The sequence below is a fragment of the Sphaerisporangium sp. NBC_01403 genome, assembly GCF_045040145.1.
Classification (GTDB): Bacteria; Actinomycetota; Actinomycetes; order Streptosporangiales; family Streptosporangiaceae; genus Sphaerisporangium; species Sphaerisporangium viridialbum.
Genome location: NZ_CP109534.1, coordinates 5,775,976 through 5,832,332, shown reverse-complemented (window position 1 = coordinate 5,832,332; position 56,357 = coordinate 5,775,976). Strand labels below are relative to the sequence as shown.

Sequence of the window (56,357 nt, the reverse complement as noted above, 5' to 3'; positions counted from 1 at the left end):
CCGCGATCCTCGGCGTCCCAAAAGATCTACTCGATCGGGAGGGTGCGGTCCATCCGGACGTCGCGGCGGCCATGGCGGCCGGCGTGCGCGCGCTCGCGGGCTCCACGTACGGGCTGGCCGTGACCGGGGTCGCCGGGCCGGACGAGCAGGACGGCAAACCGGTCGGCACGGTCCACATCGCCGTGAGCGGCCCTGAGGGCGCCATTTGGCGGCGAGACGCGCTTTTCCCGGGATCTCGGGAAGAGATCCGTGAAAGTACGGTGAGGGAGGGTTTGGATCTCCTGAGAGGTGTGCTGGAGGCGCAAATGGGGGAACATTCCGGATGATTACCGCGTTACGTCACCAGCGAACATGCTCCCCACGGTCTGCCGCCCTGTTGGTCGATGCGGGTACGGTGGAGCTGTGAGTGAGGTTCGTGACCCATCGGTGAGGAGCAGGTCCGGCGTACGCCCGGCAAAGGGGCCGAGCGAACCAATGATGACGGCGAGGAGCATGTACGAAGGGCATTCGAAAAACGGGCGATACGAACCGACCGCGCGGAGCGTCGTGAAGGCGCCTGCGCCCGGGAGGGAGCGACAGATGGTCCTGCTGCGTCAGCTGCTCGGTGACGTGCTGCGGCGGCTGCGGGTGCGGCAGGCACGCACCCTGCGAGAGGTTTCCACCCTGGCACGTGTCTCCCTTGGCTATCTGTCCGAGGTGGAGCGTGGCCAGAAGGAGGCGTCCTCGGAGCTGCTCGCCTCGATTTGCGGTGCCCTCGGTGTGCCGCTCTCACAGGTGCTCCGTGAGGTTTCCGACCAGTTCGCGCTGGCCGAGCTTCAACACGCGCCCGTTCTGGCCGATGCGCCCGAGCACGAGCGTCTTCCTGTCTCCGAGACCGTGTCCAGCACGATCTCGGGCCCCGAGTTCGACGGTTTTCCCGAAGTCAAGGACATGGTCGCCGCGTAGTCTCCGCGGTCGCCGGCTTTCCGTCCTGATGAGCTGGACTGTCACGGGTGTTTGACTCGTGGTGGTCTGTGTTTCGCACGCTGTCCGGTGACCGGGCCCGCTAGCGGGGCTGGCAGGCGGGGCAGTAGAACACCACTCTTTCGTATGGCTGCGCCCCGAGTTCACCGCCGACCATCTTGTTCCCGCAGCGAAGACAGGGCCGCCCGGCCCGGCCGTACGCCCAAAGGCGCCTTCCGGGGCGCTGGTCGCCCGTGGTCAGCGGACCACCCGCGTTGTCCTTGCTCGCGTCCAGCAGCCTGTGGGCGAGCGCCATCATCTTCTCGAGGTTCTCCACCTCTCCGACGCGCCTGAACGGCGACACCCCCGACAGGAACAGCGTCTCGGCCCGCCAGATCGTGCCGATGCCCGCCACGTTGCGCTGATCGAGCAGGGCGTCCCCGATCGTCGCGTCCGGATGGCTCGCGATGTTCCGCGCCGCCCGCTCCACGTGCCCGGAGTCCCAGCCGGGGTCGAGCAGGTCGGGCCCCAGATGGCCGACGACCTGGTGCTCCCGGTCGGTGGGCAGCAGGTCGACCATGCCGAGCTTGGTCCCGACCGCCTGCCACCGCTCGTTGGCGAGGATCAGCCGCACGACGTCGCCCCTCCGGACGTGCGCGCCCACGGGGTGGATCCGCCAGCTTCCGTCCATGCGAAGGTGCGTGTGGACGGTCAGCCCGCCGTCGACCCTCGTGAGCAGGTGCTTCCCGCGTGACACGGTCGTGAGCACCGCGCGGCCCGTGAGGTCCGCCGTGGCGTACCTGGGCACCCTGAAGTCCGACCGGGTGAGCACCCGCCCGTCGAGGGCGGCTCGCAGCCTGGCGGCCGTGCGGTAGACGGCATCGCCCTCGGGCACGGCGCGGTCAGTCCCAGGCGGCCGGGTCGGCCGCGAGCTCCATCACGCGCTCGGGCAGGGCGTCGGCGGCGATCTGGTCCAGGGTGACCTCCTCCAGGATCGCGCGCTCGCTGGCGCGCAGGGCGATCCACACCTGCTGGAGGGAGCGGGCCGCTCCCCGGTAGCCGACGTGCTCAGGTCGCTCGCCACGGACGTTGGCCAGCGGCCCGTCCACGGCGCGGATCACATCGGCCAGTGAGATCTCGGTCGCGGGCCGGGCGAGGACGTAACCACCCTCGGGACCTCGCTGGCCGCGGACCAGACCCGCCCGGCGCATCTGGAGCAAGATGTTCTCCAGGTACTTGGGGGGCATTTCCTGTTCCTTGGCCAGCTCGCCCACCGTGGTGGGGCCGCTGCCGGAGGCGGCCAGCTCGGCGGCGGCTCGAAGGGCGTAGTCGACACGGGCGGAAAGACGCATGTTGTCGATTATCCCGCCTGCTAAACCCTGGTTACGCGCAACCTCACCACAACGGGCAGGTGATCTGAGAAACCCACGCGCGGCACCCGCGCCTCGACCGCCGTCAGACCCCGGCTCACCAGCACGTGATCTATGCGTTTGACCGGATCGTCGGCGGGGGATGTATTGGGATTTCCCAACGCCGTCAGGGGGTCCGAGAGCCCCGCGGCCTCCAGCACGCGCATCTCGGGGTCGGCGGGTGTTGTGTTGAGGTCTCCCGCCAGCAGCACCGGCCGGGGCCCGCTTCCGGCCGGCGTCTCCGTCGTGGGCGTACCGGGCCGGGGCTCCCGCGCGCCCGGCGCCGAGGTTCCGGAGCTCTCCGCGCTCATGCCCGCCGCCAGGTCCCGCGCGATGGCCGCGACCTCGGGCGCCTGGCCGGGCGGAGCCTGGAGGTGGGTGTTGACGATCCCGACCTCCTTCCCGCCGACCTCGACGACGACCGCCTGGGCCTGCGCCCCGGTGGGGTAGTCGTGCCCGCCCAGCGGGTGCGAGGCGATCTGCCTGATCGGCAGGTTGGTGATGATCGCGTCACCCCACAGGCTGTCGGCGGCGGGGGCGAAGTGGTACCGCATGCCGAGCCCCCTGGCGATGCGCGCCAGGTCGTCGTGGCCGCCGTTGAGCAGCCAGCCCCGGTCGACCTCGCTCAGCAGCACCACGTCGGGACGTTCGCTCCTCGCCCAGGCGGCGACCTTGTCCAGGTCGAGGGTGCCCTTCAGCCCGAACCCCATCCGGATGTTGTAGGCGACGAGCGTGAACTCGTCCCCGGTCCTCGCCTGTACGGCCGGAACCGGCTGCCAGGTGAGGGCGGCGACGACCGCCGCCGTGGACAGTGCCGAGATCGCGAAACGGCCCGCTCGGGGCTGCCCGGTGCGATCGGCCGTCCTTCCTCTGCCCGCCAGGAGGGCAGGCACGGTGAGCAGGCCCGCCAGCAGCCCGGGCACCGCGCTGTTGGCGAAGCCCAGGTCGGTGTCATAGGCGGCGTAGTAGAGGAAGACCGAGGCCAGGAACACGAGCATCCCGCCGAGCAGCGCGAGCCCGCTGCGCCGGGGCGACCGGGCTCCGGGCAGCCCGGCCATCCCGAAACAGGCGCCGAGGGCGGGCGCCATGAGCACGGCGAGAGGCAGCGCGGAAGAGACGATCAGGATGACCGAGGTCACCGGCAGCAGGACGATCACGATCCAGCGCTGGCGGGGGGGCCGAGCGGCGAACAGGGCCATCAGGAACTGCGCGCAGACCAGCGCGGCGACGATCAAGGCGGTCTCCCACGGATTCCGCCCGCTGCCTGCGGGATAGTCCGCCAGCCCGACCGTCGTGAGGTATATCCCGTGCAGCACGATGAAGGGGCCGAACGCGAACCACACCCCGGTGGGGGCCACGTCCCCGGCCGTGGGCGCCGGCCGTACCGACCAGGCGAAGGCGGCGCACAGGACGATGACGGCGAGCCAGGGGAGCGGGCCGTCGCGCCACACCAGGTCGAGCTGGCCGAGCGCGAGATGGACGATCGCCGAGACCGCGAGCCCGGCGGCCAGTCCGGCGGGGACGATCGTACGCGGGGCCGTCAGCGCGCAGCCGTACAGGAAGACCAGGCCGAACGAGACGCCCGCGCTCGCGACGTAGAGCTGGGCCGAGCCGCCGTCCGTCGCCTGGAGTAGCAGGCGGTCGGCGGCCAGGAGGATCGCGCCGCCGAGCACGATGAGCCTCGGGGAGACCAGGCGAGAGAGGGGAGCTGCGGCGAGCGGCAGCACGAACCACAGGGCCGCGTACATCCCCATCTGCTCGGGCGGGGTGTCCCCGGCGCGGCCGAAGAGCGTGATGAGCGACGGCAGGAACACCCGCAGCACGTCGGTGAGCAGCAGGATGCCCAGGGCGAGGGCGATCACCGCGACCTGGTGGCCGGTCGGCGTGCCGGGTCTCAGCCTTGACAGGGGGGCGGCGCGCTCGGCCCGGGCCATGGGATCGGCGCTGGAATCGGCGGTGGATTCGGTAGTGGACTCGGCTGCGGGCTCGCCCATGAGGCCTCTCTTCGACTAAGACATGAGTGATCCTCGTGTCTTTGCGGGTCGAAGGCAAGGGCCCGGCAATGAAGAGCGCGGGCCGGCGGCGACGATACCCGGGAGGCAATGCCGGTAAACTAGCAGGAAGCTTTACTGATGAATGGTTGTGTCACACCGCGCCGCGCTTTGTGATGAACCCAACGGGGACCGACGACAAGAAAGCATGCAATGGAGCGACGTCCTGGCGTGCCCAGGTTGCTACGGGAGATCAACGACCGGGCCGCGCTGGAGCTGCTGCTGGCCTCGGGCCCGCTGACCAGGGGACAGATCGGTGACATGACCGGTCTTTCCAAGGTCACCGCGTCCCAGACTCTGTCGAGGCTCGAAGAGCGAGGCCTGGTCGAGGTGGTCGGAGAACAGGCGGGGAACCGGGGGCCCAATGCGGCCCTTTATGGGGTGATTCCATCATCCGCCTATGTGGCCGGCCTCGATGTCGGGCCGGAATCGGTGACCACCGCCATCGCGGATATCAACGGCGAAATCGTGGCAGAGGTGACAGTTTCCACCAATGGGCACGGCGATCCCGTCGCGCTCGTGCACAACGCCGTGGTGAAGGCCTGCCGCTCGGGCAAGGTCGCCCTGTCCCGCCTGAAGGGCATCGTGATCGGCACGCCCGGCGTGGTCGACCCCCGCAGCGGAGACGTGAAGTTCTCCTTCGACCTGCCCGGCTGGCACGAGGGCAGCCACCAGGCCCTGGCCCATGACCTGCGGCGACCCGTCACCATAGAGAACGACGTGAACCTCGCGGCCATCGCCGAGCACTCCGAGGGCGCGGCCAGGGGAGTCGACGACTTCGTCCTGCTCTGGGTGGAGCGCGGCGTCGGCCTCGCCGTCGTCCTCGGCGGCAGGCTGCACCGCGGGCGTTCCGGCAGCGCCGGTGAGATCGGCTACCTGCCGGTGCCGGGGGTGCCGCTGGCCGCCGACGTCAAGGCCGTGCCGGGGCGGATGCCCGCGCTGGCGGGCGGCCTGCAGTCCCTGATCAGTGCCGAGGCGGTGGCCGAGCTGGCCGAGCCGTACGGCTTCGCGGGCGGGTCCGCCGCCGACGCCGTGCGCGCGGCCGTCGAGAGCGGCGACGGGGGTTCGGCGTTCCTCGACGAGCTGGCCCACCGGCTCGCCCTCGGCGTCGCGTCGGTGTGCGTCGTCCTCGACCCGACGCTCGTCGTGCTCAACGGCGAGGTCGGCAGGGCGGGCGGCGGCGCGCTGACCCACCGGGTGGAGGAGGCCGTGGCCGCCATCTGCCCGATCAGGCCGGAGGTCGTCGTCAGCGACGTCAAGGGCCGGCCGGTCCTGCGCGGAGCCATCCTGGCGGCCCTGGACCAGGCCCGTGAGGAGATCTTCGCCTCCTGACGGGCCCGGCCTTCCGGCGTCGTCAGGCGGTGAGGAGCTCCGCCGCCGCCTGGGCGTTGGCGCGGGCGGCGCCGTACGTCGCGATGTATGCGCCCGCGGAGGGGCGCCAGATGGGCAGGCCCATCTCGACCACCGTCGCGTCCGGCCGCCCGGCCAGCAGCGCCGACACGATGTCCTGGCTCGCGCGGTGGCGGTGGGCGTCCTTCACGACGATCACCAGCGAGCGGCCCAGGGCACGCTGCAGCAGCCCGGCCGCGTCCGCGGTGTCGGGCTTGACCCGCGCGATCTCGGCGTCCGGGAGCCACGGGGCGAACCCCCACGGCACGTCCCCGACCGCGATCGTCGGTGGGGTGTCCACCTCGACGACGAACGGGTCGATCAGCGGGGTCGCCGTGCCGGACAGGCTGACCGCCCGGCGCGCGGCGGTGAGGCCGATCACGTTGCCGTCCCTGGCCTCCTCGCGCGGCCTTCCGAACCAGCCGCGCAGCCGTGCCACACGCTCGGCGGCCTCCTCCAGGCGGGCGAGCGGAAGCCGCCCGTCGCGCACGGCGGCCACGATCTCGGACTTGATCTGCTGGATCTGCTCCCGGGTGGGCAGGGGCCCGAGGCAGAGCAGGTCCGACCCGGCGGCCAGCGAGAGCACCGCGCCGCCTCCGAGCCCCACGCTCTCGGTGATCGCGTGCATGTCGAGGGCGTCGGAGATCACCACGCCGTCGTAACCGAGCTCACCCCTGAGCAGCTCGGTCAGCGCCGCGGGTGACAGGGTGGCGGGAGCCGTACCGGTCAGGAACGGGACCCGCACGTGCGCGGTCATGATCGACTTGGTGCCGGCCTCGATGGCGGCGCGGAAGGGGACGAGCTCGCGGTCCCACAGCACCTCGCGGGAGACGTCCACCACGGGGATCTCCAGGTGGGAGTCCTGCCGGGTGGCGCCGTGCCCAGGGAAGTGCTTGACGCAGGCCGCCACTCCGGCGTCCTGCAGCCCCGAGACGGCCGCCACGGTGTGCCGGGCGACCAGGGTCGTGTCGGAGCCGAACGACCGGGTGCCGATGACGGGGTTGTCGTCGGCGGTGTTGACGTCCGCGTCGGGCGCCATGTCGAGGTTGACGCCGCAGCGGGCCAGGTCGTCGCCGATCGAGCGGTAGACCCTGCGGGTCAGCTCGATGTCGTCCACGGCGCCGAGGGCCGCGTTGCCCGGGTACGGGCTGCCGACGTGGTAGGCGAGCCGGGTGACGTCCCCGCCTTCCTCGTCCAGGCTGATGACCGGGTCGCCGGCGCTCCGCAGCCGGGCGGTGAGAGCCGCCAGCCGCTCGGCCCCCGCGACGTTGAAGCCGAAGAGCGTGACCCCGCCCAGACCGTCCTCCAGGTCGTGGAGGATCCAGTCGGGGGCGGTGGTGCCGGGGAAGGCCACGAGCAGCGTGCCGGCCGCGAGACGGTGCAGCCCCCGATCGCCATCGCCCACGGAGAACTCAGACATGGCTGTACTCGACTCCTTAGCTCAGAGTTGGGAAGGCTGGGGTGTTCAGCCTTTCACGGCGCCGGCGACCAGGCCCGAGACCATGCGCCGCTGCACCAGCAGGAAGAACGCGATGACCGGGATGGTCATCAGCGTCGAGGCGGCCATGATGCCGCCCCAGTCCGTGGACCGCTGTCCGGTGAAGAACTGCAACGCCACGGGCATCGTGTACGAGCCCTGGTCGTTGATCAGCGTCAGCGCGAAGACGAACTCGTTCCAGGCGGTGATGAACGAGAAGATGCTCGTCGCCACCAGCCCCGGTGCCACCAGGGGGAACAGTACCTTCCAGAACGTGATGAACCGGCTGGCGCCGTCGATCGCGGCCGCCTCCTCCAGTTCCTTGGGCACGGCGGCCACGAAGGTCCGCAGCATCCAGATCGCGAAGGGGAGCGTGAACCCCACGTTGACGATGATCAGGCCGAGGAGCTGGTCGTACAGCCCCAGCCGCTTCACCATGAGGAACAGCGGGATCAGCAGCGCCTCGGCGGGCACCATCTGCACGATCAGCAGCAGGATCAGGAAGCTCGTGCGGAACCGGAACCTGAAGCGCGCGACCGCGGTCGCGGCGAGCAGCGCGAAGACCGAGCCGATGAGCACGGTGCCCACGGCGACGATCGCGCTGTTCAACAGGTACTGCCAGATGGAGTGCCCCGCGACGCCCTTGGTGAGCACCCGCGACACGTGGTCGAAGGTGGGCGACAGCGGGAACGGGATGAACCGCGTGGTGAAGATCTCGTCGTTGGGCTTGAACGCGGTCGCGACCATCCAGTAGACGGGGAAGACGGCGAACAGGAACACGACGACGCCGGCCGCGTTCAGCCCGTACTGCTTGAGCTGCTTGACGGATCGCGGGTTCACCGCACGTCCTCCGTTTTCACGATTTGCCGGACATATACGGCGGTGATCAGCAGCATGATCACCGTGAGGATGACGGCGATCGCGGCGCCGAAGCCCATCTTGGGCGGCGCGCTGAACGCCTCGGTGTACGCCCAGAGCGACAGGTTGAACGAGTCACGGTTGGTGGTGCCGCCCGCCAGCACGTACAGCTGGGTGAAGACCTTGAAGTCCCAGATGACGGAGAGCACCAGCAGGACGGAGAACACCGGCTTCAGAAGAGGGAAGGTGATCTTCCTGAATGTCCTGGTGGGCGTCGAGCCGTCCACCCTGGCCGCCTCGTACAGCTCCGACGGGATGCTCTTGAGACCCGCCAGCACCGACACCGCGATGAACGGGAACGACGCCCAGACCACCGCGATGATCAGCACCAGGTAGATGGTGGTGGGATCGTTGAGCCAGGGCTGGCCCGACCAGTCGGCCCGTCCGAACACCAGGCTGGAGAGCCAGTCGGGCAGCAGGTTGAGCGCCCAGTTGACCACGCCCGCGTCGGCGTCGAACAGCCACTTCCAGATGATCGCCGTCGCGGTGGGCGGAGTGGCCCAGGCGGCCATGATGCCGACGATGACGAAGGTCGACATCTTCTTGCCCAGCTTGTGGAGCAGGAGCCCGACCAGGGTGCCGCCGACGAGCGTCAGGGCGACGGTGATCAGGGCGAACATCACGGTGTTGCGCAGCGAGGTCCAGAACAGGTCCGACTGGAAGACCTGTGTGTAGTTGTCCATGCCGAGGAATTCGGCGGGCTGCGGGTTGGGCCTGATCTGCCGGAGTCCCACCTTGTGGAAGGACATGTCGACCATCTGGTACAGCGGGTAGAGCAGCAGAATCGCGATGACCAGGAGGCCCGGCAGGAGCAGCGCGTAGGGGACGACCCAGGCGGGAAGCCCGCCGGGACGGCGCGGAGGCCGGTGCGACCGGCGCCGCGCCGGGGCGGAGGACTTGCCTCCGCCCCGGGCGACAGTTGACGTCTGCGCCATGGTTACTGCTGGTTCAGGATGGTCTCGAGTTCCTTGTTCGCGTCCGCGAGGGCCGTGTCCGCGTCCTTCTTACCCTCGATGACGGAACGGGCCGCGTTCTGCAGCACGGCCTTGGTGTCGTTCGCCTCGGCCCAGTTCGGGCTGGCGGGGAAGCCCTTGGCGACCTTGAAGGTCTCCGCGAACGGCGCCTGCACCGGGTCGCTGGCGAACTCCGCCAGGGCGTCCGGGTAGAGCGGGAGCAGGCCGCCCTCCTTGGCGTACCGGGTGCCGAACTCCTTGCCCGCGGCCAGCTTGAGGTACTCGGCGGCGAGCTCGGGGCTCTTGGCGTCCTTCCAGATGGCGATGTCGTTGCCACCCTGGAAGGCCGGGGCCGGGCCGCTGCCCTCCTTGTTCGGGAGCGAGAAGAAGGCCATCTGGTCCTCGGCCACCTTGCCCTTGCTCTGCTCCTTGATGGTGGCGATGTCCCAGCCGCCCGTGACGTACATGCCGACCTTGCCGGCGGCGAAGCGCTGGCTGATGTCCACCGAGTTCTGGCTGAGGCGGGACTTGCCCGAGATGCCGTCCTTGGTGACCAGGTCGGTGTAGAACTGGAAGCCCTCCTTGAAGGCCGGGTCGGTCAGCTTGCCGACCCACTTGCCTCCCTCGAAGGCGGCGAAGTCGCCACCCGCCGACCAGACGAACGGCGAGAGCGACATGTTGGCGTCGGAGCCGCCGTTGAAGGCGAAGCCGTCGACGTCCTTGCCCTTCTTCTCGACGATCTTCTTGCCCGCGGCGACGAGGTCTTCCCAGGTCTTGGGCACCTCGATGCCGAGGCTCTTGAACCAGTCCTTGCGGTAGAGGACGGCGCGGGTGCCGCCGCCCCACGGTGCCGCGTAGACCTTGCTGTCGATGGTCTCGTAGCCCCACAGGTTCTGCGGGATCTGCTGGAAGTCGGGGCTGGACTTGACCAGATCGCTGATGTCGGTGAGGGCGTCCTGGGACACCCAGGCGGCCACCTGGTCGTTGCCGAACTCGGTGACGTCCGGGCCCTCGCCGCCCGCGAGCGCGGCGGTCCACTTCTTCTGGGCGTCCGGCCACGGGATCCACTGGACATTGACGTCGGCGCCGGTCTGCTCCTTGAACTTGGCGTCAAGGTCGGCCATGTACTTGTTCTGCACGTCATTGGGGGCACCGAGCCGCCATACGTTCAGCGTCTGACCCGCGTACTTGGGACCAGAGGCGGCTGCTGACGCCTGGGGCTCCGCCGGCTTGGCGGGCTCGCCGCCTCCACACGCGCTGACACCAATGGCAAGAGCGGCGGTCGTGGCCGTCGCGGCGGCGATCTTTCCGAACTTCACGTTTGGGTTCTCCCTTCCCGGCTTCGCGTCGGGCTCGCGCTCATCGAAAGGTGCATTCAGGGGCCGTGCACCTGCGAAAGCGCCATCCTCGTGCTCCGCGCTGCGACATCCCGAGGCCTGATCGCTTGCCTGCGGGCTGACTGCCGCTAAACTAACAAGAAACTTTCTTAAAAGAAACGCCCGTTAGCGGATCGTGACGAGAGGGGCCCGACCCCATGCCCAGACGACATCCCGGGACACCCCGGCTGCTGCGTCAGCTCAACGACCGCGCGGCGCTGGAGCTCCTGCTCTCAGAAGGGCCCTTGACCCGGGCCGAGCTGGGAGAACACACGGGACTGTCCAAGGTGACCTCCGGCCAGCTGCTGGCACGCCTCGAGGAGCGCGGGCTCGTGGCCGTATCGGGGGAGCGCCCGGGAGGCAGGGGCCCCAACGCCGCGCTCTACGCGGTCGTCCCCGGAAGCGCCTACGTCGCCGGCCTTGAGGTGCTGCCCGGCAGCGTCACCGCCGGCGTCGCGGACATCACCGGCGAGATGATCGCCGAGGTCACCGTGGACCCCTGCGAGACCGGCGAGCCCGTGAAGACCGTGCACAGCGCGGTGCGGCGGGCCTGCGACTCGGCGAACGTGAGCCTGTCCCAGCTGCGGGCGATGGTCATCGGAACCCGCGGCGTGGTCGATCCGCGGACCGGCGACGTCCGCTTCTCCTTCGACCTCCCTTACTGGCACGCGGGAGTCCTCGCCGACCTCCGCGCCACGCTCGGCTCCTCTGTCATGATCGAGAACGATGTGAACCTCGCCGCGCTGGCCGAGCACGCGTACGGGGCGGCGCGCGGCATCGATGACTTCGTCCTGGTGTGGTCGGGGGTGGGGCAGGGGCTCGGCGTCATGCTCGGCTCACGCCTGCACCGGGGGTTCACCGGAGGGGCGGGGGAGATCGGCTGGCTCCCCGTGCCCGGCGAGCCTCTGCCCATCGACGTCACCGAGCCGCAGTCCGGTTCCTTCCAGCGCCTCGTCGGCACCACCGCGGTCACCGAGCTCGCCGCCGCCCACGACGTCCCCCACACCGCCGTTCCCCGCGACGAGGCCCCGTCCTTCACGGCGGACGGCTTGTCCACGACGGCGGGGGGCCCTTCGGCAGGGCCGTCCTACGCCCCGAGCTCGAGTGCCGAGTTCGTCCGTACGGCCGTCGAGGGCGGCCACCACGGCTTCCTCGACGAGCTGGCGAGGCGGATCGCCATCGGGGTCGCCGCGGTGACGGTCGTGCTCGATCCGGGCCTGATCGTGCTGAGCGGGGACGTGGGCCGGGCCGGTGGCCTCGCGCTCGCGCGGCGGGTCGAGGAGGCGGTGGCCCAGATCTGCCCGAGCCGCCCCAGGGTGACCGTGACCGAAGTCGAGGGAAACCCCGTGCTGCGGGGAGCCGTGATGGCCGCCCTCGGCCCGGCGCGTGAGGAGGTCTTCGCGAGCACGGTGGACGGCTGAGTAGATCTTTCTAGGGGTTACCGAGTATGTCTTTTGTGGAAGACTTGCTGGTCATGCATAACATCGTCCTGATTTCTGACCCTCGGGTGACCTCCATTCCCGTGGAGGAGAGCGGAGAGGCGCTGGCCGATGTGCGCGGCGTCCTGGCCGTCGACGGCAGGCTGGCGGACCCCGACGGTGCCTACGCTCACCTCCGTGCGGGCCTGCTCGCCCGGCTCAAGGACGCGCAGCGGCGGCTTCCGAACGGCTACCGGCTGCTGGTGGTCGAGGGGTACCGGCCTCCGGCGCTTCAGCGGAAGTACTTCGAGGAGTACAAGGACGAGCTCAGGGCGACATTTCCGGAAATATCACCCGAGGAGCTGCACACGGCGGCGAGCCGGTACGTCTCCCCGATCGAGGTCGCGCCGCACACGGCGGGCGCGGCGGTCGACCTGACCCTCGCCGGCGAGGACGGCGTCGAGCTCGACATGGGCACGGCGGTCAACGCCAACCCCGAGGAGAGCGACGGCGCCTGCTACACCGCCGCGCTCAACATCACCGCCGAAGCGCGTGAGCACCGCAAGATCCTCGGCGACGCCCTTGAGGCCGCGGGACTGGTCAACTACCCGACCGAATGGTGGCACTGGTCCTACGGCGACCGCTACTGGGCCATGACCACCGGCGCCGAAGCCGCGATCTACGGCCCCCGCTCCCTGACCTGACCCACCGACGCGGTGGTGGCCGATCGTCCTGACCGCGTGTCAGTGGCGCCCGGTCCTGTCATCGGACTTGCGGAAGCCGATAATGATCATCTCGGTGGCGTCCGTCTTGCCGGGGACGCGACCGGTGCTGTCCGGGAAGTTGTTGTCCTGCACGATGGCGATCCGGTTTCCCGGCAGGGGGAGCAGTGCCTCCACGGACTGCAGGGGGAACTTGAAGGGGTTGCCGAGGCCGTAACCCCCGGTGGGGTCGTGCGAACCGATGAGGGCGGGATCGCGCAGGTTCGGCAGGTCGGCGACCTCGGTCTTGACAAGGAAACCGTCGGAGTCGAGGTGACGCCGGTCGATGAGGTAGATGCGCTTGAAGGTGGCGGCCGGCCCCACGGCGCGGTGAATATGAGACTAGTCGTATATATGTTTCATCCTATATGGTGTTGATGTGTCTCTCCGCCACACGATCCTCGGCTTCTTGTCGCTGAAGCCGCTGACCGGCTACGACCTCAAGAAGTACTTCGACGCGAGCGTCCGGCACTTCTGGAGCGCCGACCAGGCCCAGATCTACCGGGCGCTCGCACAGTTGGCCGAGGACGGGCTTGTCCAGGTGCGCGTCATCGAGCAGGACGGGCGACCCGACCGCAGGGAGCACCACATCACTGACGCAGGCCGGATCGAGCTCGATGGGTGGCTGCGTGCGCCGGTCGAGCGGCACGCCCCACGGGAACCGTTCCTCGCGAGGGTGTTCTTCGCTGGGCGTCTGCCGGCGGCCGAGACCGCGGCGATCGTCGACGCGCGGATCGCCGCAGCCGAGGAGCAGCTCGGCGTCCTGTGCGCGATCGCGGCGCAGTCGACAGCCGTACTCGATGACGTACCGCCCGCCGCTGACCGGCTGCTGGCCGCCGCGACGCTGGAAAACGGGATCCGCCACGTCGCCGCCGAGCTCGATTGGCTGCGCGACCTGCGTAACGACCTCGACGACCTGCCCGCCGCGCCCGCCCGGATGCGGCTGCGCCTTGATTCCGTGATCCAGAACCAGCAGAGATATCGAGGAGAGCAACTGTGAGCATGTCCACCGCCAGGATCGCTGCGGTCGCCGCCACAGGACTGGCCGGGGTCGCCGCGTTCCAGATCGCCCTTGCATTGGGCGCTCCGCTGGGCCGGGCCGCATGGGGCGGGACGTACACGCAACTGCCAGTTGAATTGCGCATCGGCAGCGCCATCTCGGCGGCCTTCCTCTTCCTCGCCGCTCTTGTCGTGCTCGGCCGAGGCGGCTTCTGGGCCGGTAACGGACCTTCCGGCCTCTACCGCTGGGGCACCTGGGCGCTCGTCTCCCTGCTCGGTCTCAGCGCCCTCGCCAACTTCGCCTCCGCCAGCCGGTGGGAGAACTTCCTGATGGGCCCGATCGCACTCGCCCTCTCGATTTTGACCCTGCTCGTGGCGCTCGGCCCGGCCCGGGTTTCGACGTAGCACGGCATGAAACATCGTGCTTGTCGCATTCGATCGCGTAACGGGATCTGGCCTGTCGGCCATGGCTCAGGCGCGCAGGCGTAGGCCGCGGGGGGTGGGGTGGAAGCCCGCGGCCTCCAGGGCGGCGGCTAGCGGGGAGTTGACGATCGCCGTGCCGTCGGCCTTCTCGACCGTCAGCTTCCCGAGGGCTCCGTCACGCACGGCCAGCGCCAGCGCGTCGACCGCCGGCTGCAGCCGGTCGTCGTCGGCGAAGGACAGCAAGGTCTTCCCGCCGCGCTCGACATAGAGCACCAGACGGCCGTCGACCAGCACCACCAGCGCGCCCGCCTTGCGCCCCGGCTTGTGCGTGATCTCTCCCGGATGGGCGGGCCACGGCAGGGCCGCCCCGTACGGGTTGGCGGGGTCGGTCGCGGCGAGGACCACCGCGCGCCGCTCGCTCGTGGCACCGCTCCGCGGGCGGGAACCGCCGACCTCGGAGAACAGCGTCGACGCGATGGCCCGCATGCGGTCGACGGCGCCGGGAAGCGCGAACTGGGCGCCTCCCAGGCCCTCGACGAAGTAGCCGCGGCGGCACCGGCCGGTCTCCTCGAACGCCCGCAGCACGGGATAGACGGTGGCGAAACCTCCGGTGAGACGCTCAGCGGCCACCGCGCCCTTGGTCACCACGCCGTGCCGTTCGAGCAGCACCTCGGCCTGGGCGTGGGCGCGCTGGGTGGCGTCGGCGGAGGGCTCGGGCAGCAGCCACCAGCGGCCGCTCACGGTCGGAGGCCCTGAGCGGGTGGGCAGTACGGCCCTGCGCCTGCGGGCCGTCGTCGCGCGGTGCGCGGGCCGCCCGGAGCCGAGCGCCGCCCGCAGGGGCGCGAGCGTGTCGCCGGACACCCGCCCCGCCCACACGAGATCCCACAGCACGCCGGCGAGCGCGGTGTCGTCCATCGAACCGACCCGGTTGCCGAGGTCACGGAAGAACAGCGCCCCGCCGCCGCTCAGCGCCGCGAGGACCTCCTCGTGCAGCGGGGTCATCGTGATCTCGGCCGGTGGAGGCAGCAGCAGCGGAGCGGTGTCGGCGAAGAACAGCGCCACCCAGCCGTCACCGCCGGGCAGCGAACCCTGACCGGCCCACACGACCTCACCCGAGGCGGTCAGCTCGTCGAGCAGGGAGGGCTCGTACCCGGGAACCCTGCTCGGCAGGATCAGCGTCTCCAGCGCGGAGGCCGGCACGGCCGCGCCCTGCAACTGCTCGATGGCGTGCACTAGAGCATCCATGCCCCGGGCCGATCGGCCCTCGGTGATGCCGTGCCATGCCGGGGAGAACGCGCCCAGGGCCTCGGGAGGCACCGGCTCGACCTCCTTGCGGAGCCGGGCCAGCGACCTGCGCCGCAGCTGCCGGAGCACCCCCGCGTCGCACCACTCCTCACCCCAGCCGCCGGGCCGGAACTCGCCGGACACGACCCTTCCCGAAGAGGCCAGCCGCCGCAGGGCGTCCACCACCACCGCGACGCCGAGGCCGAACCTGACCGCGGCCGTCGTGGCGGGGAACGGGCCGCGCGTGCGGGCATGCCGGGCGAGGAGATCGCCGAGCGGATCGGCCACCGGCTCGATGAAGGCATGGGGCACGCCCATCGGCAGTGGGACGCCGAGCGCGTCGCGCAACCGGGCGGCGTCCTCGATCGCCGCCCACTGCTCGACCCCGGCGACCCGCACCCGGATGGCGCGCCGGGCCGTCTCGAGCTCGGCCAGCCATATGGGGTCGCCCTCGCGCACGGTGACGTCCTCCGCCTGCAACGGGCCGTGGGTCCGCAGCAGGTCGGCGAGGTCCTCGGCGTCGCGCAGGGGACGGTCGAGCCTGGCGAGCTCGCGCTCGGTGTCGGCCACCACATCGGGGTCGAGCAGCTCGCGAAGATCGGCCTCCCCGAGCAGCTCGGCCAGCAGGTGGGTGTCCAGGGCGAGCGCCTGGGCCCGGCGCTCCGCCAGCGGCGCGTCCCCTTCGTACATGAAGGCGCCGACGTAGGCGAAGAGCATGGACGCCGCGAAGGGCGAGGCCTGGTCGGTCTCCACCTCCACCACCCGCACGCGCCGGGCGGCGATGTCGCGCATGAGCTGGACCAGCCCCGGAACGTCGAAGACATCCTGGAGGCACTCGCGCATGGTTTCGAGCACCACGGGGAACGAGCCGTACTTGCTCGCGACCTTCAGCAGGTTGGCGGCCCGCTGCCGCTGCTGCCAGAGGGGAGACCGCCTGCCAGGGCTGCGCCGGGGCAACAGGAGCGCGCGGCCGGCGCACTCGCGGAACCGCGACGCGAACAGCGCCGACCCGCCCAGCTCCTCGGTGACGATCTGCTCGATCTCGTCGGCGTCGAAGATCGCCACGTCGGTGGGCGCCCCTTCGAGCGTGTCGGGGATGCGCAGCACGATGCCGTCGTCGGAGTGCATGGTCTGCACGTCGATGTCGTACCGCTCGCGCAGCCGCCGCCCGATCGCGAGCGCCCACGGCGCGTGGACGCGGGCACCGTACGGGGTGTGGATCACGACGCGCCAGTCGCCGAGCTCGTCGTGGAAGCGCTCGACGAGCAGGGTGCGATCGTCGGGCACGTAACCGGTGGCCTCACGCTGCTCGGCGAGATAGGCGAGGAGGTTGCCGACGGCGAACGCGTCGAGCCCGGCCTCGGTGAGCCGCTCGGTCTTGCCCCCGGACAGCTCGCGCAGGAACGCCCCGAGCGCCCGGCCCAGCTCGGCGGGACGGCCCGGCGCGTCGCCGTGCCAGAACGGCAGCTTGCCCGGCTGGCCGGGGGCGGGGGAGACCAGCACCCGGTCGGCCGTGATGTCCTCGATACGCCAGGAGGTGGCGCCCAGCACGAAGACGTCGCCCACCCGGGACTCGTAGACCATCTCCTCGTCGAGCTCGCCGACCCTCCTGCCGCCGCCCCGGGTGTCGCCTCCGACCAGGAAGACGCCGAACATGCCGCGGTCGGGGATGGTGCCGGCGTTGGTCACCGCGAGGCGCTGGGCTCCGGGACGGCCCGTGACGCGGCCGGTCACGCGGTCCCACACGATGCGCGGGCGCAACTCGGCGAACTCCTCGCTGGGATAGCGCCCGGCGAGCATGTCGAGCGTGGCCTCGAGCGCGCTGCGGGGCAGCGTGGCATAGGGGGCGGCCCGCCTGACCAGCGTCTCCAGCTCGTCGACCGTCCACTCGTCAAGGGCGCACATCGCAACGACCTGCTGGGCCAGCACGTCGAGGGGGTTGCGCGGATAGCGCATCTCCTCGATCTCGCCGGACTTCATGCGCTCGGACACGACGGCCGTCTGGACCAGGTCGCCGCGGTACTTGGGGAAGATCACGCCCCTGGAGACGGCGCCGACCTGGTGGCCCGCCCGGCCGATGCGCTGCAACCCGCTGGCGACGCTGGGCGGCGCCTCCACGCAGGCGACCAGGTCGACCGAGCCCATGTCGATGCCGAGCTCCAGGCTGGAGGTCGCCACCACGGCGGGCAGGCGGCCGGACTTCAGCGCCTCCTCGATCTGCGCCCGCTCCTCCTTGGAGACCGACCCGTGGTGGGCGCGCACGACCTCGGGCACCGCCCCCTTCGTGGAACCGGCCTGCGCCATGAGCACGGCCGGCGGGGGCGGCGCGGGCGGTGAGCACGCGCCGGGCGAGAGCCCGTCACCGGTGACGGGGTCGTCGGCCGGGGGCGCCATGCGTTCGAAGGCCAGCTCGTTGAGCCGCGCGCACAGGCGCTCGGCGAGGCGCCGCGAGTTCGCGAACACGATCGTCGAACGGTGGGCCCCGATCAGATCGAGCAGATGCTCCTCCACGTGCGGCCAGATGGACCGCCGCGCCGGAGGCTCCATCGACCATGGGGTCTCACCGTCACCCCCACCCTCACCGGCGCCTTCGCCGGACAGGGCGGGCTGCTGGGGCGCGCCGTCGAGCTCGGTCATGTCCTCGACGGGGACGATCACCCGTACCTCGATGACCTTCTCCGAGGGCGGCTGCACGACCGTCGTCGGGCGGGCGCCGCCCAGGAAGGTCGCCACCTCGCTCACGGGGCGGACGGTGGCGGACAGGCCGACGCGCTGGGCCGGCCGGGCCAGCAGGGCGTCGAGCCGCTCCAGGGTGAGCGCGAGGTGGACGCCTCGCTTGGTGGCGGCGACCGCGTGCACCTCGTCGACGATGACCGTCTCGACCCCGCGCAGCGCGTCACGTGCCCTGCTGGTGAGCAGCAGGTAGAGCGACTCGGGGGTGGTGATCAGGATGTCGGCGGGGTCGGCGGCGAAGCGGCGGCGGTCCTCCGCGGCGGTGTCGCCGGACCGGATGGCCACGGAGATCTCGGGGACGGGCAGGCCCATGCGCCGGGCGGTCTGCTTGAGGCCCGCGAGCGGGGCTCTGAGGTTGCGCTCGACGTCGACCGCCAGCGCCTTCAGCGGCGACACATAGACGACGCGGCACCGCCGCGCCGGGCGCTCCCCTCGCGCCCCGGCCTTCCCCTGCCCTCGCCCTGCCTTTGAAGATCGGGTCTCCGCAGGCTCGGGGGTGGTCGTCCGCTCGGCGGCGAGGCGGTCGAGGGACCACAGGAAGGCGGCGAGGGTCTTGCCCGACCCGGTCGGCGCGACCACGAGCGTGTTGTCACCGCGCGCGATCGACCGCCATGCCCCCTCCTGCGCGGCCGTCGGCGCGGCGAAGGCGCCGGTGAACCATTGCCTGGTCACCGACGTGAAATGGTCGAGCGCGGATCCGGTCACGGCTTCATCATGCAACGCGCCACCGACAGAACGCGCCATCGCCCGCACCTGGGGCGCTCGACGGGACAAAGTTCCTGAAGATGCAGCACTCGGACGAAACACCCAAGTCTTGACATGGGGCCCGCCTGCGACGTCACCTGAACTATGGACATCGACTACGCGGCCATCGAGGCGGCCAGAAACCGCATCTGCGATCGGCACCTTCGCGCGCGGCGCCCCGAGAGCAGCGCACGCGGCCTTCACCACTTCGCGCTGATCTGCTCGGACGTCGAGCGGACGATCGACTTCTACCAGGGGATCCTGGAGTTCCCGCTGACGGAGATCTTCGAGAACCGCGACTACAAGGGGTCCAGCCACTTCTTCTTCGACATCGGCAACGGAAACCTGCTGGCGTTCTTCGACCTTCCGGGGCTGGACCTCGGGCCGTACCAGGAGGTGCTGGGCGGGCTGCACCACATCGCCATCTCCGTGGAGCGCGGGAAGTGGGAGATGCTCCGGGGCAAGCTGGACGAGGCGGGCGTGCCCTATCAGCTGGAGAGCGACGCCTCGATCTACTTCCGCGACCCCGACGGCGCCCGCCTGGAGCTCCTCGCCGACCCTCTGGGGGAGATGTACGGCACCCGCGTCCTGTGACCGCGTACCGCCGCACCGTGATCGGGGGAGGTGCCTCCCAGGAGCCCGGTCCGTCCACGCGGTCTCCGGCACCATACTGGGGGGATGCGCCTGACCGAATTCTGGAACCGGATGAACCGCCACTTCGGTGAGCGGTATGCCGAGTCCTGGGCGCGTGACTACGTGATCGCGGAGCTGGGCGGCCGCACCGTGACGCAGGCCCTCGCCGACGGCGTGTCCGCCAAAGAGGTCTGGCGCGCCGTGTGCGGCGTAACCGACGTGGACTCCCGCCTACGCTGACCCCCCTCGCTCCCGGCCGGCCTGCCCGCCGGAGTCAAGCTCGCGGCACCGGCCTCTGGACGTACGGGCCGACCTCCGCCTCCACGTCATCGTCGCTGCTCCGCCGATTCGAAAGCGTTCGGGTCTCCGATGGCGTTGAGCTGTGATCGAACAATCGTTCGGCTATATTGAACTTGCCGACGGCCCTGGGCCCACTCCGGGAAAATGTCGGTGGCAGCCCGTAGCTTGCAAGCGACGGAAACGACTTCGACACACCCTCCAGGGGAGCACTCCATGGCAGCCAACGACCGCGAGAAGGCCCTTGAGACTGCTCTCGCTCAGATCGAGCGGCAGTTCGGCAAGGGCTCTGTCATGCGCCTCGGCGATGACGCGCGAGCCCCCATCGAGATCATTCCTACCGGGGCCATCGCGCTCGACGTCGCGCTCGGCATCGGCGGGTTCCCCCGTGGCCGCATCGTCGAGATCTACGGCCCCGAGTCCAGTGGTAAGACGACCGTGGCGCTCCACGCCGTCGCCAACGCCCAGCGCGGCGGCGGCATCGCCGCGTTCATCGACGCGGAGCACGCCCTCGACCCGGAGTACGCCGGCAAGCTCGGCGTCGACACCGACGCGCTCCTGGTCTCCCAGCCCGACACCGGTGAGCAGGCGCTTGAGATCGCCGACATGCTGATCCGCTCCGGCGCGATCGACCTCGTGGTCATCGACTCGGTCGCGGCCCTCGTGCCGAAGGCCGAGATCGAGGGCGAGATGGGCGACAGCCACGTGGGCCTCCAGGCCCGCCTGATGTCCCAGGCCCTCCGCAAGGTGGCCGGCGCCCTCAGCAACACCGGCACGACCGCGATCTTCATCAACCAGCTCCGCGAGAAGATCGGCGTCATGTTCGGGTCGCCCGAGACCACGACCGGTGGCAAGGCGCTCAAGTTCTACGCGTCGGTGCGTCTCGACGTCCGCCGCATCGAGACGCTCAAGGACGGCACCGAGGCGGTCGGCAACCGCACCCGCGTCAAGGTCGTGAAGAACAAGATGGCCCCGCCCTTCCGGGTGGCCGACTTCGACATCCTCTACGGTTTCGGCATCTCCCGCGAGGGCGGCCTGATCGACATGGGCGTCGAGCACGGCTTCGTCCGCAAGGCCGGCGCTTGGTACACATACGAGGGCGACCAGCTCGGGCAGGGCAAGGAGAACGCCCGTAACTTCCTGAAGAACAACCCCGACATCGCCAACGAGATCGAGAAGAAGATCAAGGAGAAGCTCGGCGTCGGGCCTCGCCTCGACAGCCCCGCCGAGGCTCTGGCCACCGTTCCCGCCGCGCCCGCGCCTGCTCCCTCCGGTCGTGGCAGCAAGGCGCCCAAGCCGGGTGACGTCTGATCTGAGCTGATCTCACATGCCTGCGAGCGACGACACCCCTGGCCGCCTGCGGCCAGGGGACTGGGGCGCCTGGATCGAGGAGGGTCCCGAAGAGGGGCACGGCAGCTCCGGCCTCGACGGTCCTGGCCTCGACGGTCCTGGCGGGCGCCGGCGCGGTCGTAAACGACCCCGCGACTCCGCCCACTCACCAGATCCTGACCGACCCCGCCCCTCCTGGGACCCCTGGCCCCAACCCACGTCCGAACCACCGGACGGCCCTGAACCCGGGCACAGATTCAGGCCAGAGAACGGCGGCGCCGAAGAAAGTTCGCGGCAGCGATCAGGGGGAAGGCGGCGGTCACGCGGGTCCGGTTGGTCCGAGGGGTCGGGTCGGTCTGGCGGGTCCGAAAGGTCGGGCCGGTCAAGGGGGGCAGGTCGGTCCGCTGGGTTCGATGGGCCGGTCGAGGGGTCGTCGGCCGCCGAGGGCCCTCCGGCGAATCCCGAGGCGGTGGCACGAGCCGTCTGCCTGCGACTGCTCACCATGGCTCCGCGTACGAGGGCCCAGCTCGCCGAGGCGCTCCGCAAGAGGAACATCCCCGACGACGCGGCGGAGTCCGTGCTCGCCCGCTTCTCCGACGTAGGGCTCATCGACGACGAGGCGTTCGCCGAGGCATGGGTGAGCTCTCGTCACGCCGGGCGTGGCCTGGCCCGGCGGGCACTCGCGTCCGAGCTTCGCAAGCGCGGCGTCGATGAGGACACCGTGCGCGACGCGGTCGACCAGCTCGACCCCGACCAGGAACTGGAGACCGCCCGGCGGCTCGTCGAGCGCAAGCTCCCGGGCACCCGTGGCCTCGAGCCTGCCGCCCGGGTACGCCGGCTGGCGGGCATGCTGGCTCGTAAGGGCTACTCCGGCAGCCTCGCCTACCGCGTCGTACGGGAGGCCCTGGAAAACGAGGGCCAGCCCACCGACGACATCCCCGACGGCTTCGAGTAGCCCAACCCCACCAAGCCACCGCCCGCCGCACCCGACCACCCCTGCGAGTGGCCCAGCGTTGAGCCCACCCAAGAGTTGGGCTGGACGGCCGGCGGCGGAGATTTGACGGATCTGAATTTTCGCCCACCCGTCGAGCGGTTGGGTGGTGGTCCGGGTGTTGCCCACCCAGGACTTGACCTCATCGAATGCGGCAGGTGAATCACCATGTCGGGTCTTAGGTCCGTGACTTTCGAAGGATGGCCGGCCGGAGCACGAATGGGGCAAGGGGCAAAGCGCTGGGGGTGGCATGCGTAAGAGAGAGGGGGAGGGGCGTCTCCCATTCGCCGCGCTGGGGGGCGCCCACGGTGTGGGTGGGCAGCACACGGATCACCCGTCAACTGGGTGACGGGTGGGCAAAATTCTCAAGACGACTCCCGCATGAGATCACTCATCGTGCTGTTGTCACCGTGCGTGGCAAGATGGCGCTGTCGGGTGATTTCGCGGGAGGAGGAGGAAGCCATATGAGCACGGCGCTTCCTGATTGGTTCTACCCAGGACCTCCCGGCGGCTGGACCGCGGACATGCTCGATCATCTTCCCCCCGACGCGCCCAGGCACGTCGAGCTGATCGATGGGTCACTCATCATGATGTCGCCGCAGAGCGCCTTCCATATGCTCATGCTCCGGCTCTTCGAGCGTGAGCTCACACCTCCTGATGATCTTTTCGTGGTCCGGGAGATGAGCGTGACACTGGGAGTGCGGCAACGCCCCGAGCCGGACATCCTGGTCGTGAGGCGCGCCGCGATGGCGAATCTGAGGACGACCTCGTTCGCGCCTGAGGACGTGCACCTGGTGATCGAGGTGGTGTCGCCTGAGTCGGTGGAGAGAGACCGGACCACCAAGCCGATCAAGTACTCCAATGCCGGTATCCGGTATCTCTGGCGTGTCGAGCAGGAGGGCGAGGCGCCGGTCGTCTACACCTTCGAGCTGGAGCCCAGTGTGAAGGCGTATGTGCCGACCGGCATCCATCGCGAGCGGCTCAAGACCGTGGCCGGGTTCGATGTCGACATCGATCTCGACCTTGGCAGGTTCATCCGCTGATCACTCTCGTCCGTCTGCGATAGGCGCGGTGCCGTCCGTCGCAGGACGTCGGACGGCCAGAGGCGGCGAAGGATCGCAGGTCGCGGTGGATCAGAGGCGGCGAAGGATCGCGGGTCGCGGTGGATCAGAGGTGGCGAAGGATCAGAGGTTGCGGAGGGCGGGGAGGAGTTCTTTTTCGGCCCAGCCCAGGAACTCGCGCTGGTGGTCCGCGCCGGCCTGCACCAGGGCCACGTGGGTGAACCCGGCGTCGGTGAACTCCTTGACCGCCTGCACCACCGCGTCGACGTCCGAGCCGCAGGGCACGTGCTTCGCCACGTCATCGGGCCGTACGAACTGCGCGTAGGCCGCGAAGTTCACCGGGCCAGGCAGCTCCGCCAGCACCTTCCAGCCGGCGGGGAACCACTTCCACAGGCGGTGGGCTCGCTCCTTGGCGGCCTCGGCGTCGGTGTCGTAGGAGACCACGAGCTGGCCGTAGATCGGCTTGTCCGCTCCTCCCGACACCCGGAAGCGCTCCACGAGGTCCGCGTCCGGCTCGGTGGCGATCAGGGCGTCACCGTACTCCGCCGCGAGGTCCACCGACTGCCGTCCGGAGGCGGCGATGCCGATCGGCACCGGCTCGTCCGGCAGGTCGTAGAGCTTGGCCGAGTCGACGGTGAAGTGATCGCCGCGATAGCTGATGTACTCCCCGCCGAACAGGGCCTGGATGATCTCGATGGCCTCACCGAACATCTCGTGGCGGATGTTCACCGGGGGCCAGCCGCTGCCGACCACGTGCTCGTTGAGGTTCTCTCCCGCGCCGAGCCCGAGCGTGAAGCGTCCGTCCGACAGGGCGCCCATGGTCGCGGCCTTCTGGGCCACCACCGTGGGGTGGTAGCGCATGATCGGGCAGGTGACGTAGGTCATCAGCGGGATGCGCTCGGTCGCCTGCGCGACGGCACCGAGCACCGACCAGGCGTATGGCGAGTGACCCATCTCCTCCAGCCAGGGAAAGTAGTGGTCGGAGATGGTCTCGTAGTCGAACCCCGCGCGTTCGGCGCTCACGGCGTCGTCGACGAGCTGCTTGGGCGGGGCCTGCTCGCACATAAGCGTGTAACCGATCTGTGCCATGGCCGCCCCATACCCGCCCGTCCCGGGATCGTGCCGCCTGCCCGGAAAATCTTCTGAATCCGGCCGTGAGCCAGACGACCGCACCGTCGCAGCCCCACTCACCCCCTTATGATCATTTTTCGCTCTTTAGGCTGCATAGCGGGATCTATCGGGCACGAGGACGCTCGTGGCGACCGTGAACTAGCTCGGGCGAGAGGGCAAAAGTAGCTTGACGGGCGGACTTTGCTTGCTCGTTACCTCTCTGACGCTTAATCTCGACCACAGTGAGGAGTTACTCCGCGCAGTGCGGATTGCCATAACGGTGTATGCCGGACGATCAAGACTGATCTCTCGCAGCGGACAGATGCCTCGGCACCTGGACGTTGGACATATTCGTCTGACCACAATCGCCCGGTCGGACCGGTCCGTGCTGTGCGTGTGACCCCTCGCGTGCTGAGGCTCGCGACGCGAGGAGGGGTGGGCGCGCATGAATTCGACAGTCGTGATCATGCTGGCGATAGCCGTTGTCCTGCTGGCGATTGTCGCGATTGTCGCGCTTGCTGTGCTGATACGCCGTACCGGCGGGGACCGGGCCGCCAAGCGCGGGCCGTCGCCGGAGGAGGTCGCCGACCTCAACGCCGAGCTCGAGACGGCGCGCCGCGAGGGCGCGGAGATCAGGGTCAAGGCGGAGTCCGACGCGGGGGAAGTGCTCAGGAAAGCCGAAGTCGCCGCCGAGGCCGCCTTACGGATGCGCAAGGAGGTCGAGGAGGAGACCCGCTCGCTCAAGAACGAGCTCAAGGAGCTCAGGGCCGACCTCGAACGCAGGGAGAACCGCCTGGCCGAGCGCGAGCAGCGGCTCGACGAGGAGGCCCGAGGGCAGGCAGAGCGGGGCAGGAAGCTCGCCGAGACCGAGAGTGAGCTCGCCGACCGGCGCGCGGAGCTCGACCAGGTCGAGGAGAAGCGCCGCGAGGTCCTGGAGCGGGTCGCCGGGCTGACCGCCGACCAGGCGAAGTCCGAGCTCGTGATGACCATCGAGAACCAGGCCAAGCGCGAGGCCGCGCTGATCATCCGGGAGATCGAGAGCGAGGCCCGCAAGGAGGGCGAGAAGCGCGCCTGCAAGATCGTCACCCTGGCCGTGCAGCGGGTGGCCACCGAGCAGACGGCCGAGTCGGTGGTCAGCGTCCTGCATCTGCCCGGCGACGAGATGAAGGGCCGCATCATCGGCCGGGAGGGCCGCAACATCAGGGCCTTCGAGTCGACCACCGGCGTCAACCTGATCATCGACGACACCCCGGAAGCCGTCCTGCTGTCGTGCTTCGACCCGGTGCGCCGCGAGACCGGCAGGCTGACCCTGGAGAAGCTCGTCCTCGACGGGCGCATCCACCCGCAGCGCATCGAGGAGGCCTACGAGCGCAGCAAGGACGAGGTGAAGGACCTGTGCGTGCGGGCCGGTGAGGACGCCCTGGTCGAGCTGGGCATCACCGACATGCACCCCGAGCTGATCACCCTGCTCGGCCAGCTCCGCTACCGCACCTCCTACGGGCAGAACGTGCTCAAGCACCTCATCGAGTCGGCGCACATCGCGGGCATCATGGCCTCCGAGCTGCGCCTTGACGCCATGCTGCTCAAGCGCTGCACCGTGCTGCACGACATCGGCAAGGCGCTCACCCACGAGGTCGAGGGCAGCCACGCCCTCATCGGCGCCGAGATCGCCCGGCGGTACGGCGAGCACGAGGACGTCGTGCACGCCATCGAGGCCCACCACAACGAGGTGGAGGTCCGCACGGTCGAGGCGGTGCTGACCCAGGCCGCCGACGCGATCAGCGGCAGCCGTCCGGGGGCGCGCAGGGAGTCGCTGGAGGCGTACGTCAAGCGGCTGGAGCGGCTGGAGGAGATCGCCCAGTCGTACGACGGGGTGGAGAAGGTCTTCGCCATGCAGGCGGGCCGGGAGATCAGGGTCATGGTCAAGCCGGAGGCGATCGACGACATCCAGGCCCAGGTGATCGCCCGTGACGTGGCCAAGCAGGTGGAGGAGGAGCTGACCTACCCCGGCCAGATCCGCATCACCGTCGTGCGCGAGTCCCGCGCCACGGAGTTCGCCCGCTGAGCCCCGAGCCCCTGCGCCCCTGAAAGCCCCAGACCCGAGCCCTGGGCCCTAAAGCCCCTGCGCCCTGAGCCCGCCTTTCAGGCGCGGAAGAGCTGCTGGTAGAAGGCCAGCTCGGCGGCGAGGGCGGCGCTCTTGGTCTCGGCTCTGCGGAAGCCGTGTGCCTCCCCCTCGAAGGCGAGGTAGGTGCACGGCACGCCACGCTCGGTGAGGGCCGCCACGAACGCCTCCGACTGCGCCGGGGGCACCACAAGGTCGTCCTGACCCTGCATCAGCAGCATCGGGCAGTCGACCTGGCCGGATTTCGCCAGCGGCTCCCGTGAGGCGTACAGGAGCGGGTCCTCCAGGCCCACCAGCCACTCGACATAGCGCGACTCGAAGTCGTGCGTCGAGGCGGCGAGGGGCGCCAGCGCGCTGATGCCCGCGATGGAGACGCCGCCGCAGAACAGCCCTGAGGCGCAGCAGGAGGCCATGGCCGTCCAGCCGCCGGCGCTGCCGCCGCGGATGGCGATGCGCGCGGGGTCGGCGTGGCCGTCGGAGAGCAGCCACTCGGCGGCGGCGATGGTGTCCTCGACGTCGATGACGCCCCAGTGCCCCTTCAGGCGGTCGCGGTAGGCGCGGCCGTACCCGGTGGAGCCGCCGTAGTTCACGTCGATGATGCCGATGCCGCGGCTGGTGAGGAAGGCCTTCCGCAGGTCGAGCGCGGTGATGCTGTGCGCCGTCGGCCCCCCGTGCACGAAGACGACGTACGGCGGCGCGGCCTCGCCCGTGCGCACGGCCGGGTTGGCGGGCGGGTAGACGTACGCGTGCACGCGCCGCCCGAACCGGCTGTGGATCTCCACGGACCGGGGGACCGGGAGGTAGGCGACGTCGGGCAGCTCGCCGACGTCGCGCCGCAGCCCTTCGGCCAGCCCGGTGGTGGTGTCCAGCCGCACCACCGAACGGGGGATCGTAGGGCCGTAGGCGATGCCGCACAGGGTGGAGCCGTCGGCGCTGAGGCAGGGCACCCAGCCGTCGTAGGGCAGGTCGGGCTCGGTGAGGACCCCGGTGCGCGGATCGAGGATCGCGAGCCGCATGTCCCCCCGGCCGTGCAGGACCGCGAGCCGGCCGTCGCCGAGGACGGCGTACGGCGCGCCGCCCAGCTCGGTGAGCGCCCAGGCGAACTCCTCCTCGGCGGGGAAGAGCGCCCGCGACGAGGCGCCGTCGAGCCCGGCCTCGTGGAGGTTCCACCAGCCGGACTCGTCGGAGATCAGGTAGAGGGTGTGGTCGTCCTTCCAGCGGGGGGCGACCACTGACTCCGACGGGCCGCCCTTGACGCGCCACGAATCGCCGCCGTCGAGCCTGGTGACGCGGAGCTCGGTGCCGACCCACGGCATGCGCGGGTGGTCCCAGCAGATGTAGGCGAGATGCTCGCCGTCGGGGGAGATGGCGGGGAAGGCGTAGAAGTCGCTGCCGGTCACCCGCTGCCTGGGCTCCCCGCCACCGCGCAGCGGGACCGACACGATCGACCGGACCACCTTGCCGTCGGTGTGGCGCTCCTGCACGCACCACACCTCGTCTCCGTGGACGACGAGGTCGGCGTAGCGCAGGCCGGACGGCGGCTCGGGCTCGGGGGTGATGGCCAGCGGGCGGGAGCCGCCCGGTAAGCCGTCGGCGGGCACGACGTAAAGCCGCTGGTCGGAGTGGTTGGCGAACACCACCCCCACCCCCGGCGCGACGGCGTACGACCGGCCGCCGTACTCGTGGACGCGGGTGCGGGCGTCCCAGGGGGCGGGAAGCAGCTCGCGGCGGGTGCCGTCGGGGGCACGGTGGACGATGGTGCGCCGCCCGCCTTCGGCGGGGCGATCCTCCTCCCACCAGACCTCCTCGCCCAGGACGGCCGGGTATCCGGGCCGCAGCCCGGCACGGACGACATCTGAGGTGGAGATCGGCGAGGGCCAGGCACCAAACGGCAAGGCCGGGTGCCCGGACGTGCGCTCGGGGGGCATAGCCGAATCCTGCCGGAAAACACCCCGGCGTGTGACCGCTACGGCGCTGATCGTGTTCTCGAGTACTTCTCCAAAGCGGGTGGAGTCGTATATTTCGCCGCCAGCAGGCCCAGATGATCGATCACCACGCGCCGCCACGTGCCGTCGTCGAACATGGCGCGCAGGGCGTCGTCGACCTGGGTGTGCAGATCTCCGCTGTCCTTACGCACCGCTATGCCGTACTTGTCGCGCGAGAACGTGTGGCCCACGAGCCGGAAGGACCCCGGCGAGGCGCCGGCGAGACCGGAGAGCACCACCGCGTCGTCGGTCACCGCGTGCACCCGCCGGGCGGCGAGCATCCGCACGCAGTCCTCCACGGTCGAGGTGATGAGGAACGCCCGCTGCCACGCCACGCCGAACCTCGCCACCAGAGGGCCGGGGGAGCCGGTGCAGACCCTCTTCTGCGTGAGGTCCCTGAGGCGCCGGATGGACAGATCGCTCGCGCTGGTCAGGATGTCCTGGCCCGAGACCAGGTACGGCCCGGAGAGCGGCCCCTCGGCGTCCCGGCGCTTCGCCAGCGGCACGCCCATGGTCAGGTCGGCCTTCGCGCCCGCGGGCTCGGGCCCGAGCTCGACGTAGCTGACCTGGTCGTCGCGGTAGCCCAGCCGCCTGGCGACATATCGGGCGACGTCGATCTCGAACCCGGTGTAGCCGCCGGCCGGTAGGCGGTCGGTGAGCCCCGGCCGGCCAGGGTGCACCCCGACGACCAGGGTGCCGTGGCCGCCTCCGCAGCCGGTCAGGACCGTCGCGAGCGTGAGCAGCAGCGCCGTCGCGAGCAGGGGCCCGCGAGTCGGCGCGGGCGGGGGTGCGGCGGGCGGCGTCCTGCTCATCGCAGTATTGAAGCCGCCTCGCGTGGCCCCCACCCGCGATCAGGTCGAACCTTTACCTGCCCACTCGTCGTACGGCGGGCGCGGTGCTCACTCGGCGCCCGCGCTGACGCCCACGGCGGCAGGCGCGCCGACCACCGTCGCGGTCGTACGGCGGCTGCGCCTGCTCCGCCGTTCCAGCCTGGTGGCGATGTAGCTGAGCACCAGGTTGATCGCGATGTAGACCACCGAGATGACGATCGCGCTCGGGATGAGGTTGCCGAAGTTGGACGGGATCTGCTTGAGCCCGTAGTTCAGCAGCTCCTCGTAGGCGATGACCCACCCGAGCGCGGTGTCCTTGAGCAGGACGACCATCTGGCTCACGATGGCGGGCATCATGGCCGTGGTGGCCTGCGGCAGCAGGATGAGCCGCATGACCCCGCCCTTGCGCAGCCCGAGGGAGTAGCCCGCCTCCGACTGCCCGCGCGGCACAGAAAGGATGCCCGCGCGGAACACCTCGGCGAGCACCGACCCGTTGTAGAGCGTCAGGCCGATGACCACGGCGGCGAAGGCCGGCACGCTGACGGTGTAGCCGCTGATCGTCGCCGGGCCGGCCTGTGCGAAGAAGATCAGCAGAAGCAGCGGGATCGCGCGGAAGAACTCCACCACCGCGCCGGCGGGCACGCGGATCCAGGAGTGCTCCGAGAGTCTGCCCAGCCCGAACACGACGCCGAAGACCAGCGCGAGCAGGGCCGAGACGACCGCGGCCTGCAGCGTGGCGATGATGCCGGGGATGATCTGCCCGGTCCAGACCTCCCCTCGCAGGAACGGCTCCCACATCTTGCCGGCGAACTGCCCCTTGTCGGCCAGCGCCTTGATCAGCAGGTAGGCGATGGCGAGGATCACCACGGCCGAGACCAGGGTCAGGATGTTGTTGCGCAGACGTGCGCGGGGACCCGGCACGTCGAAAAGGACGTTGGCGCTCACGCGTCCCCCTCCTCTCGTACGGGCTGCCGGGCGGGCGTCTGCCGTACGGGCGTCGATGGCGGGCGGCCGGTCATCGGGTCACCGCCAGCCGCTTGGCGAGCCAGCCGAAGAAGAAGCCGGTGGGCAGGGTGAGCACCATGTAGCCGGCCGCGAACCCGAGGAAGATCGGGAGCGTGCCGCCGTAGTCGTCGAACATCTGCTTCATCACCGCCGACGCCTCGATGTAGCCGGCGACGATGACGATGGTGGTGTTCTTGGTGAGTGCGATCAGGATGCTGCCCAGCGGGGCGATGACCGAGCGGAACGCCTGGGGGAGCACCACCAGCCGCAGGGACTGCAGGAAGGTGAGCCCGATGGCGCGGGCCGCCTCGGCCTGGCCGGTGGGCACGGTGTTCATCCCCGACCGCAGCGCCTCGCACACGAACGACGCCGTGTACGCCGACAGCCCCAGCACCGCCCACCAGTAGTAGTTCGTGGGCGAGTCACTGGAGAGGGTGAGCTGGAGGGTGTCGCTCAGTCCGAGCGCGCACAGCAGCAGGACGAGGGTGAGGGGGGTGTTGCGCAGGATGTTGACGTAGACGGTGCCGGCGGCACGCAGGACAGGGGTCGGAGACACCCGCATGGCGACCAGGATCGTGCCGAGGACCAGCGCCAGCAGCCCGCTCATGAGGGTCAGGCGGATCGTCGACCAGAAGCCTGTGAGGATCGTACCGAACTGCTGTACCAGGGGACTGAAGTCGAAGAGCGATTCCATCGGGCTCCACCGGAGACGGGGAGCGCCGGTGAGGTGACCTCACCGGCGCCGGGGAAAGGGATCAGCTGCAGCCCTCGGCGGGCGGCGCGCCCGTCGCCGTGAACTGCAGGCCGGTTCCGCTGAAGTGAGTGTCGAAGATCTTCTGCATCGTCCCGTCCTGGTACATCTTGACGATGGCCTTGTTGACGGCCTCGCAGGTCTCCTTGTCGCCCTTCTTCAGGCCGACGCCGTACTTCTCGTCGGTGAAGGGGGCGCCGGTGACCTTGAGCGCTCCGCCCTCACGCTTGGCGAACCCGGCGAGGATGGTGTCGTCGGTGGTCACCGCGTCGATGGCGTTGCCCTTCAGCTTGGTGACGCACTCCTCGTAGGCGCCGGCCGGCACGAGCTGGACGTCGACCTTCTTGTTCTCCTTGTTGGTGCCCTCGGCGATGTTCTTCCAGGAGTTGGAGCCGGTCACCTGGCAGATGCGCTTGCCCTTGAGGCTGTCCAGGGAGGTGATGGAGGTGTCGTCGGCGCGGACGAGCGTGTCCTGGTGGGCGATGTACAGCGGCCCGCCGAAGGTCACCTTGGGCTTGCGCGCCTCGGTGATCGAGTAGGTCGCGACGATCATGTCGACCTGCCCCTGCTGGAGGAAGGTCTCGCGGTTGGCCGAGCGCGCTTCCTTCCAGGTGATGCCGCTCTCGGGGACGCCGAGCTCCTTGGCGATGTACTTCGCCACGTCGACGTCGAAGCCCTCCACCGTGCCGTCGGGCTTCTTCAGGCCCAGGCCGGGCTGGTCGTACTTGACACCGATGGTGAGCTTCTTGTCGTCCTTGGCCTTCTGGAGCGCCGTCGTGGGTCCGCCGCTGCCGCAGGCGGAGAGGCTGCCGGCCAGTGCCGCGGCAGATAGGAGGATGGCCCCGATCTGTCGTGAACGCATATGCGTGTACCTCAGCTTTCTTCGTGACGAGCGGTTGTCGGCATGGAGTGCTTCAGTGCGTCGGGATCAAGGTGCGATCTGTGCGTCCGGATCGCCAGGTACAGGTCTCGTACGGACGTCGCGCGACGCACGGGTGCGTACACGGGCGTGCTGGTCAGTGCGTCAGGATCTTGGACAGGAAGTCCTTGGCCCTGTCGGTCCGGGGGTCGGTGAAGAACTCGTCGGGGGTGTTCTCCTCGACGATCTGCCCCTCGGACATGAACACGACACGGTTGGCCGCCCGGCGGGCGAAGCCCATCTCGTGGGTGACGACCACCATGGTCATGCCGTCCCGCGCGAGACCGATCATGACGTCGAGCACCTCCTGGACCATCTCGGGGTCCAGCGCCGAGGTCGGCTCGTCGAAGAGGATCATCTTCGGGTCCATCGCCAGGGCGCGGGCGATGGCCGTGCGCTGCTGCTGGCCTCCGGAGAGCTGGGCGGGATACTTCCCCGCCTGGCTGGCGATGCCGACGCGTTCGAGCAGCTCCATGCCCCGTTTCTCGGCCTGCTCGCGAGAGATGCCGCGTACCTTCACCGGGCCCAGTGTGACGTTCTCCAGGATCGTCTTGTGGGCGAAGAGGTTGAAGGACTGGAACACCATCCCCACGTCCGACCTCAGCCTGGCCAGTGCCTTCCCCTCGGCGGGAAGCGGCTTCCCGTCGAAGGTGATCGTGCCGGAGTCGATCGTCTCCAGCCTGTTCATGGCACGGCACAGCGTCGACTTACCGCCCCCGGAAGGGCCGATCACCACGACGACCTCCCCCCGGGAGACCGTCAGATTGATGTCCTTCAGTACATGAAGGGCACCGAAGTTCTTGTTGACGTTCTCGACTCTGACGAGAGGAGTCGCGTCCCCGTTCTCCGTCATGTTGCACAACGTAGGTGGTCAAGGCCACCGGTCACTAACCAGGCGGTACCGATCGCATCACGGCCTGGTCACGGAGCGGAGCCGTGCGGTTCACGGGAGACGGCCGTGACGCTCGGTGATCACGCCTGGAACGTTGCAGGGACCGCGCGGAACGCGGCGTGCGACGAGCCCCCCGGACCGCCTACCCTTGTTGGTTGAGATGACTGTCACCGAGGAGCGCGCCCGCACGTACGAAGTCCGCACGTATGGGTGCCAGATGAACGTCCACGATTCCGAGCGGCTCTCGGGCCTGCTGGAAGACGCCGGCTACGTCCGGGCCGACGACGGCGACACGGCCGACGTGGTCGTGTTCAACACCTGCGCCGTCCGCGAGAACGCCGACAACAGGTTGTACGGCAACCTCGGCCACCTGCGCCCGGCCAAGATGAGCAACCCCGGCATGCAGATCGCCGTCGGCGGCTGCCTCGCGCAGAAGGACCAGGGCGAGATCGTCCGCAAGGCCCCCTGGGTCGACGTGGTCTTCGGCACGCACAACATCGGCTCGCTCCCTGTCCTCCTCGAGCGCGCGCGCATCGCGCAGGAGGCCCAGGTCGAGATCAAGGAGTCGCTGGAGGTCTTCCCGAGCACGCTGCCGACCAAGCGCGAGTCGCCGTACGCGGCGTGGGTGTCGGTCTCGGTCGGGTGCAACAACACCTGCACGTTCTGCATCGTCCCCGCGCTGCGGGGCAAGGAGAAGGACCGCCGTCCCGGCGACGTCCTGAGCGAGGTCCGCTCGCTGGTCGACCTCGGCGTCCTCGAGATCACGCTCCTCGGGCAGAACGTCAACACCTACGGCGTGGAGTTCGGCGACCGGCTGGCCTTCGGCAAGCTGCTGCGCGCCTGTGGCGACATCTCGGGCCTCGAACGGGTGCGCTTCACCTCGCCGCACCCGGCGGCCTTCACCGACGACGTCATCGCCGCCATGGCCGAGACGCCGAACGTCATGCACCAGCTCCACATGCCGCTGCAGTCGGGCTCCGACCGCGTGCTGAAGGCCATGCGACGCTCCTACCGGGCCGAGCGCTATCTCGGCATCATCGAGCGGGTGCGCGCCGCCATGCCCGACGCCGCCATCTCCACCGACATCATCGTCGGCTTCCCCGGCGAGACCGAGGAGGACTTCCAGGGCACGCTCGACGTCGTCCGGCAGTCCCGCTTCGCCAACGCCTTCACCTTCCAGTACTCCATCCGCCCGGGCACCCCGGCCGCGACCATGGAGCACCAGGTGCCCAAGGAGGTCGTCCAGGAGCGTTACGAGCGCCTGGTCGCCCTGCAGACCGACATCTCGTGGGCCGAGAACAAGACGCAGGTGGGCCGGCGTCTTGAGGTGCTGGTCGCCGAGGGTGAAGGGCGCAAGGACGGTGCGACCCACCGCATGTCCGGCCGCGCCCCCGACAACCGCCTGGTCCATTTCGTTCCGGCACTGCGCGATGACCTTTCCGGTGGTGAGGTGCCGAGGCCGGGCGACATGGTGACCGTCGAGGTCACCCACGCCGCCCCGCACCATCTCGTCGCCGACGGCCCCGCTCTGGAGCTGCGCCGCACCCGCGCGGGCGACGCGTGGGAGGCCAGGGAGAGCGCCGCCTGCGGCACCGGTGCGGGCGGCGGTTCCGGCAAGCCGGGCGCGGTGTCGCTCGGCATGCCGGCCATGCGGCGTTCCTGATCCACGTCCGCTCCTCCGGCGTTCCCCGGCACGTGATGCCGGTGCTGTCCTGGTGTACGGGCGGCGGGGCGTGCCGGTTCACCCTCGTTCGGCGACGCCTGCCGTGAGCCGCCGGTTCACCGTGTGCCGCCGTGCCCGCCGAGCAACTGGTCGCAGTAGTCCCGGCGGAAGTCCGTAAAGGTCGCGCAGGGGTTCGGCACCTGGCGTGGCGGCACGGCCTCGGGCCGCTGCGGCGGCTCCGGCTGCCTGGACGGCTGCGGCGCCTGCGGTGGTGACCGGCGTGGCCGGGGCTCGGGGGTGGTCGCGGGCGGTTCCGGCCGGTCAGGGAGCAGGTCCATCATGGCCGGGGGGCGTTCGTCCCGCCGGTCGCGGGCCTGAGGAGCTCCCGGTCCGTTCTGCCCGGCCCCGTGGGCGGCATGATCCCCCGGTCGGCGGCCTTCCCGCCCCGTGGCCGGCCGTTCGCCGGCCGGCGCGCTCACCGCGTACGAGCCGCCGGGCGCCCGTTCTCGCTCGCCCGGGGAGGCGCCGGTCGAGGGAGCCGGGAGGAACCCCGTCCAGAGCCGCTCGGGCGGCTCGATGCGCGCGATCGAGGCGGCGAGAGCCCCACGACGTGCGATTTTTTCTTGTTCGAATACTTCGCTCGCCCCGGTCCCGGGCCCGGCCGCCGGGCGGCCGGCCGGCGGACCGGCGGGGTGCGAGATCGACGACGCCGGATCCGTCTTGGGCGCCGGGGATCCGGGGAGCTTTGGAGCGGTGCCGAGGGTGATCCCCAGTCCCACCAGGGCGAACACCGCCGTCACCCCGCTTACGGCGGCCAGCGTTCGAAATGAGATCGGTCCAAGAGATGACAAGTCGTGATTCTTCCGTGATTGTGGTGCGGTAATTCGTCCTATGGGGCTAGTGTGACGACCTGCCCGCGGAAGCCGGAGTGCTTTCCCCCCGATAGGCCGCAGGAGTCACCCAATATGGATCGGCACGACCGTCCGTCGCCGGGCCGCTACGACGCGTCCAGCTCACATCTCCCCACCGAATACCTCGCATCCGAGCCGTCCTCCCCCTCGGGCTCGCGCAAACGGACCCTCGTGTTCGCCACCGCCGCCGCCGTGCTGGCGGCCGCCGTCACCGCCGGAGGGGTCGTCACCCTCACGAACCGCACCGCTTCCACCAGCGGCGCGGGCACCGTGAGCCAGGAGTCCTCCGAGAACGGCGCGGGCTCCGACCAGGCGGCGGGCGACGCCGCCGCCGACCCCGGCGATGTGTCCTCCGACCCGAACGACGCCTCCGGCGAGAGCGCGGGCTCCCCGGGCTCCGCAGGTTCTTCCGGCTCCTCCGGTTCTTCCGGTTCTTCCGGTGAGCAGGCCGACGGGCCCGGCTCGCCGGTCGGGCAGACCGCGGCGCCCATCGCGAACAACGAGAGCGCGAAGAACAAGAAGAACACCTCGACGGACACCACCGGCACCGGAGGCAAGGGCGTCACCCCCGACGGCCTCGCCGGGTACGTCGAGCCGAACGGGCAACTGCCCGACAGGTCCTCCGGCCTCGGCCCCGACTTCTTCGACGACATCGGCAGGCTCGCCGCGCCGTCGAGTTCGCCCACGGCCAAGCCGTCGGCGACGCCCACGGCCAAGCCGAGCACGAAGCCGTCGGCCACCCCGAGCGCCAAGCCGTCGGCGAAGCCGAGCCCCAAGCCCAGCACGCCGAAGCCGGCTCCCAAGCCGACCAAGCCGGCGCCCAGCCCCTCCTCGACCGGCAAGGCGTCGGCCGTCGTCGCCGCCGAGGACGAGGTGGCGCGCCTGACCAACGCCGCCAGGCAGGAGCAGGGTTGCGGCCCGCTGCGCATCGACGAGCACCTGCGCAAGGCCGCTCGCGGCCACTCCGACGACATGGCCGCCAAGGGGTACTTCGACCACACCTCGGCCGACGGCCGCTCCCCGTGGGACCGGATCAAGGCCGCCGGGTACAACTCGTCGATGTTCGCCGAGAACATCGCCCGCGGCCAGGCCACCCCGGACGCGGTCGTCAAGGGCTGGCTGAACAGCCCCGGGCACCGCGCGAACATCATGAACTGCAAGCTCAAGGCCATCGGCGTCGGCGTCCACTTCGGTAGCGGCGGCCCCTGGTGGACCCAGGACTTCGGTTCCGACTGACCCGGACGGGCCCTGCGCCGTCCTCCCGGCTTCGCGGGCTTCGACGCCGTCCTCCCCGCTTCGGCGACCATGACCCGGAGCGCAGGGAGGACGGCCCCGGTCCGGCCGGCGGGCGGGTGGCGTTAGCCTGATCTTGTGCTCGTCGCCGCGGCCGTCTGCCCGCATCCCCCGCTGATCGCCCCCGAGGTCGCGGGAGCGGCGGCGCCGGAGCTCGACGACCTGCGCGACGCCTGCGCGTCCGCGATCCGGTCGCTGGCCGCGTCCCGGCCGGACACGCTGGTCGTGGTGGGCGACGCCGAGGCCACGCGCTCGTACGGGCCGGACGCGGGCGGGAGCCTCGCCCCCTGGGGCGCCGCCGTCCGCGTCGGGCCGGGCGATCCGGTGCTCCCGCTCTCCTTGACCATCGGCCGCCTGCTCCTGGATCTCGCCGGGTCAGGCGCCCCTTCCGGGTACCAGGCGGTGGCCGCCGACGCCCCTGTCGAGGCGTGCTCGCGGCTCGGCGCGGCTCTGGCGGGTCGCGGGCGGCGGGTCGCGCTGCTCGTCATGGGGGACGGCTCGGCCAGGCTCACGGTGAAGTCACCCGGCTACTTCGAGCCCGGCGCCCTTCCGTACAACGAGGCGCTCGCACGGGCGCTGGGCGGCGCGGACGCACCGGCACTGGCGGACCTCGACCCCGAGGAGGCCGCCGAGCTGTGGGTGGCGGGCCGCGCGGCGTTCCAGGTCCTCGCCGGCGCGGCCCTGGCGGGTCGCGAAGCCACCGGCCACGCGGCCGGAGCGGGTCAGGAGGACTCCGGGAGCGGGTTCCTCGGGGAGTTGCTCTACGACGGCGCGCCCTACGGCGTCGGCTACCTGGTGGCCCGCTGGAGCCGGCGCGATCCGTCGTGACCCGTGGTCATCAGGCGGGCCGGCGGGATCGGGATGGGACCACCCCCGGCCGTGGTTACGGTGGAAGGACGGGCGCGGCACTCGCCGCGCCGACGACCAGCGCGCGATTGGACATGATCGGATGGTAGACGTCGCCTTCGGCAGCGTGCCGACGCCTCTCGGCGACGTGCTGGCGGCCGTCACCCCGGACGGCGTGGTCGCGACGGGGTTCCGCGACGGCGACGCCGCCCGGCGGAAGCTGCTCGGCCGCATCGGCCTGCCCGCCGTGGACGATCCGGCCCGTACGGCTCACGCCCGGGAGGAGCTGGCCGCCTACTTCGCGGGCGAGCTGCGCAGGTTCACCGTGCCCGTCGACTGGCGGCTGGCGTCCACGCTGCAACGGCGGGTCCTCGGCACGCTGTACGAGACGATCCCGTACGGCAAGGTGACGACGTACGGCGACCTGGCGGAGACCAGCGGCGCGGGCGTGCCCGCCCGTGCCATCGGGTCCATCATGGGCAGCAACCCCGTCCCGATCATCGTCCCGTGCCATCGCGTCGTCGCGGGGAACGGGCTCGGCGGGTTCAGCGGCGGCGACGGGGTCGACTCCAAGCGCTGGCTGCTGACCCTTGAGGGCTACCTGCCGCCGACCCTCGACTGGGAGCTGTAGTGGAGCGCGAGTACGGCGGGCCGCCGGTCGTGGCCGTCGTCGGGCCGACCGCCGCGGGCAAGTCCGACCTGGCCGTGGACCTCGCACTGCGCCTCGGAGGCGAGGCCGTCAACGCCGACTCCATGCAGCTCTACCAGGGCATGGACATCGGCACGGCGAAGCTCTCGCCCGCCGAGCGCCGCGGCGTCCCCCACCACCTCCTCGACGTCTGGCACATGACCGAGACGGCGAGCGTCGCCGAGTACCAGCGGTTGGCCCGCCCGCTGATCGACGGCCTGCGCGCCAGGGGAGCGGTGCCGATCCTGGTGGGCGGCTCCGGCCTCTACATCCGCGCGGCCCTGGACGATCTGGAGTTCCCCGGCACGGACCCCGGCATCCGGGCCAGGCTGGAGGCCGAGCTCGACGTCGCCGGTCCCGAGACCCTCCACCAGCGTCTCAAGGAGCTCGACCCGGTGGCGGCCGAGGCCGTCCTGGCGAGCAACGGCCGCCGCATCGTGCGCGCGCTCGAGGTGATCGAGCTCTCCGGCCGGCCCTTCTCCGCCACGATGCCGTCCTACGACGCGGTCTACGAGAGCGTGCAGATCGGCGTCCAGGTGCCGAGGCCCCTGCTCGACGAGCGCATCGCCGTCCGGGTCGACCGCATGTGGGAGGCGGGGTTCGTCGAGGAGGTGAGGGTCCTCGCCGGCCAGGGGCTCGCGAGCGGTCGCACGGCCAGCAGGGCGCTCGGGTACGCCCAGGTGCTGCGCTTCCTCGCGGGGGAGTGGACCGAGGACCGCGCCCGCGAGGAGACCGTCAGGGCGACCCGCAGGTTCGCCCGCCGCCAGGAGTCGTGGTTCCGGCGCGACCCTCGGGTGAGATGGCTGCCCTTCGACGCCCCTGACCTGCTCGAACAGGCTCTGGAGCTGGTCGCGGGGTAAGATTCGGTGACATGCGTTTCCTAAAGGGCCACGGCACAGAGAACGACTTCGTCATCCTTCCGGATCGTGACGGGAGCCTCGACCTGCCCGCGTCGCTGGTGACGGCGCTGTGCGACCGGCGCTCCGGCATCGGCGCCGACGGGGTGCTGCACGTCGTGCCCGCCAAGCTGAGCGCGGAGGCCGCCGAGATCGCCGACCGCGAGCCCGGCCGGGCGCACGGCGCCGAGTGGTTCATGGACTACCGCAACGCCGACGGCAGCGTGGCCGAGATGTGCGGCAACGGCCTGCGCGTCTTCGCCCGCTACCTCGTGGACGCCGGGCTGGCCGAGCCGGGAGAGTTCGACGTCGTCACCCGCGCCGGCGTCCGCCGCGTACGGCTCGCGCGCACCGGGGACGTCACCGTCGACATGGGCGCGCCTCAGGTGCTCGGCGAGAGCCTCGCCACCGTCGGCGGCGCCGAGTACGCCGGGCTGGTCGTCGACGTGGGCAACCCGCACCTGGCCTGCGTCACCGGCGACCCGGTGACCCAGCTAGACCTGACCGCGCAGCCCGGCTTCGACCCCGCCGTGTTCCCGCACGGCGTCAACATCGAGCTGCTCAACCTCGTCGGGGAGCGCCGGGTGGTGATGCGCGTGTACGAGCGCGGTTCCGGCGAGACGCGATCGTGCGGCACGGGCACGGTGGCCTCGGCGGTGGCGGCGGCGCATCTCGCGGGAGAGCGCACCGGCACCTGGGCCGTCGAGGTGCCCGGCGGCATCCTCTCGGTCACCCTCGACGGGCACACGAGCCTTCTGACCGGCCCCGCTGTGCTGGTGGCCTCCGGAGATCTCCCCGCGCTCGCGCACTCCTGACCGGCGCCCGGCGAACGCTCCGGCCCACCCGCTCGTTCACCGCACCGCCCGCATGTTTGGGGCATGCTCTGTGAACTGGCAGACTGGCGTGCCATGGACGTGGACATCTGGGCCTGGGTCTCAGACACCCAACGGCAACTGGCCGAATCGGGGAACACCGGGCTGGCCATCGCGCTGGGCGACCTGCCCGCGCAGGCTTTCGAGGGCCGGTATGCCCAGCTCGACGTGATGGCGCCGGCGGTCGCCCAGCAGGCCGAGTCGATGGAGCTGCCGTGGCTTGAGCTCTTCGCCCGGCACTGGCACCTGGTCAGCCGCATCGGCGACCGCGCGCAGGGCACGGTGGCACTCGGCGACGCCGAGGCCCTGCTGGAGTTCGCGCGACGCGCGGACACCAAGGACTGCCCCTCCGTTCCCGCCGCGGTGGAGGCGCTCGCCGTCTGCCAGGCCAACATCGACGGCCCCGGGTACGCCGCCGAGCGCCTCGCCGCTCTCGGCGCCGCCCTGGAGGGCGTGCAGCCCGGCTCGCCGGCCTTCTGCGGGCTCGTCACGCAGTACGTCGCGGCGCTGTCGGACGCGGGCGAGGCCGAGCAGGCCGTCACCTACTACGAGTCCGCCGTCGCGGGCCGCAGGGGCGCCGAGGGGCAGGTCAGCTGGGAGCTGGCCGCCGCGGGCGTGCGGGCGCTGCTCACCGCCGGCCGCACGCAGGAGGCGCTCACCGAGCTCGACTCCGCCAAGGAGTTCCCCGCGGACGACCCGGTCGCCAAGGAGCACCGCGAGGGCGTGCTGCGCGCGCTGGTGCTCGCCACGGCCGGCAGTCCGGCGCAGGCGCTGGAGGCGCTCCCCGACCTCGACGTCGTCGGCGACCACCCCCGCGACTGGGTCGAGTGGGCGCGCGCCGTGCGGCTGCTCGGCGAGGTCATCAGCAACACCTGGCAGCTCGGCCGCGTCCTTCGCCAGTGGATGACCTACTTCGAGACCATGGGCGTCAACCGCGGGCGGGTCGAGCTGGCCCTCATCGCCGGTGAGCTCGCCGTGGCGCGGCAGGGCGTGTGGCAGGCCCGCGCGCTGGCCGACCTGGCCGAGTCCTGGGCGGGCGAGCTGCGCACGTCCGAGGGGCTGTCCGAGCGCGTGACCGCGCTCCGCGCCGCCGCCGACGCCGCCACGCCGCTCCCGGCTCCGGGCCCGCAGGACGAGCTGGTCGCCTACTTCGACGCCGCCGACGGCCACAACGCCGACCCCGAGCGCTGGGTGGGCTGGCTCTGGCCGCTGTCGGGCACCGACATCGAGGCCACGCGCCGCCACACCACGACGCTGGGCTTCCTCGGGTACGCGCCGCTGGGCGCCGACATCCTGTGGAAGACCATCGTCGAGGACGCCGACCCGGCCGCCGCCGAGGAGGAGGACGTCGCCTACCTCACCGGCGTGCTGGTCGAGGCGGGGCAGGACGAGCGGGTGGAGCGGTTCGCGGCCATGCTTCCGGCGCCGACCTCGCACCTCGCGCTGGCCCGGCTGCACCGCGCACGCGAGCGGTGGGCCGAGACCACCTCCGAGGCCGAGCAGTCGCTCGCGGCGGGCGCCCAGGGCCTCGTCGCGCTGGAGGCCCGTCGCCTGCTGGCGGGCGCCGCCCAGCAGCTCGGCGACAACGCCAAGGGCGCGGCCATCCTGCGCGATCTGGTCGAGTCGGGCGAGGGCGAGGAGGAGGACATCTGGCGCATGATCGTCATGGCCACCGCCTCCGAGGACTGGCCGCTCGTCCGCGAGGGCGCCGCCAAGCTCGGCATGCAGCTCGACACCACCGAGGGCCCGATCGAGGAGGAGTGGCACCTCGTCCGGGTCGTCCTGCCGGTCTCCGACGGCAGCCAGCGCGAGGTCCTCGCCCTGCGCACCGGTCCCGCCACCGCCCGGCTGCTCATCCCGCAGCCCCGCGGCATGGACTACAACGCCGGTGACATCGTCGTCATCGACCCCCGGCCGCTGGAGCCGGTGCCCGAGGGCGCCGAGGAGCAGGAGAGCTACGTCATCCCGTTCGCCGGCGTGGCACTGCTGCGCCCGGGCGGTTACACGAGCTGGTTCTTCGACGGCGCGGCTCCCAGCGAGGAGGACTGGACCGAGTTCAACGAGGTGATGGCCGAGCGCGGCTGGCCCATGTGGGTCTACAGCGATGAGAACTACTCGGTCTCCCATCCCACCACCGGCGAGCGGCTCCAGGGCGTCTACGGCTGGATCGCCGTGCCGCCGGGGGTCGAGCCGGTCGAGGTCGACGCCCTGCTCGACGACGCGACCGAGCGGTGGAGCCACCCGCTGGCCTGGCTCGACCTCGCGCGCAGCGCCGGCATCGAGGTCGAGCGGCACGAGCGCATCACCAAGGAGTACGGCCTCTAGAGTCCCCGTCCGGTGTCAGGGGGCCGTGGTGCTTGAGCGGTTCAGGCTCGACGGCAAGGTCGCCGTCGTCACCGGGGCCTCCTCGGGGCTGGGCGTGGCCTTCGCGCGCGGCCTGGCCGAGGCGGGCGCCGACATTGTGATCGGCGCCCGTCGCGAGAGCGGGCTCGCGGAGACGCGGCGTCTGGTCGAGGAGACCGGGCGCCGCTGCGTCGCGGTGGTCACCGACGTCACCCGTCCGGGCGACTGCCAGGCCCTCGTGGACGCCGCGGTCACCGAGCTCGGAGGCGTCGACATCCTGGTCAACAACGCCGGGGCCGGCACGGCCGTGCCCGCGCTGCGGGAGACCCCCGAGGAGTTCCGCCGGGTCGTCGACGTCAACCTGCACGGCTCGTACTGGATGGCCCAGGCCTGCGCGAAGGTCATGCGTCCTGGGTCGTCCATCGTCAACGTCGGCAGCGTGCTCGGCGAGTCCACGGCGGGGCTGCCGCAGGCGGCCTACAGCGCGTCGAAAGCGGCCATCGTGGGGCTGACCAGAGATCTGGCCCAGCAGTGGACCGGGCGGCGCGGCATCCGGGTCAACTGCCTGGAGCCGGGGTTCTTCGAGTCCGAGATGACCGCCACCTACCTTCCCGGTTACCTCGACCGGCAGCTTGAGCGCCGCGTGCTGATGGGGCGGGCCGGTGACCCGGCCGAACTGGTGGCCGCCGCGGTCTTCCTGGCCTCGGACGCGGGCTCGTACGTCACCGGCGTGGCCCTGCCCGTGGACGGCGGGTTCCTGGCAACATGATCCCGGCGCGCCGTGCCCGGCCGGTGAGGGCACTCGCGGGCCGAGGCGTCTCCCGGATGTGGCGCGACGGTTTCGTCCGGGTCACACATCCTTCATCCGTCTGTGGAAGAGTCGCACCTACATTTACCTGGTGTTGGGAGGGCATGTGCTGGAGATCGACCGGCTTGCCGCAGTGGTCCGTGACGAGCGCCCGTGGGGTGGTTTCGAGCGGTACACCCACAACGAGACGTCCACCGTCAAGATCATCGAGGTCGCGCCCGGGCAGCGGCTCAGCCTCCAGCGGCACAAGCACCGCGACGAGCTATGGGTCGCCCTCGACCCCGGCGCGGTCTTCGAGATCGACGGCGAGCGCGTCGAGCCGTCGGTGGGCGACCGGGTGCTGATCCGCGCGGGGCAGACGCACCGGCTCGGCTCCTCAGGCCCGGCGACGCGCATTCTTGAGGTCGCCTTCGGCCACTTCGACGAGGACGACATCGAGCGCCTCGACGACGCCTACGGCAGAGCCTGACGGCCCGGAGTTCCGCTTTCCTCCTTCGGCCCGCGAGCCCGTCGCCCTGATCGCGACGGGGATCCCGTATCGCGCGGGTCCGGCTGCTTGTACCCCGGCTATGACAGCCGTCCGCATGCCTCCCCCCGAGGATTTGTCCGATGTACCTGGGCTTGGCCGCTTTCTCCGGGGCTTTGCCGTAATCGCGGCTTTCGGGGGTAGTTGCTATACCTAGGTATTACTTTTTCTTTACCTGGGGGTGGCAGTGCGCCTGCGTGGATCTCGCGCGTTCGTGGCCGGAGTCGCGGCGGCCGTCATGCTGATGGGATGCGGCCCAATCGACGCCAACGGCGCCGGTGCCGCCGGCGGTGACATGGGGTCCGGGGACGGTGGCGGGGGTGGCGATTCCACCGGTGTCGTCCCCCTGGACAATCCCAAGGGCACCGAGCGCGGCCTCGCCGCGATCACGTCCGCCAAGGACCGCGCCGCGGCGGTCAAGCTGATCGAGAAGGTGCCGACCAAGGGGCGCGGCCCCAAGACCGGCTACGCCCGGGACGAGTTCGGGTACGCGTGGGCGGACAACGCCGAAGACATCCCGTTCGCGCACAACGGTTGCGACACCAGGAACGACATCCTGGCACGCGACGGCGACGGCCTGAAATACCGCTCGGGATCGAAATGCGTCCTTGTCTCGATGACGCTTCACGACCCCTACACCGGCAAGACCATCGACTGGACCAAGCAGAAGGCCTCCGAGGTCCAGATCGACCACGTCATGCCGCTCTCCTACGACTGGCAGATGGGCGCGTCGCGCTGGAGCAAGGCCAAGCGGGTCCAGATCGCCAACGACCCGCTGAACCTCATGCCGGTCGACGGCTCGGCCAACTCCTCCAAGGGCGACTCGGGGCCGGCCACCTGGCTTCCCCCGTCCAAGGTGATCCGCTGCTCCTACGCCGTGCGCTTCGCACAGGTGGCGCTGAAGTACGAGCTCCCGGTCACCGCCCCCGACAAGGACGCCATGCTGGCCCAGTGCGCCTGACACCGCACTGCACGACTACGCGGTCCGGTACGTGCGCTGTGGACGTGCGTCGTGCCGCGTACGCCGCGACGCACGCTGCGCCGTGAGCTGATGTACCCCGGGATGTACGCGGTGCCGTGACGTGCGCCGTGCCGTGGCGGGCCCCCTCTGCCCTCCACGGCACGGCGGGACCTGCTAGTCGTCGTGCTTCTGGCGGAACTTGATGATCTTGCCCGTCTTCACGGAGATGTAGACGCGGTACTCGGCGTGGCGCTTCTTCAGCTCCACCTTCCAGACGCGGTAGCCGTGCTCCCACTCGCGCTCGACCTCGGTGACCCGGGCGCCGGGAACCCGCTTCTTGGCGATCCTGATCGCCTGGCTGTAGGTGATCGCCGCCGTCGAGGAGCTGACGGTGCCGGTGGTCGCGGTCGCCGCGGTCGCGGTCGTGGAGGTCGCGGCGGCGGGCGTGGAGAGCTGGGTCGCGGCCGAGGCCGCCACGGCTCCGGTGGTGAGGACGGCGATCGCTCCGGCGCCCGCGATGGTGAGTCTGGCTGCCTTGCCGATGCTCTGTGTTTTCGTCATGTCCCCACATTCGCCGGAGGCGCCCTAAGCCCGCGCTTCGGCAAAGTTAAGGGGCTCCTAAGGTCAGGACGACCAGAGCGCCGCCGCCCCGCGCGGTGCCCAGTGACAGCGAACCGCCCGACGCCTCGGCCGTCCGGCGGGCGATGTCCAGGCCGAGCCCGGTCGATCCCGCGCCGCTGAGGCCCCGTTCGAGGGGGTTCGCCGCGTCCGTCCTGAGCCCGAACCCCGGCCCCGAGTCCGCGACCTCGATCCGCACGCCCCCGGGCGCGGCGGGTCCAGGGCGTACGCCTTGGGGTCCAGCGCGTACGTCTTCGGGCGCGGACGGTCCAGCGCGTACGCCTTGGGGCGCGGTGGGCGTCAGCCGTACGGTGAAGGAGGCGCCCTCGGGGGTGTGGGCGAAGACGTTGCCGAGCAGGGCGTCAACGCAGGCGGACAGCTCGGCGGCGCTGACGGCGACCGTCAGCGGCCCCTGGGGAAGGTCCAGCTCCACCGGCCGGCCCTGGTCCTCGGCCAGCACCGACCAGAAGGTGACCCGCTCGGCCACGACCGCCACCGCGTCACAGCTCGCGTGCTCCCGCGACCGGCGGCGTACGTCCGTGATCACCGAGCTCACAGCGCGTTCCAGCGCGTCGACGCGGCTGCCGAGCCGTGCGGCCTCCTCCTGGTCGGCCAGCGACTCGGCCTCCAGCCGCAGCCCCGTCAGCGGGGTGCGTAGCCGGTGGGAGATGTCGGCGGCCGTCTCCCGCTCCTCGGCCAGCAGGTCGCTGATCCGTCCGGCCAGGTGGTTGAGCGCGAGCCCCACGTCGCGCACCTCGACAGGGCCGCCTGGCGTGGTCCGGGCTGCTAGGTCTCCGGCGGCGAGCCGGTGGGACACGCGGGCCAGCCCGGTCATGGGCCGGGTCAGGGCGAGCGCCAGGCGGTCCGCGACGAAGATGCCGACACCGATCAGGGCGAGCCCGAGGACGAGCATGCCGATCCACACCTCGCGGACCCCGTGGCGGAGGTCCTCCTCGCCGAGGGCGACGCGCACCACGGCCGTACCGCCGGGAAGGCCCTGCACGGCGGCGAGGACCTCAAGGCCCGAGGGAGTCTGCGCCGACAGGCTCTGCCCGCGCGCGGCCAGCTCCACGGCCGGCGACCGCGAGGCGGGGGAGCCGACGACGGCGCCGCCGGGGAGGAACACGGTGATGGCGTGGCCGCTCGACGCCGAGGTGCGCTCGGCGGTCAGCGCGAGGCCCTCGGGATCGGCCGTGCCGACGGACGCCGCGACCGACTGCGCCTCGGAGTTGGCCTGCGTCACCGCACCGCTCTCGGCCAGCGCGCGCACCAGCAGGGCCAGCGGGACCAGGAGGGCGATCAGCACCAGCGACGTGGTGGCCGCCACGAGCAACGCGAGCCACCGCCTCATGACGGCCCGGCCAGCATCAGCGAGGTGGCGGTCGCCGTGAGCCATCGCTTCATGATGGTTCCACTGGTTGTCGCCGTGAGCGGCGTGAGCCGACGCCTCATGACGGGTCGACCAGCTTGACGCCGACGCCGCGTACGGTCTGCAGGTAGCGGGGGTCCTGCGCGGTCTCGCCCAGCTTGCGGCGCAGCCACGACAGGTGGACGTCCACGGTCTTGTCGGCCCCGCCGTACGGCACCTGCCAGACCTCGGTGAGCAGCTCGCGCTTCGTGACCACCTCGCCGGAGCGGGTGGCCAGGTAGTGCAGCAGGTCGAACTCGCGTGGCGTGAGGTCCAGCGGGGTGCCGTCGAGGACGGCCTCGCGGCTGCGCGGGTCCAGCCGCAGGCCGCCCACGGTCACCGAGGTGTCCGTACGGCCGTCGGCGGTGCGGCGCAGCACGGCGCGGACCCGGGCGTCGAGCTGGGCGGCGCTGAAGGGCTTGACCACGTAGTCGTCGGCCCCCGCGTCCAGCAGGCGGACCATCTCGGTGTCGCCGTCCCGGGCGGTCGCCACGATCACCGGTACCCGGCTGACGGCCCGGAGCATGCGCAGCATCTCGGTGCCGTCCAGGTCGGGCAGGCCGAGGTCGAGCACGACGAGGTCCGGACGCTCAGAGACGGCCTGCCGGAGGCCGTCGAGCGCGGTCGGAGCGGAGGACACGGCGTGACCGCGCTCACGCAGCCCTCTCATGAGGGCGGTACGGATCGTCGCGTCATCCTCGACGAGCAGGACATTGGCCATGGGCGGTTACGCTAACGGCTCCGGTGCTGTTGGCATAAGCCCGTTATGGTGCGCTTAACCCGGTCTTAGGAGAGGGTCAGGGAGGATCAGGGCATGAACCGGCGCCTGCTTCTCGTCGTGACCGGATGGCTGGTCGTCGGCCTCGTGGCCACCGGCGCAGGCGTCGTGGTGACCGCCTTCCTCGGTGAGTCGATCACCGGCTCCGCCTCCCGTGCCCTCTCACCCGCCGAGGTCCGCCGCGCCCTCGACGCCGCACCATCGCCGTCACCCTCGGGGGACACCGCAGGCAACGGCTCACCGTCCTCCTCAGAAGACGGCTCGGGGGACGGCCTGCGGTCCGGCTCGGGGTCCGGCCCGCGGTCCGGCTCGGGGGACGGCTCGGGGTCCGGCTCGGGGTCCGGCTCGGCGGACGGATCGGAGGCACCGTCGGTGTCGCCCTCTAGTACGGGATCCGCTGGTGCGAGCCCTTCCGCGTCCGCTCCAGCCCCACCGTCCGCCGGCGCCGCCCAAGGGCAGACCAAGGTGTTCTCGGCGCGGGGCGGGGCCGTGGTTGCCCGATGCGCGGGCGGGCTGGTGACCCTGCGGTCCTGGACCCCGGCTCAGGGGTACGAGGTGAAGGACGCGGAGCGTGGCCCGCGTGACAAGGTGCGCGTGAGGTTCGAGGGCGGAGACGCCCGCACCGAAATCGAGATCCACTGCTCGAACGACCACCCCATCGCCACGATCAAGAACGACTGAGCGCCTTCCGCTTCGGGTGACTCCGGCCCGCCGCACGTCCAGTACGGGCGCTTCTCGACTGGGATCCAGCTGCGTTCCGCTGCGGCAAGTACAGCTTCCACCTGTGGTCGTATCGGCACCCGGACTCGATTCACCCTGCCGACCGCCGGGGCCAGACGGCGCCGGAGCGCCGCCGACGTAATGGCATGGCCACGCCGGCGGTGACCGGCATCAAGCTGAGCTGGCGAATACCTGAATCGGCCTACGCGACCGGTCACGTGCATGGTGAGATCGGACATCGCCCAGAAAAGGCTGCGCCCCGGCTGCGTGCTGAGCAGAGGCATCACCGGGGCTTATGACGCGAGCGTACCACGGCACATCGGAAGGCGGTCAGGATGCGAGAAGCCGAAGCCAGGCGGCTACGCGACTTTCTCTCACCGTCACGCCTGGCCGAGTACGAGCTTCGATGCGCTGGCGATCCGGTCGCGGCGCTGCGCCTGCACTGCTGGAACACCGAGATCTCCGAAGCTTTCTACGGGCCGTTGCAGTATTTGGAGGTGTCGATGCGCAGCGTCATGACCAAGGAACTCGTCACGCTGTTCGGGCAGCGGGACTGGTGGGCCAGTCCACGGGCGGATCTGCACTACGGTGCCCGCCGGAAGATCGCGGAGGCGACGGATCAACTTCGGCGCTCGGGGCTGCCCACGGACCCGCAGCAGATCGCCGACGAACTTCCCTTCGGTTTCTACGTGTCCCTGCTCGGACCTGGCAACAACTACGACCAGCGACTATGGCGCCCAGCGCTGTACCAGGCCTTCCCCGGCTACCGCGGTCGCCGCCGTGACCTCCATCGCAGGTTCGACTTCCTCCGCGTCTTCCGCAACAAGATCGCACATCATTGCCCGATCCACCATCGTCATCTGGTGGCCGACCATGACGCGATCCTAGAAAGCCTCCGCTACATCGACACGGGCCTCGCCGTCATGGTCGAGCGTCACAGCAGAGTCGGCGAAGTCCTTGCCCGGCGTCCCTGACCCCTCGGCGTCGTTGCCATCGTCACCTGGGTCCGGAAAGTCAGTGCACCGAAACGATTCCCTGAGTCGTGTCCAGAGGTGCTGGTCCACGGCAGATGATCTTCGCGGGCCAGGACGTCCGGATCGAGATCGGGATCCACTGCTCCGACGACCACCCCATCGCCACGGTCAAGAACGCCTGAGGGGTCTCTTCAGTTCGATCAAGAACGCGGAACAGAGTGGCTATGTTGTCTGGGGTCGTGATCGATGGGAGTGATGGGCCCTCCCGGCACCCCCGTGACGGGGCAAGAGGTTGTTTCCCACCCGGGCCATGGACTACCGGCGTACGGCCAGGGCTCGTGCCTCGCCGACGGCCCAGCGCCTGCCGCCAGTTCTGGTGCGCTGACCTCTATGTACGCCGCGCCGGGCCGGCTTCCGCGGGAGTGTGCGCCCCGCCCGTTGGCTTCGTTCGTCTGGACGGTTCGCAAGGAACAGACAGTGGACAAAGCCATCTGGCACCAGCTCGATCAATCCCTGTGTGGGACCTGGGCGCGCGGATCCCGCCCGGAAGATGTGGCCGCCTCCAGAAACAGCGAAGCCCCTGCGTTCTCCAGGGTTACGTTGACGCCGCGTGGCGGAGGCCTCGTAGGGTCCAGGGTGGGCAGTTCGGGTCGGCCTCGGCTTCGGCGACGGTGAGCCACGCGAGAGCGGCCACCTCGTCGGGCGACGTGGCGAAGGGCATCGCGTCGGGCGGCATCGGAGCCGAGAAGACCACGTTGATCACCGGGTCGCCGTCGTCGGTCACGAAGAAGGCGCTCTCCGCGTAGGTGACCTCGACCCCGGCGAGGTCGACGCCGATCTCCTCCGCGACCTCCCGGCGAGCGGTCTCCTCAAGCACATTGTCCGCTGCCCTATCGACCTCGACCTTGCCGCCGACTCCACTGAGCACGCCGGGCGCGTGATCCTCCTGTTCGCCGCGCCTGATGAGCAACCAGCGGCCGTCTCGGTGCAGGAAGACCTCGACATCACCACGAAGGCGGGCCGGCCACCTCTGGTGACACAGGCTGACGCGTTGGGCGCGATCTCCGACATGTACGAGAACCCTACCGGTCATGATCCAGCCTGCAGAAGATGGCGTGGATCCCGTGGGCGACGGTCGCAGGTCAGGCGGGAGCCGTCGTTAGACGATGCCACGCGGGACCGCATAAAAGTGGGGGCGATGCCAGCGTGTGCGGCGTGGATGCCGCTCCCACCTTTCGGCGGGTAGCGCCCCACCTGGCCGCCTTTGGAGGTCACTGTTCTGGGTGGGCTTCAAGTGGATCACCCGTCACGTGGGTGAGGGGTGGGTGGAAGGAGGTTTTGCGACTCCCGCAGGTTCCTTCTGATGATTGTCGTGCCTTATGGGTGGTTGACGCGGCGGGCCCCGCCACCCCTGGCTCAGGCCCGCCGCGCGTCTAGGAAGGGCTCTCCACGATGGTGGCCCGTCGTGTTCCACCTGTCGCGTAGCCGTTCTGATGAGCGATCTCGTCCTGTACGGCGAGTTCCATCACCAGCGCCACGACGTCGCCTCTCGCGATGCTCGGCACCAGGCCGGAAGCGCGCTGGTCGTCTGTGAGGGTGGCGTGCCGAGTGGCCCACCATCCGCCACGGGTGCCGTCCGCGCGCTTCACCCGCGTGATCCGCCACGCCGGGTAGGTCTGGTTGAGCGCGGCGATCTGCCGTTCGATGAGCGTGCTCACCACTTCGGGCACCGGGGGCGGTGGCATGGGTCCGCCGCGAGCCGGCATGAAGCCCCCTATGCCGATCCCTCCAGTGACCGGAAAGCCGTACGGATCGGGCAACTCGGCGTCAGCCGGATCGCAGAACTCGGCGTCGGGCGAGTCAGCCGGTTCGGCGTCGGCCGCATCGGGCAACTCGACGTGGGACCGGTCCGGCTCGCGGGCATGTCTGCCGGGAGCGGTCATGAGGCGCTCATACCGACCAGCAGGGCCATGGCTCCGAGTTCGGCCTCGCGCATCAGCTCGCGCAGCTCGTCCAGGGTGGTCGCCTCGACCCTGAGCGGCCGGGGAGCGTGCCAGATCGCCATGGCGACGAACCTGCGGCTGCCCAGGCCGTACATGACGTGCCAGGCGGGCTCCATCTGGTCGAGCTGGGCGGCGGCGGCCCGCTTCGCCAGGTCCCAGCGCCGGGCGTCGACCCGGCCGGTCCACGCGCCGACCCTGTGCCGCCCCGGACGGTTGCCGGCAGAGGGCGGATGTGCCACGTCGGCCTCCGAGCGGATCCGGCCGGTTCTACCCTTGCTCATGGTCAGGACCTGCTTCCTGATCAAGGGACCCGTACGGCGTGTCAGCGCCTGCGGGTCCCGCCTTTCGCGGCGTCGGGTCCCATCACAACGCTCCGAAACCATGTGCGGACAGAGGGTTCGGGAGGACACTGGGAGACAACCCGAGGGTGTCCCCTTGTCCGGTCGGTCGAAAGGTGCGCTGATGGTCGCCGATGAACCACCCGCGTGGGCCGCGCGGCTGAGAGCGGAGCGGCGCGACAGGTGCTGGAGCCAGAAGGAGATGGCCAGGCGGCTGCGTGAAGCGGCCGACCCCCGCACCCGCGCTCATCTCGCCTCACCGGACTCGCTGATACGGATGATTCGTGGATGGGAAAGAGGTGATCACCTCCTGCGCGATCCCTACCGCGTGCTCTACTGCCGGGTCTTCGATACCGCGGAGGCCGACCTGTTCGGTGGTGATCCATCATGGGGAACCACCCCGATCCAGGCGGAACCGAGCCCGGCCATCGAACGTCTGGAGACGCTTTCTCGCGGGCAGGTCGCGGAGCTTCTAGAGCACCTACGCGACCAGTGGCACCTTTTGGTCAAGAGGGACAACCTCCTCGGTCCACGCCACACCCTGACCGCTGTGCGCGAGCAGATAGCGCTCCTGGAGGCGCTTTTGAGGTCGGCTCGTGAAGGCAGTCGGCTAGACGTGCTCAGGCTGGCGGCTCAGTACGCGGAGTCGGCGGCGTGGCTTCATGAAGACGCGGGCGACCTGCCCCAGGCGAGATATTGGACCGACCGCGCGATGGTATGGGCGCACGAAAGCGATGATCAGTTGATGCTCGCATGGACGATGTTCCGCCGAAGCCAGCAGGCGACGGCGGAACGCGCCGCAGGAGCCGCAGGAGAGGTGATCGGCCTGGCCAACGCCGCACGTCGGAAAGCCGATGTGCTTCCCGATCCGATGAGAGCAGCCATCCTTCAGCAGGAAGCCCAAGGCCATGCGCTGGACCGTGATGAGAGGCGGTGTCACGCGTTGCTGGATGAAGCGCAGATGTGGGCGGCGTCGGTCCGCGACGATGGCGACGCGCGAGGCGGGCATGGCTCCTTCTGTTCGACCGCGTACGTCGAGATCCAGCGCGCCCGCTGCTGGCTGATGCTTGATCAGTCGTCCCGTTCACTCTCCGCCTACGAGGCCGCGCTGCCCGTGCTGTCGCCTGTGTACCGCCGCGACCGGGCCATGGCCCTGGCCGGAATGGCCGCCGCGTACGCCGCCGAGCGGGAGCCGGAGCAGGCGGCGACCGTGGCCGGGGAGGCCTTGGAGATCGCTCTGGGGGCGGGTTCGTGCAGGATCCTCTACATGATCAAGTCAGTCGGCTCGTCGCTGGATGCGCATGAGACACTTCCCGCCGTCGCCGCCCTTCGTACGGCCCTGGCCGGCATTCCCGCCGTCTGATGGCCTCCCAAGTCGAGATTCAGGCGATGCGGCATGCCATCGCCCTGTCAGCCCACGGCCTCGGTACGACCAGCCCCAATCCGCCGGTGGGCTGCGTCGTCGTGGACGGGCAGGGCCGCATCCTCGGAGAGGGCTACCATCACCGGAAAGGCGAGGCCCACGCGGAAGGCAACGCACTTTGCGCGGCCGGTGGCGCTGCCATCGGGGCTACGGCGATCGTCACGTTGGAGCCCTGCAACCATGTGGGCCGCGCCCCGGCATGCAGGCAGTTGCTCATCGACGCGGGAATCGTCCGTGTCGTCGTCGCACTTGTCGATCCGACCTCGCGCGGCGAGGGCGGCGTGGCGGCCCTGCGAAATGCCGGGGTCGAGGTCGAGGTCGGTGTGCTGGCAGATGAGGCCGAGCTTGTGCTCGGCCCGTGGCTTTCCGCCCTCAGGACGGGCAGGCCGACCATCACCTGGTCATATATCGCAGATGTCTCCGGACCCGCGTCCGCGCTTGATCGGATGCCCGGTGTCATGGAGCTCCGAAAGGGCGTCGACGCCGTGCTGCACGCCGACGGTCGCCTTGAAGAGGGCGTCCTCGGCGGTCATGGGGCCGGCATGATCAATATTCCTTCCCGAATCCATGGCGACGGCGACACGGCGCTTCGGTCGCTGTACGCGGGCGGGGTGCGATCGCTGCTCATCGATGGAGGTGCGGGTCTTACCGAGCCCCTCTTATCCGAGGGATTGATCGACTACGTCGTCGCCTATCTCCCGCACATGAGTCCGTCTTCGTCCACAGGATTGGGTCACGAGATCGTCCTTGCCGGATTCCGTATCACGCAGATCAGCCGGGCGGCGGATCATGTCTGCGTGCACGCCCGGCGGGAGGCCGCTGCCCCCGTTATCCACAGGGGCTCGTTCGCGGGCGAATGATCTTGGGTGGGGTGTTCTAGGATCGGCCGACCGTAAAGAGCTAGTAAAGGGCGGCCCGAAGATGAGCGCACGTAAGAGCACTGACAGTTCGGCATCGGGTGGGGGGCGTGGTAGGCGGCTTCTGCTCAGGGGGTTGCTGCTCGCCGTCATCGCCATCGTGGGCCTCGGGTTCCTGGCCACGGGCTGCAGCAAGGTCAGCACCGCGCCGGACGAGGTCAGGCTGCACTACGCCGGTGGCCCGTTCGAGGCGATCAAGTTCGTGAAGTGCATCAACCCCTCCAGCGGGGCCACCTTCCTCGGCCCGGGCGACACCTCCTACGCCTATCCCTTCGGCCAGCGCACGTTCGACTTCTCCGGCACCGGCGACTCCGAGTCCAAGCCCATCAGCATCGTCTCCAAGGACAACGTCGAGATGCAGGTGGCGGGCTCCGCGACGTTCACCCTCAACACCTCGTGCGAGACGCTCCGCCAGTTCCACGAGAAGATCGGGCTGAAGTACGGGTCCTATTTCGACGCCAGGGAGTCCGAGGGCTGGCGCCGCATGCTCAACTTCTACTTCAAGCAGCCGCTCGACCGTGCGATGGACGCTGCCTCGCAGGAGTTCGAGTGGAAGAAGCTGTTCAACGACCCGAACGCCAAGCAGCAGTGGGAGCAGCGCGTCGGCCAGCTCGCCCGGCAGTTCATCAAGGAGACCGCCGGCGCCGACTACTTCTGCCAGCCCAACTACGCGGGCACCGGCGAGTGCGGTGACGTCGCGCTCACCATCCAGAAGCCCGAGCCGCCGCGCAGCCTGATCGACGCGCTCGCCGCCGAGCAGGCCGCCAAGCAGCAGAACCTCGCCCAGCAGCAGATCAACACCAAGGTCAAGACCGAGCTGGAGTCCATCAAGGACCTGGTGGGGGTGCTCGGGCCGCAGGGAGCCATCCTCTGGAAGGCCATCCAGGACGGCAAGGTGCAGGTCGTGCCGGTGCCGCAGAACGGTTCCCTCAACATCACCCCGCAGTCACGCTGACCCCACAACTGTTCGGTGGATATGAGCGGATAAGTCCAGATATCGGCAAGCTTGGGCGACTCTCGAAGTCCCGGGTGCTTGATGGTGGAAGTATGCAGTTATGGGGGGATCGCATATTTCTGGGGAGATCGGTGATGCCGGAGCGCACGTACTACCCCGACGGGGCTCCGTCCTGGCCGGAGCTCACCGCGCACGATCTCCCCACCGCCGTCCGGTTCTACGAGAAGATCTTCGGCTGGACGTGCAAGGATCTCGGTCCGAAGGTCTGGCACTACACGATGTGCCTGGTGGACGACAAGCCGGTCGCCGCGATCACGCCCCCGGCGGTCGGCCTTGAGTCCACCGAGGCGGCCTGGCGCGTCTACCTGGCCACTTCCGACGCCGAGGCCTCCGCCGTGCAGGTCGAGGCCAGCAACGGCAAACTCGTCATCCTCCCGATGGCGTTGCCCGACTTCGGGGCCTTCGCGCTGGCCGTCGACCCCGAAGGGGCGACCTTCGGGCTCTGGCAGGCCGGTCCCCACCTCGGGTCGCGCCTGTACGGCGAGCCGGGGGCGATGTGCTGGAACGAGCTCTACGCCAGGAACACCAAGGTGGAGGACCCGTTCTACGAGTCGCTGTTCGGCTACGAGGAGGAACAGGTCGGCGACGGCGTCGACTACGACTACGTCCTGTGGAAGATCGCGGGTGAGCCCGTCTGCGGGCGGCTGCGGATGCCGTACGAGGCGGCACGGGTGCCGTCGCACTGGAAGATCTATTTCACCGTGGCCGACTGTGACGCCACCGAAGCCCAGGTCGTGCCCGAGGGTGGCTCGGTGCTGGTCGGCGCGTACGAGATGCCGCACGGCCGGGTGGCCCTCCTGGCCGACCCCACGGGCGCAGCCTTCGCGATCTGCGAGCACACCCGCGAGTCCTTCACCGGCTAGCGGTTGGCGTGAGTGCTGTGGTCAGCGGGGTGGGGCCACGTCGGTGCCGAAGGCGGTGGCTATCGCGCGCATGCCCTCGGCCAGTTCCTCCCGGTCGAGGGCCTCGATGCGGTCCACGGGGCCCGAGATCGACATGCCGGCGATGATCCTCCCGTCGTCGCGCACGGGCACGGCCAGGCAGTGCACCCCCAGCTCCTCCTCGCCGAAGTCCATCGCGTACCCCTGCTCCCGCACCCTTTCCAGCTCCGCGAGCATCGCGTCGATCGAGGTGATCGTGTGCTCGGTGCGGCGCGGCAGGCCCGTACGCGCCAGGATGGCCGCCGCGTCCGCGCGCTCGGCGAGCAGGACCTTGCCCACCGCCGTGCTGTGCGGCAGCACCCGCCGGCCCACCTCGGCGAACATCCGCAGCCTCCGAGGGGACGCCGCCTGGGCCACGTAGACCACGAAGTCGCCCTCCAGCACGGCGAGGTTCGCCGTCTCGCCGGACAGCGCGACCATCTTCTCCAGGTACGGCTGCGCCCACACGCCCACCATGCGCTCCGCCGCGCCGCCGAGCCGCACCAGGGCGCTGCCCAGGGCGTACCGGCGGTCGGACTCCTGCCGGACGTACCCCCGGGCCAGCAGCGACCGCAGCAGCCGGTGGATCGTGCCGTACGGCAGGCCCGTGCGGGCGGCGATCTCGGAGAGGCCC

53 protein-coding genes (2 of these 53 only partly in view) are annotated in these 56,357 nt (G+C 70.3%); 29 read left to right on the top strand and 24 right to left on the bottom strand.

What is annotated here, in order from left to right:
* Together OG589_RS25950 and OG589_RS25945 are read left to right on the top strand one after the other, a co-directional pair.
* Positions 1–326, top strand: partial view of a CinA family protein gene (locus tag OG589_RS25950; RefSeq protein ID WP_405140374.1) — the 3' portion only. 169 nt of this gene lie to the left of the window's left edge; the window shows 326 of its 495 coding nt (coding positions 170–495); the start codon falls outside the window, past its left edge; it ends in the stop codon at positions 324–326.
* Positions 327–579: 253 nt separating this feature from the next.
* Positions 580–945 carry a helix-turn-helix transcriptional regulator gene (locus OG589_RS25945; RefSeq protein ID WP_363912264.1) on the top strand — a complete coding sequence of 122 codons (366 nt, stop codon included), beginning with the start codon at positions 580–582 and terminating at the stop codon, positions 943–945.
* A 100-nt stretch (positions 946–1,045) separates the two neighbouring features.
* Here OG589_RS25945 and OG589_RS25940 read toward each other — a convergent pair whose 3' ends face one another.
* The 3 genes from OG589_RS25940 to OG589_RS25930 are packed head-to-tail and all read right to left on the bottom strand — an operon-like array spanning position 1,046 to position 4,345.
* The gene (locus OG589_RS25940) at positions 1,046–1,837 is read right to left on the bottom strand and encodes a DNA-formamidopyrimidine glycosylase family protein (protein ID WP_405140373.1); all 792 of its coding nucleotides are present in this window, start codon (positions 1,835–1,837) and stop codon (positions 1,046–1,048) included.
* Between the two features lie 7 nt (positions 1,838–1,844).
* Positions 1,845–2,294 carry an RrF2 family transcriptional regulator gene (locus OG589_RS25935; protein WP_405140372.1) on the bottom strand — a complete coding sequence of 150 codons (450 nt, stop codon included), beginning with the start codon at positions 2,292–2,294 and terminating at the stop codon, positions 1,845–1,847.
* A 20-nt stretch (positions 2,295–2,314) separates the two neighbouring features.
* Positions 2,315–4,345, bottom strand: coding sequence for an endonuclease/exonuclease/phosphatase family protein (locus OG589_RS25930; RefSeq protein WP_405140370.1), 2,031 nt, complete (start codon positions 4,343–4,345; stop codon positions 2,315–2,317).
* Between the two features lie 210 nt (positions 4,346–4,555).
* Here OG589_RS25930 and OG589_RS25925 point away from each other — a divergent pair, with 210 nt between their 5' ends.
* Positions 4,556–5,734, top strand: coding sequence for an ROK family protein (locus OG589_RS25925; RefSeq protein WP_405140369.1), 1,179 nt, complete (start codon positions 4,556–4,558; stop codon positions 5,732–5,734).
* 22 nt (positions 5,735–5,756) lie between these two features.
* Here the strand turns inward: OG589_RS25925 and OG589_RS25920 are convergent, their stop codons facing one another.
* The 4 genes from OG589_RS25920 to OG589_RS25905 are packed head-to-tail and all read right to left on the bottom strand — an operon-like array spanning position 5,757 to position 10,458.
* Positions 5,757–7,211, bottom strand: coding sequence for a glycoside hydrolase family 3 protein (locus tag OG589_RS25920; protein ID WP_405140368.1), 1,455 nt, complete (start codon positions 7,209–7,211; stop codon positions 5,757–5,759).
* Between the two features lie 45 nt (positions 7,212–7,256).
* Positions 7,257–8,108 (bottom strand): carbohydrate ABC transporter permease, encoded by an 852-nt coding sequence (locus tag OG589_RS25915; RefSeq protein WP_405140366.1) that lies wholly within the window; start codon positions 8,106–8,108, stop codon positions 7,257–7,259.
* Positions 8,105–9,121 (bottom strand): carbohydrate ABC transporter permease, encoded by a 1,017-nt coding sequence (locus OG589_RS25910; protein ID WP_405140365.1) that lies wholly within the window; start codon positions 9,119–9,121, stop codon positions 8,105–8,107. The genes OG589_RS25915 and OG589_RS25910 overlap by 4 nt, the downstream gene beginning before the upstream one ends.
* Before the next feature lie 2 nt (positions 9,122–9,123).
* Positions 9,124–10,458 (bottom strand): extracellular solute-binding protein, encoded by a 1,335-nt coding sequence (locus OG589_RS25905; RefSeq protein WP_405140363.1) that lies wholly within the window; start codon positions 10,456–10,458, stop codon positions 9,124–9,126.
* A gap of 215 nt (positions 10,459–10,673) precedes the next feature.
* Between OG589_RS25905 and OG589_RS25900 the strand changes: the two genes are divergently transcribed.
* Positions 10,674–11,936 carry an ROK family protein gene (locus tag OG589_RS25900; protein WP_405140362.1) on the top strand — a complete coding sequence of 421 codons (1,263 nt, stop codon included), beginning with the start codon at positions 10,674–10,676 and terminating at the stop codon, positions 11,934–11,936.
* 53 nt (positions 11,937–11,989) lie between these two features.
* Positions 11,990–12,637 (top strand): M15 family metallopeptidase, encoded by a 648-nt coding sequence (locus OG589_RS25895; protein WP_405140361.1) that lies wholly within the window; start codon positions 11,990–11,992, stop codon positions 12,635–12,637.
* Positions 12,638–12,676: 39 nt separating this feature from the next.
* On the opposite strand, the gene OG589_RS25890 is transcribed toward OG589_RS25895, so the two are convergent.
* Positions 12,677–13,018 carry a hypothetical protein gene (locus OG589_RS25890; protein WP_405140359.1) on the bottom strand — a complete coding sequence of 114 codons (342 nt, stop codon included), beginning with the start codon at positions 13,016–13,018 and terminating at the stop codon, positions 12,677–12,679.
* A 55-nt stretch (positions 13,019–13,073) separates the two neighbouring features.
* On the opposite strand from OG589_RS25890, the gene OG589_RS25885 reads away from it, so the two are divergent.
* Positions 13,074–13,694, top strand: coding sequence for a PadR family transcriptional regulator (locus OG589_RS25885; RefSeq protein ID WP_405140358.1), 621 nt, complete (start codon positions 13,074–13,076; stop codon positions 13,692–13,694).
* Complete coding sequence (locus tag OG589_RS25880; protein WP_405140356.1) at positions 13,691–14,098, top strand: hypothetical protein; 408 nt, start codon at positions 13,691–13,693, stop codon at positions 14,096–14,098. The genes OG589_RS25885 and OG589_RS25880 overlap by 4 nt, the downstream gene beginning before the upstream one ends.
* Before the next feature lie 66 nt (positions 14,099–14,164).
* On the opposite strand, the gene OG589_RS25875 is transcribed toward OG589_RS25880, so the two are convergent.
* On the bottom strand, positions 14,165–18,877 hold the full coding sequence (locus OG589_RS25875) for an ATP-dependent helicase (protein WP_405140355.1): 4,713 nt from the start codon (positions 18,875–18,877) through the stop codon (positions 14,165–14,167).
* Between the two features lie 105 nt (positions 18,878–18,982).
* Between OG589_RS25875 and OG589_RS25870 the strand changes: the two genes are divergently transcribed.
* From OG589_RS25870 to OG589_RS25850, 5 genes are all read left to right on the top strand, one after another.
* The gene (locus tag OG589_RS25870; RefSeq protein WP_405140354.1) at positions 18,983–19,471 is read left to right on the top strand and encodes a VOC family protein; all 489 of its coding nucleotides are present in this window, start codon (positions 18,983–18,985) and stop codon (positions 19,469–19,471) included.
* An 84-nt stretch (positions 19,472–19,555) separates the two neighbouring features.
* Positions 19,556–19,750: a DUF3046 domain-containing protein gene (locus tag OG589_RS25865; protein ID WP_405140353.1), complete on the top strand. Its 195-nt coding sequence runs from the start codon at positions 19,556–19,558 to the stop codon at positions 19,748–19,750.
* A 273-nt stretch (positions 19,751–20,023) separates the two neighbouring features.
* Entirely contained in the window at positions 20,024–21,118 is a 1,095-nt protein-coding gene (gene recA, locus OG589_RS25860) for a recombinase RecA (RefSeq protein ID WP_405140352.1), read from the top strand.
* A 16-nt stretch (positions 21,119–21,134) separates the two neighbouring features.
* Entirely contained in the window at positions 21,135–22,091 is a 957-nt protein-coding gene (gene recX, locus OG589_RS25855; RefSeq protein ID WP_405140351.1) for a recombination regulator RecX, read from the top strand.
* A gap of 350 nt (positions 22,092–22,441) precedes the next feature.
* On the top strand, positions 22,442–23,170 hold the full coding sequence (locus OG589_RS25850; RefSeq protein WP_405140350.1) for a Uma2 family endonuclease: 729 nt from the start codon (positions 22,442–22,444) through the stop codon (positions 23,168–23,170).
* Between the two features lie 141 nt (positions 23,171–23,311).
* On the opposite strand, the gene OG589_RS25845 is transcribed toward OG589_RS25850, so the two are convergent.
* Positions 23,312–24,277 carry an LLM class F420-dependent oxidoreductase gene (locus tag OG589_RS25845; protein ID WP_405140349.1) on the bottom strand — a complete coding sequence of 322 codons (966 nt, stop codon included), beginning with the start codon at positions 24,275–24,277 and terminating at the stop codon, positions 23,312–23,314.
* Positions 24,278–24,743: 466 nt separating this feature from the next.
* On the opposite strand from OG589_RS25845, the gene rny reads away from it, so the two are divergent.
* A complete protein-coding gene (gene rny, locus OG589_RS25840) occupies positions 24,744–26,363 on the top strand; it encodes a ribonuclease Y (RefSeq protein WP_405140348.1) in 1,620 nt (539 codons plus the stop codon).
* 77 nt (positions 26,364–26,440) lie between these two features.
* Here the strand turns inward: rny and OG589_RS25835 are convergent, their stop codons facing one another.
* The 6 genes from OG589_RS25835 to OG589_RS25810 form a co-directional block, all read right to left on the bottom strand.
* Complete coding sequence (locus tag OG589_RS25835) at positions 26,441–28,348, bottom strand: S9 family peptidase (RefSeq protein ID WP_405140347.1); 1,908 nt, start codon at positions 28,346–28,348, stop codon at positions 26,441–26,443.
* Positions 28,349–28,386: 38 nt separating this feature from the next.
* Positions 28,387–29,217 (bottom strand): transporter substrate-binding domain-containing protein, encoded by an 831-nt coding sequence (locus tag OG589_RS25830; RefSeq protein WP_405140346.1) that lies wholly within the window; start codon positions 29,215–29,217, stop codon positions 28,387–28,389.
* A gap of 87 nt (positions 29,218–29,304) precedes the next feature.
* Positions 29,305–30,180, bottom strand: coding sequence for an amino acid ABC transporter permease (locus tag OG589_RS25825; protein WP_405140345.1), 876 nt, complete (start codon positions 30,178–30,180; stop codon positions 29,305–29,307).
* A gap of 70 nt (positions 30,181–30,250) precedes the next feature.
* Entirely contained in the window at positions 30,251–30,934 is a 684-nt protein-coding gene (locus OG589_RS25820) for an amino acid ABC transporter permease (RefSeq protein WP_405140344.1), read from the bottom strand.
* 61 nt (positions 30,935–30,995) lie between these two features.
* A complete protein-coding gene (locus OG589_RS25815; protein WP_405140343.1) occupies positions 30,996–31,853 on the bottom strand; it encodes a glutamate ABC transporter substrate-binding protein in 858 nt (285 codons plus the stop codon).
* 154 nt (positions 31,854–32,007) lie between these two features.
* The gene (locus OG589_RS25810) at positions 32,008–32,763 is read right to left on the bottom strand and encodes an amino acid ABC transporter ATP-binding protein (RefSeq protein WP_405140342.1); all 756 of its coding nucleotides are present in this window, start codon (positions 32,761–32,763) and stop codon (positions 32,008–32,010) included.
* Positions 32,764–32,962: 199 nt separating this feature from the next.
* On the opposite strand from OG589_RS25810, the gene miaB reads away from it, so the two are divergent.
* Positions 32,963–34,465 carry a tRNA (N6-isopentenyl adenosine(37)-C2)-methylthiotransferase MiaB gene (gene miaB, locus OG589_RS25805; RefSeq protein ID WP_405140341.1) on the top strand — a complete coding sequence of 501 codons (1,503 nt, stop codon included), beginning with the start codon at positions 32,963–32,965 and terminating at the stop codon, positions 34,463–34,465.
* Between the two features lie 116 nt (positions 34,466–34,581).
* Here miaB and OG589_RS25800 read toward each other — a convergent pair whose 3' ends face one another.
* Complete coding sequence (locus OG589_RS25800; protein ID WP_405140340.1) at positions 34,582–35,265, bottom strand: hypothetical protein; 684 nt, start codon at positions 35,263–35,265, stop codon at positions 34,582–34,584.
* A gap of 165 nt (positions 35,266–35,430) precedes the next feature.
* Here OG589_RS25800 and OG589_RS25795 point away from each other — a divergent pair, with 165 nt between their 5' ends.
* The 9 genes from OG589_RS25795 to OG589_RS25755 all read left to right on the top strand — a co-directional run bounded on the left by OG589_RS25795 (position 35,431) and on the right by OG589_RS25755 (position 44,609).
* On the top strand, positions 35,431–36,612 hold the full coding sequence (locus OG589_RS25795) for a CAP domain-containing protein (protein ID WP_405140339.1): 1,182 nt from the start codon (positions 35,431–35,433) through the stop codon (positions 36,610–36,612).
* Positions 36,613–36,747: 135 nt separating this feature from the next.
* Complete coding sequence (locus OG589_RS25790) at positions 36,748–37,497, top strand: class III extradiol dioxygenase subunit B-like domain-containing protein (protein WP_405140338.1); 750 nt, start codon at positions 36,748–36,750, stop codon at positions 37,495–37,497.
* A gap of 121 nt (positions 37,498–37,618) precedes the next feature.
* Positions 37,619–38,146, top strand: a complete 528-nt coding sequence (locus tag OG589_RS25785; protein ID WP_405140337.1) for a methylated-DNA--[protein]-cysteine S-methyltransferase — start codon at positions 37,619–37,621, stop codon at positions 38,144–38,146.
* Positions 38,146–39,063, top strand: a complete 918-nt coding sequence (gene miaA, locus OG589_RS25780; RefSeq protein ID WP_405140336.1) for a tRNA (adenosine(37)-N6)-dimethylallyltransferase MiaA — start codon at positions 38,146–38,148, stop codon at positions 39,061–39,063. Before OG589_RS25785 ends, miaA begins: the two co-directional genes overlap by 1 nt.
* 11 nt (positions 39,064–39,074) lie before the next feature.
* Positions 39,075–39,914: a diaminopimelate epimerase gene (dapF, locus tag OG589_RS25775; protein WP_405140335.1), complete on the top strand. Its 840-nt coding sequence runs from the start codon at positions 39,075–39,077 to the stop codon at positions 39,912–39,914.
* A 93-nt stretch (positions 39,915–40,007) separates the two neighbouring features.
* Positions 40,008–42,296, top strand: a complete 2,289-nt coding sequence (locus OG589_RS25770) for a tetratricopeptide repeat protein (protein ID WP_405140334.1) — start codon at positions 40,008–40,010, stop codon at positions 42,294–42,296.
* Between the two features lie 28 nt (positions 42,297–42,324).
* Entirely contained in the window at positions 42,325–43,083 is a 759-nt protein-coding gene (locus tag OG589_RS25765) for an SDR family NAD(P)-dependent oxidoreductase (RefSeq protein WP_405140333.1), read from the top strand.
* A 130-nt stretch (positions 43,084–43,213) separates the two neighbouring features.
* Positions 43,214–43,591, top strand: a complete 378-nt coding sequence (locus OG589_RS25760) for a phosphomannose isomerase type II C-terminal cupin domain (RefSeq protein ID WP_405140332.1) — start codon at positions 43,214–43,216, stop codon at positions 43,589–43,591.
* A 271-nt stretch (positions 43,592–43,862) separates the two neighbouring features.
* Complete coding sequence (locus OG589_RS25755) at positions 43,863–44,609, top strand: HNH endonuclease family protein (RefSeq protein ID WP_405140331.1); 747 nt, start codon at positions 43,863–43,865, stop codon at positions 44,607–44,609.
* A 174-nt stretch (positions 44,610–44,783) separates the two neighbouring features.
* Here OG589_RS25755 and OG589_RS25750 read toward each other — a convergent pair whose 3' ends face one another.
* Genes OG589_RS25750 through OG589_RS25740 form a run of 3 tightly spaced genes read right to left on the bottom strand, consistent with a single transcriptional unit; the run spans position 44,784 to position 47,356 of the window.
* On the bottom strand, positions 44,784–45,170 hold the full coding sequence (locus OG589_RS25750; protein ID WP_405140330.1) for a PepSY domain-containing protein: 387 nt from the start codon (positions 45,168–45,170) through the stop codon (positions 44,784–44,786).
* A 46-nt stretch (positions 45,171–45,216) separates the two neighbouring features.
* On the bottom strand, positions 45,217–46,623 hold the full coding sequence (locus OG589_RS25745; RefSeq protein ID WP_405140329.1) for a sensor histidine kinase: 1,407 nt from the start codon (positions 46,621–46,623) through the stop codon (positions 45,217–45,219).
* Between the two features lie 52 nt (positions 46,624–46,675).
* Positions 46,676–47,356, bottom strand: coding sequence for a response regulator transcription factor (locus tag OG589_RS25740; protein WP_405140328.1), 681 nt, complete (start codon positions 47,354–47,356; stop codon positions 46,676–46,678).
* A 93-nt stretch (positions 47,357–47,449) separates the two neighbouring features.
* On the opposite strand from OG589_RS25740, the gene OG589_RS25735 reads away from it, so the two are divergent.
* Positions 47,450–48,094, top strand: a complete 645-nt coding sequence (locus OG589_RS25735; protein WP_405140327.1) for a hypothetical protein — start codon at positions 47,450–47,452, stop codon at positions 48,092–48,094.
* Positions 48,095–48,468: 374 nt separating this feature from the next.
* On the top strand, positions 48,469–49,107 hold the full coding sequence (locus tag OG589_RS25730) for a hypothetical protein (RefSeq protein ID WP_405140326.1): 639 nt from the start codon (positions 48,469–48,471) through the stop codon (positions 49,105–49,107).
* A 595-nt stretch (positions 49,108–49,702) separates the two neighbouring features.
* On the opposite strand, the gene OG589_RS25725 is transcribed toward OG589_RS25730, so the two are convergent.
* The 3 genes from OG589_RS25725 to OG589_RS25715 all read right to left on the bottom strand — a co-directional run bounded on the left by OG589_RS25725 (position 49,703) and on the right by OG589_RS25715 (position 51,391).
* The gene (locus OG589_RS25725) at positions 49,703–50,200 is read right to left on the bottom strand and encodes an NUDIX hydrolase (RefSeq protein ID WP_405140325.1); all 498 of its coding nucleotides are present in this window, start codon (positions 50,198–50,200) and stop codon (positions 49,703–49,705) included.
* Positions 50,201–50,540: 340 nt separating this feature from the next.
* Positions 50,541–51,050: a hypothetical protein gene (locus tag OG589_RS25720; RefSeq protein WP_405140324.1), complete on the bottom strand. Its 510-nt coding sequence runs from the start codon at positions 51,048–51,050 to the stop codon at positions 50,541–50,543.
* Positions 51,047–51,391: a hypothetical protein gene (locus tag OG589_RS25715; protein WP_405140323.1), complete on the bottom strand. Its 345-nt coding sequence runs from the start codon at positions 51,389–51,391 to the stop codon at positions 51,047–51,049. The genes OG589_RS25720 and OG589_RS25715 overlap by 4 nt, the downstream gene beginning before the upstream one ends.
* A 181-nt stretch (positions 51,392–51,572) precedes the next feature.
* On the opposite strand from OG589_RS25715, the gene OG589_RS25710 reads away from it, so the two are divergent.
* The 4 genes from OG589_RS25710 (at position 51,573) to OG589_RS25695 (ending at position 55,666) form a co-directional block, all read left to right on the top strand.
* Positions 51,573–52,811, top strand: a complete 1,239-nt coding sequence (locus OG589_RS25710) for a hypothetical protein (RefSeq protein ID WP_405140321.1) — start codon at positions 51,573–51,575, stop codon at positions 52,809–52,811.
* Positions 52,811–53,731 carry a bifunctional diaminohydroxyphosphoribosylaminopyrimidine deaminase/5-amino-6-(5-phosphoribosylamino)uracil reductase RibD gene (ribD, locus tag OG589_RS25705; protein WP_405140319.1) on the top strand — a complete coding sequence of 307 codons (921 nt, stop codon included), beginning with the start codon at positions 52,811–52,813 and terminating at the stop codon, positions 53,729–53,731. Before OG589_RS25710 ends, ribD begins: the two co-directional genes overlap by 1 nt.
* Positions 53,732–53,864: 133 nt before the next feature.
* Positions 53,865–54,743, top strand: coding sequence for an SPFH domain-containing protein (locus OG589_RS25700; RefSeq protein ID WP_405140317.1), 879 nt, complete (start codon positions 53,865–53,867; stop codon positions 54,741–54,743).
* A gap of 134 nt (positions 54,744–54,877) precedes the next feature.
* The gene (locus tag OG589_RS25695; RefSeq protein WP_405140315.1) at positions 54,878–55,666 is read left to right on the top strand and encodes a VOC family protein; all 789 of its coding nucleotides are present in this window, start codon (positions 54,878–54,880) and stop codon (positions 55,664–55,666) included.
* Between the two features lie 21 nt (positions 55,667–55,687).
* Here the strand turns inward: OG589_RS25695 and OG589_RS25690 are convergent, their stop codons facing one another.
* Positions 55,688–56,357 carry the 3' portion of an IclR family transcriptional regulator gene (locus tag OG589_RS25690; RefSeq protein ID WP_405140313.1) on the bottom strand. The gene runs 71 nt beyond the window's last position, so only the last 670 of its 741 coding nucleotides appear in the window; its start codon lies beyond the right edge, outside the window; it ends in the stop codon at positions 55,688–55,690.

Excerpts from the sequence above, each read along its gene's own strand:
- OG589_RS25945 (WP_363912264.1), top strand. The coding sequence starts at position 580 with ATGGTCCTGCTGCGTCAGCTGCTCGGTGACGTGCTGCGGCGGCTGCGG.
- OG589_RS25935 (WP_405140372.1), bottom strand. The coding sequence starts at position 2,294 with ATGCGTCTTTCCGCCCGTGTCGACTACGCCCTTCGAGCCGCCGCCGAG.
- OG589_RS25930 (WP_405140370.1), bottom strand. The coding sequence starts at position 4,345 with ATGGGCGAGCCCGCAGCCGAGTCCACTACCGAATCCACCGCCGATTCC.
- OG589_RS25925 (WP_405140369.1), top strand. The coding sequence starts at position 4,556 with ATGGAGCGACGTCCTGGCGTGCCCAGGTTGCTACGGGAGATCAACGAC.
- OG589_RS25920 (WP_405140368.1), bottom strand. The coding sequence starts at position 7,211 with ATGTCTGAGTTCTCCGTGGGCGATGGCGATCGGGGGCTGCACCGTCTC.
- OG589_RS25910 (WP_405140365.1), bottom strand. The coding sequence starts at position 9,121 with ATGGCGCAGACGTCAACTGTCGCCCGGGGCGGAGGCAAGTCCTCCGCC.
- OG589_RS25900 (WP_405140362.1), top strand. The coding sequence starts at position 10,674 with ATGCCCAGACGACATCCCGGGACACCCCGGCTGCTGCGTCAGCTCAAC.
- OG589_RS25895 (WP_405140361.1), top strand. The coding sequence starts at position 11,990 with ATGCATAACATCGTCCTGATTTCTGACCCTCGGGTGACCTCCATTCCC.
- OG589_RS25875 (WP_405140355.1), bottom strand. The coding sequence starts at position 18,877 with ATGGCGCGTTCTGTCGGTGGCGCGTTGCATGATGAAGCCGTGACCGGA.
- OG589_RS25870 (WP_405140354.1), top strand. The coding sequence starts at position 18,983 with ATGGACATCGACTACGCGGCCATCGAGGCGGCCAGAAACCGCATCTGC.
- OG589_RS25865 (WP_405140353.1), top strand. The coding sequence starts at position 19,556 with ATGCGCCTGACCGAATTCTGGAACCGGATGAACCGCCACTTCGGTGAG.
- recA (WP_405140352.1), top strand. The coding sequence starts at position 20,024 with ATGGCAGCCAACGACCGCGAGAAGGCCCTTGAGACTGCTCTCGCTCAG.
- recX (WP_405140351.1), top strand. The coding sequence starts at position 21,135 with ATGCCTGCGAGCGACGACACCCCTGGCCGCCTGCGGCCAGGGGACTGG.
- OG589_RS25845 (WP_405140349.1), bottom strand. The coding sequence starts at position 24,277 with ATGGCACAGATCGGTTACACGCTTATGTGCGAGCAGGCCCCGCCCAAG.
- rny (WP_405140348.1), top strand. The coding sequence starts at position 24,744 with ATGAATTCGACAGTCGTGATCATGCTGGCGATAGCCGTTGTCCTGCTG.
- OG589_RS25835 (WP_405140347.1), bottom strand. The coding sequence starts at position 28,348 with ATGCCCCCCGAGCGCACGTCCGGGCACCCGGCCTTGCCGTTTGGTGCC.
- OG589_RS25830 (WP_405140346.1), bottom strand. The coding sequence starts at position 29,217 with ATGAGCAGGACGCCGCCCGCCGCACCCCCGCCCGCGCCGACTCGCGGG.
- OG589_RS25820 (WP_405140344.1), bottom strand. The coding sequence starts at position 30,934 with ATGGAATCGCTCTTCGACTTCAGTCCCCTGGTACAGCAGTTCGGTACG.
- OG589_RS25815 (WP_405140343.1), bottom strand. The coding sequence starts at position 31,853 with ATGCGTTCACGACAGATCGGGGCCATCCTCCTATCTGCCGCGGCACTG.
- OG589_RS25810 (WP_405140342.1), bottom strand. The coding sequence starts at position 32,763 with ATGACGGAGAACGGGGACGCGACTCCTCTCGTCAGAGTCGAGAACGTC.
- miaB (WP_405140341.1), top strand. The coding sequence starts at position 32,963 with ATGACTGTCACCGAGGAGCGCGCCCGCACGTACGAAGTCCGCACGTAT.
- OG589_RS25795 (WP_405140339.1), top strand. The coding sequence starts at position 35,431 with ATGGATCGGCACGACCGTCCGTCGCCGGGCCGCTACGACGCGTCCAGC.
- OG589_RS25785 (WP_405140337.1), top strand. The coding sequence starts at position 37,619 with ATGGTAGACGTCGCCTTCGGCAGCGTGCCGACGCCTCTCGGCGACGTG.
- dapF (WP_405140335.1), top strand. The coding sequence starts at position 39,075 with ATGCGTTTCCTAAAGGGCCACGGCACAGAGAACGACTTCGTCATCCTT.
- OG589_RS25770 (WP_405140334.1), top strand. The coding sequence starts at position 40,008 with ATGGACGTGGACATCTGGGCCTGGGTCTCAGACACCCAACGGCAACTG.
- OG589_RS25750 (WP_405140330.1), bottom strand. The coding sequence starts at position 45,170 with ATGACGAAAACACAGAGCATCGGCAAGGCAGCCAGACTCACCATCGCG.
- OG589_RS25745 (WP_405140329.1), bottom strand. The coding sequence starts at position 46,623 with ATGGCTCACGGCGACCGCCACCTCGCTGATGCTGGCCGGGCCGTCATG.
- OG589_RS25740 (WP_405140328.1), bottom strand. The coding sequence starts at position 47,356 with ATGGCCAATGTCCTGCTCGTCGAGGATGACGCGACGATCCGTACCGCC.
- OG589_RS25735 (WP_405140327.1), top strand. The coding sequence starts at position 47,450 with ATGAACCGGCGCCTGCTTCTCGTCGTGACCGGATGGCTGGTCGTCGGC.
- OG589_RS25730 (WP_405140326.1), top strand. The coding sequence starts at position 48,469 with ATGCGAGAAGCCGAAGCCAGGCGGCTACGCGACTTTCTCTCACCGTCA.
- OG589_RS25725 (WP_405140325.1), bottom strand. The coding sequence starts at position 50,200 with ATGACCGGTAGGGTTCTCGTACATGTCGGAGATCGCGCCCAACGCGTC.
- OG589_RS25720 (WP_405140324.1), bottom strand. The coding sequence starts at position 51,050 with ATGACCGCTCCCGGCAGACATGCCCGCGAGCCGGACCGGTCCCACGTC.
- OG589_RS25715 (WP_405140323.1), bottom strand. The coding sequence starts at position 51,391 with ATGAGCAAGGGTAGAACCGGCCGGATCCGCTCGGAGGCCGACGTGGCA.
- OG589_RS25710 (WP_405140321.1), top strand. The coding sequence starts at position 51,573 with ATGGTCGCCGATGAACCACCCGCGTGGGCCGCGCGGCTGAGAGCGGAG.
- ribD (WP_405140319.1), top strand. The coding sequence starts at position 52,811 with ATGGCCTCCCAAGTCGAGATTCAGGCGATGCGGCATGCCATCGCCCTG.
- OG589_RS25695 (WP_405140315.1), top strand. The coding sequence starts at position 54,878 with ATGCCGGAGCGCACGTACTACCCCGACGGGGCTCCGTCCTGGCCGGAG.